Annotated in this window: 48 protein-coding genes and 1 pseudogene (2 of these 49 running past the window's edge); 22 read left to right on the top strand and 27 right to left on the bottom strand. The window is 72.6% G+C overall.

Annotation, left to right across the window (positions count from 1 at the left end; all coding sequences use genetic code 11):
* From dnaG to D1J63_RS25140, 4 genes are all read right to left on the bottom strand, one after another.
* A protein-coding gene (dnaG, locus tag D1J63_RS25155) for a DNA primase (protein ID WP_125631851.1) crosses the window boundary here: on the bottom strand, positions 1-1,676 show its 5' portion. It extends 250 nt beyond the left edge of the window; 1,676 of the gene's 1,926 nt are visible here — the first part of the coding sequence; it begins with the start codon at positions 1,674-1,676; its stop codon lies beyond the left edge, outside the window.
* Positions 1,677-1,706: 30 nt separating this feature from the next.
* A complete protein-coding gene (locus D1J63_RS25150) occupies positions 1,707-2,972 on the bottom strand; it encodes an FAD-dependent oxidoreductase (RefSeq protein WP_125631849.1) in 1,266 nt (421 codons plus the stop codon).
* A 179-nt stretch (positions 2,973-3,151) separates the two neighbouring features.
* On the bottom strand, positions 3,152-4,426 hold the full coding sequence (locus tag D1J63_RS25145) for a deoxyguanosinetriphosphate triphosphohydrolase (RefSeq protein ID WP_125631847.1): 1,275 nt from the start codon (positions 4,424-4,426) through the stop codon (positions 3,152-3,154).
* A gap of 111 nt (positions 4,427-4,537) precedes the next feature.
* On the bottom strand, positions 4,538-5,314 hold the full coding sequence (locus tag D1J63_RS25140) for a sirohydrochlorin chelatase (protein ID WP_125631845.1): 777 nt from the start codon (positions 5,312-5,314) through the stop codon (positions 4,538-4,540).
* A gap of 164 nt (positions 5,315-5,478) precedes the next feature.
* Here D1J63_RS25140 and D1J63_RS25135 point away from each other — a divergent pair, with 164 nt between their 5' ends.
* Both D1J63_RS25135 and D1J63_RS25130 read left to right on the top strand, forming a co-directional pair.
* A complete protein-coding gene (locus tag D1J63_RS25135; RefSeq protein ID WP_102931596.1) occupies positions 5,479-6,165 on the top strand; it encodes an ElyC/SanA/YdcF family protein in 687 nt (228 codons plus the stop codon).
* A gap of 113 nt (positions 6,166-6,278) precedes the next feature.
* A complete protein-coding gene (locus tag D1J63_RS25130; RefSeq protein ID WP_125631843.1) occupies positions 6,279-8,597 on the top strand; it encodes a molybdopterin oxidoreductase family protein in 2,319 nt (772 codons plus the stop codon).
* Between the two features lie 30 nt (positions 8,598-8,627).
* Here D1J63_RS25130 and D1J63_RS25125 read toward each other — a convergent pair whose 3' ends face one another.
* Positions 8,628-9,047 (bottom strand): gamma-glutamylcyclotransferase family protein, encoded by a 420-nt coding sequence (locus D1J63_RS25125; protein ID WP_125631841.1) that lies wholly within the window; start codon positions 9,045-9,047, stop codon positions 8,628-8,630.
* Positions 9,048-9,216: 169 nt separating this feature from the next.
* Here D1J63_RS25125 and D1J63_RS25120 point away from each other — a divergent pair, with 169 nt between their 5' ends.
* Complete coding sequence (locus D1J63_RS25120) at positions 9,217-10,860, top strand: M4 family metallopeptidase (RefSeq protein WP_125631838.1); 1,644 nt, start codon at positions 9,217-9,219, stop codon at positions 10,858-10,860.
* A gap of 69 nt (positions 10,861-10,929) precedes the next feature.
* A pseudogene (locus D1J63_RS25115) lies at positions 10,930-11,148 on the top strand (LysR family transcriptional regulator); the annotation flags it as partial.
* Between the two features lie 34 nt (positions 11,149-11,182).
* Here the strand turns inward: D1J63_RS25115 and D1J63_RS25110 are convergent.
* On the bottom strand, positions 11,183-12,418 hold the full coding sequence (locus D1J63_RS25110) for an RNA-guided endonuclease TnpB family protein (RefSeq protein ID WP_176155346.1): 1,236 nt from the start codon (positions 12,416-12,418) through the stop codon (positions 11,183-11,185).
* A 359-nt stretch (positions 12,419-12,777) separates the two neighbouring features.
* Between D1J63_RS25110 and D1J63_RS25105 the strand changes: the two genes are divergently transcribed.
* Together D1J63_RS25105 and D1J63_RS25100 are read left to right on the top strand one after the other, a co-directional pair.
* A complete protein-coding gene (locus D1J63_RS25105) occupies positions 12,778-13,311 on the top strand; it encodes a hypothetical protein (RefSeq protein ID WP_125631834.1) in 534 nt (177 codons plus the stop codon).
* Between the two features lie 118 nt (positions 13,312-13,429).
* Positions 13,430-14,065 (top strand): class F sortase, encoded by a 636-nt coding sequence (locus D1J63_RS25100; RefSeq protein WP_125631832.1) that lies wholly within the window; start codon positions 13,430-13,432, stop codon positions 14,063-14,065.
* Between the two features lie 10 nt (positions 14,066-14,075).
* Here D1J63_RS25100 and D1J63_RS25095 read toward each other — a convergent pair whose 3' ends face one another.
* Together D1J63_RS25095 and D1J63_RS25090 are read right to left on the bottom strand one after the other, a co-directional pair.
* Positions 14,076-14,699 (bottom strand): hypothetical protein, encoded by a 624-nt coding sequence (locus D1J63_RS25095; protein ID WP_125631830.1) that lies wholly within the window; start codon positions 14,697-14,699, stop codon positions 14,076-14,078.
* Between the two features lie 31 nt (positions 14,700-14,730).
* Positions 14,731-15,513 carry a TSUP family transporter gene (locus tag D1J63_RS25090; protein ID WP_102930150.1) on the bottom strand — a complete coding sequence of 261 codons (783 nt, stop codon included), beginning with the start codon at positions 15,511-15,513 and terminating at the stop codon, positions 14,731-14,733.
* Positions 15,514-15,690: 177 nt separating this feature from the next.
* Between D1J63_RS25090 and D1J63_RS25085 the strand changes: the two genes are divergently transcribed.
* Genes D1J63_RS25085 through nirD form a run of 3 tightly spaced genes read left to right on the top strand, consistent with a single transcriptional unit; the run spans position 15,691 to position 19,939 of the window.
* A complete protein-coding gene (locus tag D1J63_RS25085) occupies positions 15,691-16,917 on the top strand; it encodes an FAD-dependent oxidoreductase (protein ID WP_125631828.1) in 1,227 nt (408 codons plus the stop codon).
* Positions 16,917-19,529 carry a nitrite reductase large subunit NirB gene (nirB, locus tag D1J63_RS25080; protein WP_125631826.1) on the top strand — a complete coding sequence of 871 codons (2,613 nt, stop codon included), beginning with the start codon at positions 16,917-16,919 and terminating at the stop codon, positions 19,527-19,529. Before D1J63_RS25085 ends, nirB begins: the two co-directional genes overlap by 1 nt.
* Positions 19,526-19,939: a nitrite reductase small subunit NirD gene (gene nirD / locus D1J63_RS25075; protein WP_125631824.1), complete on the top strand. Its 414-nt coding sequence runs from the start codon at positions 19,526-19,528 to the stop codon at positions 19,937-19,939. Before nirB ends, nirD begins: the two co-directional genes overlap by 4 nt.
* A gap of 24 nt (positions 19,940-19,963) precedes the next feature.
* Here the strand turns inward: nirD and D1J63_RS25070 are convergent, their stop codons facing one another.
* Positions 19,964-20,896 (bottom strand): oxidoreductase, encoded by a 933-nt coding sequence (locus tag D1J63_RS25070; RefSeq protein ID WP_125631822.1) that lies wholly within the window; start codon positions 20,894-20,896, stop codon positions 19,964-19,966.
* A gap of 192 nt (positions 20,897-21,088) precedes the next feature.
* Between D1J63_RS25070 and D1J63_RS25065 the strand changes: the two genes are divergently transcribed.
* The gene (locus D1J63_RS25065) at positions 21,089-21,559 is read left to right on the top strand and encodes an excalibur calcium-binding domain-containing protein (RefSeq protein WP_125631820.1); all 471 of its coding nucleotides are present in this window, start codon (positions 21,089-21,091) and stop codon (positions 21,557-21,559) included.
* Between the two features lie 45 nt (positions 21,560-21,604).
* Here the strand turns inward: D1J63_RS25065 and D1J63_RS25060 are convergent, their stop codons facing one another.
* Both D1J63_RS25060 and ppdK read right to left on the bottom strand, forming a co-directional pair.
* Positions 21,605-22,858 (bottom strand): acyltransferase, encoded by a 1,254-nt coding sequence (locus D1J63_RS25060; protein WP_125631818.1) that lies wholly within the window; start codon positions 22,856-22,858, stop codon positions 21,605-21,607.
* Positions 22,859-23,106: 248 nt separating this feature from the next.
* Positions 23,107-25,836 (bottom strand): pyruvate, phosphate dikinase, encoded by a 2,730-nt coding sequence (gene ppdK, locus D1J63_RS25055; protein WP_102928007.1) that lies wholly within the window; start codon positions 25,834-25,836, stop codon positions 23,107-23,109.
* A gap of 483 nt (positions 25,837-26,319) precedes the next feature.
* Here ppdK and D1J63_RS25050 point away from each other — a divergent pair, with 483 nt between their 5' ends.
* Positions 26,320-28,107: a CDP-alcohol phosphatidyltransferase gene (locus D1J63_RS25050; RefSeq protein WP_125631816.1), complete on the top strand. Its 1,788-nt coding sequence runs from the start codon at positions 26,320-26,322 to the stop codon at positions 28,105-28,107.
* Here D1J63_RS25050 and dusB read toward each other — a convergent pair whose 3' ends face one another.
* Positions 28,108-29,274, bottom strand: coding sequence for a tRNA dihydrouridine synthase DusB (gene dusB, locus D1J63_RS25045; protein ID WP_125631814.1), 1,167 nt, complete (start codon positions 29,272-29,274; stop codon positions 28,108-28,110). It abuts the gene before it with no gap.
* Positions 29,275-29,382: 108 nt separating this feature from the next.
* Here dusB and D1J63_RS25040 point away from each other — a divergent pair, with 108 nt between their 5' ends.
* Positions 29,383-30,828, top strand: a complete 1,446-nt coding sequence (locus D1J63_RS25040) for an MFS transporter (RefSeq protein WP_125631812.1) — start codon at positions 29,383-29,385, stop codon at positions 30,826-30,828.
* A gap of 277 nt (positions 30,829-31,105) precedes the next feature.
* Here D1J63_RS25040 and D1J63_RS25035 read toward each other — a convergent pair whose 3' ends face one another.
* From D1J63_RS25035 to D1J63_RS25020, 3 genes are all read right to left on the bottom strand, one after another.
* Positions 31,106-35,602: a cation-translocating P-type ATPase gene (locus D1J63_RS25035; protein WP_125631810.1), complete on the bottom strand. Its 4,497-nt coding sequence runs from the start codon at positions 35,600-35,602 to the stop codon at positions 31,106-31,108.
* Between the two features lie 9 nt (positions 35,603-35,611).
* Positions 35,612-36,295 carry a hypothetical protein gene (locus D1J63_RS37340; RefSeq protein WP_232249861.1) on the bottom strand — a complete coding sequence of 228 codons (684 nt, stop codon included), beginning with the start codon at positions 36,293-36,295 and terminating at the stop codon, positions 35,612-35,614.
* A gap of 112 nt (positions 36,296-36,407) precedes the next feature.
* Positions 36,408-37,304, bottom strand: coding sequence for a helix-turn-helix domain-containing protein (locus D1J63_RS25020; protein WP_125635795.1), 897 nt, complete (start codon positions 37,302-37,304; stop codon positions 36,408-36,410).
* A gap of 111 nt (positions 37,305-37,415) precedes the next feature.
* Between D1J63_RS25020 and D1J63_RS25015 the strand changes: the two genes are divergently transcribed.
* On the top strand, positions 37,416-38,849 hold the full coding sequence (locus D1J63_RS25015; protein ID WP_125631808.1) for an MFS transporter: 1,434 nt from the start codon (positions 37,416-37,418) through the stop codon (positions 38,847-38,849).
* A 122-nt stretch (positions 38,850-38,971) separates the two neighbouring features.
* Positions 38,972-40,195: an RNA-guided endonuclease TnpB family protein gene (locus D1J63_RS25010; protein WP_125631806.1), complete on the top strand. Its 1,224-nt coding sequence runs from the start codon at positions 38,972-38,974 to the stop codon at positions 40,193-40,195.
* Positions 40,196-40,421: 226 nt separating this feature from the next.
* Here the strand turns inward: D1J63_RS25010 and D1J63_RS25005 are convergent, their stop codons facing one another.
* Positions 40,422-41,804, bottom strand: a complete 1,383-nt coding sequence (locus D1J63_RS25005) for a glycine--tRNA ligase (protein WP_102927431.1) — start codon at positions 41,802-41,804, stop codon at positions 40,422-40,424.
* Between the two features lie 160 nt (positions 41,805-41,964).
* Between D1J63_RS25005 and D1J63_RS25000 the strand changes: the two genes are divergently transcribed.
* From D1J63_RS25000 to D1J63_RS24985, 4 genes are all read left to right on the top strand, one after another.
* Positions 41,965-42,945 carry a zinc ABC transporter substrate-binding protein gene (locus D1J63_RS25000; protein ID WP_125631804.1) on the top strand — a complete coding sequence of 327 codons (981 nt, stop codon included), beginning with the start codon at positions 41,965-41,967 and terminating at the stop codon, positions 42,943-42,945.
* Between the two features lie 38 nt (positions 42,946-42,983).
* A complete protein-coding gene (locus D1J63_RS24995) occupies positions 42,984-43,754 on the top strand; it encodes a metal ABC transporter ATP-binding protein (RefSeq protein WP_102927433.1) in 771 nt (256 codons plus the stop codon).
* 13 nt (positions 43,755-43,767) lie between these two features.
* On the top strand, positions 43,768-44,670 hold the full coding sequence (locus D1J63_RS24990; RefSeq protein ID WP_125631802.1) for a metal ABC transporter permease: 903 nt from the start codon (positions 43,768-43,770) through the stop codon (positions 44,668-44,670).
* A gap of 62 nt (positions 44,671-44,732) precedes the next feature.
* Positions 44,733-45,152, top strand: coding sequence for a transcriptional repressor (locus tag D1J63_RS24985; RefSeq protein WP_125631800.1), 420 nt, complete (start codon positions 44,733-44,735; stop codon positions 45,150-45,152).
* A gap of 25 nt (positions 45,153-45,177) precedes the next feature.
* Here the strand turns inward: D1J63_RS24985 and D1J63_RS24980 are convergent, their stop codons facing one another.
* The 5 genes from D1J63_RS24980 to D1J63_RS37335 are packed head-to-tail and all read right to left on the bottom strand — an operon-like array spanning position 45,178 to position 47,964.
* A complete protein-coding gene (locus D1J63_RS24980) occupies positions 45,178-45,900 on the bottom strand; it encodes a YoaK family protein (protein WP_125631798.1) in 723 nt (240 codons plus the stop codon).
* 27 nt (positions 45,901-45,927) lie between these two features.
* Positions 45,928-46,758, bottom strand: a complete 831-nt coding sequence (locus D1J63_RS24975) for an isoprenyl transferase (protein ID WP_125631796.1) — start codon at positions 46,756-46,758, stop codon at positions 45,928-45,930.
* 12 nt (positions 46,759-46,770) lie between these two features.
* Positions 46,771-47,517: a DNA repair protein RecO gene (gene recO, locus D1J63_RS24970; protein ID WP_125631794.1), complete on the bottom strand. Its 747-nt coding sequence runs from the start codon at positions 47,515-47,517 to the stop codon at positions 46,771-46,773.
* Between the two features lie 22 nt (positions 47,518-47,539).
* Positions 47,540-47,761 carry a hypothetical protein gene (locus D1J63_RS24965; RefSeq protein ID WP_125631792.1) on the bottom strand — a complete coding sequence of 74 codons (222 nt, stop codon included), beginning with the start codon at positions 47,759-47,761 and terminating at the stop codon, positions 47,540-47,542.
* The gene (locus tag D1J63_RS37335; RefSeq protein WP_125631790.1) at positions 47,758-47,964 is read right to left on the bottom strand and encodes a hypothetical protein; all 207 of its coding nucleotides are present in this window, start codon (positions 47,962-47,964) and stop codon (positions 47,758-47,760) included. The genes D1J63_RS24965 and D1J63_RS37335 overlap by 4 nt, the downstream gene beginning before the upstream one ends.
* A gap of 114 nt (positions 47,965-48,078) precedes the next feature.
* Here D1J63_RS37335 and D1J63_RS24955 point away from each other — a divergent pair, with 114 nt between their 5' ends.
* The 4 genes from D1J63_RS24955 (at position 48,079) to D1J63_RS37325 (ending at position 50,059) form a co-directional block, all read left to right on the top strand.
* Positions 48,079-48,912, top strand: coding sequence for a helix-turn-helix transcriptional regulator (locus D1J63_RS24955; protein WP_125635793.1), 834 nt, complete (start codon positions 48,079-48,081; stop codon positions 48,910-48,912).
* The gene (locus tag D1J63_RS24950) at positions 48,894-49,088 is read left to right on the top strand and encodes a DUF397 domain-containing protein (RefSeq protein WP_125631787.1); all 195 of its coding nucleotides are present in this window, start codon (positions 48,894-48,896) and stop codon (positions 49,086-49,088) included. The genes D1J63_RS24955 and D1J63_RS24950 overlap by 19 nt, the downstream gene beginning before the upstream one ends.
* Positions 49,089-49,186: 98 nt before the next feature.
* Positions 49,187-49,330: a hypothetical protein gene (locus tag D1J63_RS37330; RefSeq protein ID WP_232249859.1), complete on the top strand. Its 144-nt coding sequence runs from the start codon at positions 49,187-49,189 to the stop codon at positions 49,328-49,330.
* Between the two features lie 408 nt (positions 49,331-49,738).
* The gene (locus D1J63_RS37325) at positions 49,739-50,059 is read left to right on the top strand and encodes a hypothetical protein (RefSeq protein WP_232249858.1); all 321 of its coding nucleotides are present in this window, start codon (positions 49,739-49,741) and stop codon (positions 50,057-50,059) included.
* Between the two features lie 177 nt (positions 50,060-50,236).
* On the opposite strand, the gene D1J63_RS24935 is transcribed toward D1J63_RS37325, so the two are convergent.
* The 6 genes from D1J63_RS24935 to D1J63_RS24910 all read right to left on the bottom strand — a co-directional run.
* Complete coding sequence (locus D1J63_RS24935) at positions 50,237-50,533, bottom strand: hypothetical protein (protein ID WP_125631785.1); 297 nt, start codon at positions 50,531-50,533, stop codon at positions 50,237-50,239.
* A 544-nt stretch (positions 50,534-51,077) separates the two neighbouring features.
* Positions 51,078-52,226, bottom strand: a complete 1,149-nt coding sequence (locus D1J63_RS24930) for an abortive phage infection protein (RefSeq protein WP_125631783.1) — start codon at positions 52,224-52,226, stop codon at positions 51,078-51,080.
* A gap of 89 nt (positions 52,227-52,315) precedes the next feature.
* A complete protein-coding gene (locus tag D1J63_RS24925) occupies positions 52,316-52,990 on the bottom strand; it encodes a response regulator transcription factor (protein WP_164712964.1) in 675 nt (224 codons plus the stop codon).
* Positions 52,987-54,267, bottom strand: coding sequence for a histidine kinase (locus D1J63_RS24920; protein WP_164712963.1), 1,281 nt, complete (start codon positions 54,265-54,267; stop codon positions 52,987-52,989). Before D1J63_RS24920 ends, D1J63_RS24925 begins: the two co-directional genes overlap by 4 nt.
* A gap of 67 nt (positions 54,268-54,334) precedes the next feature.
* The gene (locus tag D1J63_RS24915) at positions 54,335-56,416 is read right to left on the bottom strand and encodes an MMPL family transporter (protein WP_125631780.1); all 2,082 of its coding nucleotides are present in this window, start codon (positions 56,414-56,416) and stop codon (positions 54,335-54,337) included.
* Positions 56,417-56,537: 121 nt separating this feature from the next.
* Positions 56,538-57,067 carry the 3' portion of an SCO2521 family protein gene (locus tag D1J63_RS24910; RefSeq protein WP_125631778.1) on the bottom strand. Its footprint extends 478 nt past the window's final position, so the window shows 530 of its 1,008 coding nt (coding positions 479-1,008); its start codon lies beyond the right edge, outside the window; it ends in the stop codon at positions 56,538-56,540.

Below are 57,067 nucleotides of genomic sequence, written 5' to 3'. Positions count from 1 at the left end.
ACCATGGCGCGGACGGCGTCGTCGGGGGCGGCCTCGCGGACCCGGACCAGGTAGTCCTGCGGGTCCTGGACGCCGAACTCGGCGCCGCCCGCCTCCATGATCGCCTCGCGTACGGCGGCGTAGGGCGGGGCGGTGAACTCGTCGACGCCGTACGCGTCGAAGGCCGGGGAGACCAGCTCGGGGCGCTGGAGGGCGAGCTTGAGCAGCTCGCGTTCGGTGGCGAAGACCGGGTTGCGGAGGTTGAGGGCGGGGCCACGGGGGGTGGCCGTCACGGGTCCGGTCTGCTGGTGCGGGGCGCCGCCGCGATGGCGCTGGTCGGGGGCGGGGCCCTTGCCGCCTCGGTCGCGGGCCCAGCGGGCGAGCTGGGCGATCCGCTTGACCACGAACTGGGTGTCGAGGATGCCCAGCATGCCGGCGAGCTGCACGGCGACCTCGTGCTGGGCGCCGCTGTTCTTGATCCGGGCGACGACCGGGGCGGCCTCGTCCAGGGCGGAGGCGCGGCCCGCGGGGGTGTCCAGGTCGTAGCGGGAGACGATCTGGCGCAGCGCGAACTCGAAGAGCGGGGTGCGCGGCTCCACCAGGTCGGCGACCGCGTCGTCGCCCTTGGCCAGGCGCAGGTCGCAGGGGTCCATGCCGTCGGGGGCGATGGCGATGTAGGTCTCGGCGGCGAACTTCTGGTCGTCCTCGAAGGCGCGCAGGGCCGCCTTCTGGCCGGCCGCGTCGCCGTCGAAGGTGAAGATCACGCGGGCCGAGCCGTTGTCCATGAGGAGCCGGCGCAGGATCTTGATGTGGTCGCCGCCGAACGCGGTGCCGCAGGTGGCGATAGCGGTGGTGACGCCCGCGAGGTGGCAGGCCATGACGTCCGTGTAGCCCTCGACGACCACGGCGCGGGACGCCTTCGCGATGTCCTTCTTGGCGAGGTCGATGCCGTAGAGGACCTGGGACTTCTTGTAGATCGCGGTTTCGGGGGTGTTCAGGTACTTCGGGCCGTTGTCCGCCTCGTAGAGCTTGCGGGCGCCGAAGCCGACGACGTCGCCGCCGATGTCGCGGATGGGCCACATCAGCCGGCCGCGGAAGCGGTCGATGGGGCCGCGGCGGCCCTCCTGGGAGAGGCCGGAGAGCAGCAGCTCCTTGTCGCTGAACCCCTTGCCGCGCAGGAAGCGGGTGAGGTGGTCCCAGCCCTGGGGGCTGTAGCCGACGCCGAAGTGCTCGGCGGCGGCCTGGTCGAAGCCGCGCTCGGCGAGGAAGGCGCGGCCGGTGTCCGCCTCGGGGCCGGTGGCGAGCTGCTCCGCGTACCACTGGGCGGCGATCTTGTGGGCCTCGACCAGGCGGATGCGCTCCCCGCGCTGGTGGGAGGGGTTGTACCCGCCTTCCTCGTACCGCAGCGTGATGCCCGCCTGGCCGGCCAGGCGCTCGACCGCCTCCGAGAAGGTGAGGTGGTCGATCTTCATCACGAACGTGATGGTGTCGCCGCCCTCCTGGCAGCCGAAGCAGTGGAAGAACCCCTTGCTCGGACTGACCTGGAAGGACGGCGACTTCTCGTCGTGGAACGGGCACAGCCCCTTCAGGTTGCCGCCACCCGCGTTGCGCAGCTGGAGGTACTCCGAGACGACGGCGTCGATCGGGACCGCGTCCCGTACCGCCTTCACGTCCTCGTCGTTGATCCGTCCTGCCACGCCCTGAAGTCTACGGCGACGGTACGACAGCTATGCGACGAGGCTTTCGAGGGATACGTGCGGATTCGCCAGCGCCTCCGTGTCCACCTTGGACTTCGAGCGGATCAGCTGCTGGATCGGCTCCGTGACGTCCCACACGTTGACGTTCATCCCGGCCAGCACGCGGCCCTCCTTGACCCAGAAGGCGATGAACTCGCGCTTCGCCGCGTCCCCGCGGATCACCACCTGGTCGTAGGAGCCGGCGGGGGCCCAGCCGGAGTACTCCATGCCCAGGTCGTACTGATCGGTGAAGAAGTAGGGCACGCGGTCGTGGGCGAGGCCCTTGCCGAGCATCGCGCGGGCGGCGGCCGGGCCGCCGTTGAGGGCGTTGGCCCAGTGCTCCACGCGCAGCCGGGTGTCGAAGAGGGCGTGGTGGAAGGAGGCGACGTCACCGGCCGCGTAGATGTCGGGGTCGGAGGTGCGCAGGTTCGCGTCGACGACGATGCCGCCGCCGGCCGCACGGTCGGCGATCTCCAGCCCGGCCGCCTGGGCGAGCGCGGTGCGCGGGGCGGCGCCGATCGCGGCGAGCACGTCGTGGGCGGGGTGCTCCTCGCCGTCGTCGGTGCGGGCGGCCAGCACCATGCCGTCCTGGCCGACGATCTCGGTCAGCTTGACGCCGAAGCGGAAGCGGACGCCGTGCGCCTCGTGCAGCTCGGCGAAGACGGAGCCCAGCTCGGGGCCGAGGACGCCGTGCAGCGGGGTCGGGGCCGGCTCGATCACGGTGACCTCCGCCCCGTACTCGCGGGCCGCCGCCGCGACCTCCAGGCCGATCCACCCCGCGCCGGCGACCACGAGGTGGCCGTTGTCCCGGCCCAGCGAGGTGAGGACGCCCTTGAGCCGCTCGGCGTGGGCGAGGCGGCGCAGGTGGTGGACGCCCGCCAGGTCGGTGCCGGGGACGTCGAGGCGGCGGGGCTCGGCGCCGGTCGCCAGGAGCAGCCTGTCGTACCTGACGTGCGTGCCGTCGTCGCCGTAGTGGACGGTCTTCGCGGCGCGGTCGATCGCGACGACGGTCTGGCCGAGGTGCAGCTCGATGTCGTGCTGGGCGTACCAGGCGGGCTCGTGCACGAAGACGCTGTCGCGCTCCTCCTTGCCCAGGAGGTAGCCCTTGGACAGCGGCGGGCGCTCGTAGGGGTGGTCGCGCTCGTCGCAGATGAGGATCACCCGGCCGGTGAAGCCCTCTGTACGGAGCGTCTCGGCCGCCTTCGCGCCGGCCAGGCCGCCTCCGACGATGACGAATGTCTGATCCGCGTCGACCACTTGTTTGCCTCCTCGTCAGGGTGCCGCCACATGCGAGCGTCCCGCACGTGGCGTGGTGCGGGAAGGGGGAAGGACCCGTTCAGGCCACGGCCTGCCGCGTTCCGACCGCCCGAGCACCGCGTTGTACCGCGTTTCGGGCGCCCGGGCGCCGCCGGGTCGCACCCGTCCCGCCGCCAGTCTCATGGATGCCCCATCAGACGGGCGTGAAGCGAGCGGGCCGAGGCGTCGGTGAGGGAGGCGATCTGGTCGACGATCACCCGTTTGCGTGCCCGGTCGTCGCCGGCCCGGTCGAACAGGGCGCGGAACTGGGGGTCGAGCCCGTCCGGCGCGCGGGCGGTCAGCGCCTCGGCCAGTTCCGCGACGACGATCCGCTGGTCGGCGCGGAGCCGCTCCTGCTCGGTGCGCTGCATGACGTACCGGACGGCGACCGCCTTGAGGACGGCGCACTCCATACGGGTCTCGCGGGGGACGACGAGCTCGGCGGTGTACCGGGTGAGCCGGCCGCCCCCGTACGCGGCCCGGGTGGCGGCCTCGGCGGCCAGGCAGAAGCGGCCGATCAGCTGGCTGGTGGCGTCCTTCAGGCGGGCCTGGGCGACCGCGGAGCCGTCGTAGCCGTGCGGCCACCAGTCCTGGGCGAGGAGCCGGTCGAGGGCGGCGGCGAGTTCGGCGTGGTCGGTGCCGGCCGGGACGTACCGTCCGACGGCCGCGTCGAACACCGCCTCGCGCTCGGGGTCGGCGAGCAGGCAGTTCGGGTCGATGTGACCGGCGTGCAGGCCGTCCTCGACGTCGTGCACGGAGTACGCCACGTCGTCGGCCCAGTCCATGACCTGGGCCTCGAAGCAGGTGCGGGCGCCGGGGGCGTCCGCGCGGAGCCACTCGAAGACGGGCCGGTCGTCGTCGTACACGCCGAACTTGGGCGAGGCCGGGTCGGTGGGGTGGGCGCCGCGCGGCCAGGGGTACTTGGTGGCGGCGTCGAGCGTGGCGCGGGTGAGGTTGAGGCCGACGGAGCCGGTCTCGGTGAACCGCTTGGGCTCGATGCGGGTGAGCAGGCGCAGCGACTGCGCGTTGCCCTCGAAGCCGCCGCAGTCCTCGGCGAACGCGTTGAGCGCCTGCTCGCCGTTGTGCCCGAAGGGCGGGTGGCCCAGGTCGTGGGCGAGGCAGGCCGCCTCGACGAGGTCCGGGTCGCAGCCGAGGGCGGCGCCCAGCTCCCGGCCGACCTGGGCGCACTCCAGGGAGTGCGTGAGGCGGGTGCGGGGGCTGGCGTCCCAGACGGGGCTGCCCTCGCCGGGCGCGACGACCTGCGTCTTGCCGGCGAGGCGGCGCAGCGCGGCGGAGTGCAGGATGCGGGCGCGGTCGCGTTGGAAGGCGGTGCGGCCGGGGCGTTTGTCGGGCTCGGGGGCGTAGCGGGCGGCTGACGCCGGGTCGTAGAGGGGTGCGGTGCCTGTGCCTTCCATGTCATGAACAGTAAGGGGAAGGTGTGACAGTTGGGGACCCACTCGTCTGCCGGGCTCTGCAGTCGTGCGACCGCGGGCCGGTCGTGGCTTGTCGCGCAGTTCCCCGCGCCCCTAGGGGGTTGCCAGCGCCCTGCGTTTCATGGCGCCGTCCGTCATCAGCGTTTCGTCGTAGCGGTGCAGGAGCAGGCGGGCCATCGCCGGGTGGGTGCCCAGCGGCGCTGAGGCGATCCATGGGGCCGCTGCCGTGCACTGGGTCGCGAAGCGGCCCGGGGCCGTGAAGCAGGAGGCGAGGGCGATGCGGCGACGGCCCCGGGCCGTCAGCGCGCGTACGGCGTCCGGGACCGTCGGCGTCGCCGCCGAGGCGTACGCCGGGACGACCGGGACGCCCAGGCGGGCGGCGAGGAGTGCTGCCGTACGGGACGTGTCCGCGCGGGACTCCGGGTCCCGGGAGCCCGCGGAGGCGAGGACGACGGCGTGGTCCGGGGCCGGACGGGTGGGCCAGCCGGCCTCCGTGAGGCGGGCCTGCAGGGCGTCCACCAGGAGGGGGTGCGGGCCGAGCGGGGCGGCCACGCGGGTGCGGGCCGGGGAGGCGGCGGCCATGTCGGGGATGTCGCGTTTGACGTGGTAGCCCCGGCCGAGGAGGAGGGGGACGAGAACCGCCTCCCCGCCGCCGAGCGCGGCGAGCGTGTCGGGGAGCAGGGGCTCGTTCAGCTCGATGTGGCCGAGGCGGACCGGCAGGGCGGGGCGCAGGGTGCGGACCCGGTCGAGGAGGGCCCGTACGGTGCTCAGGGCGCGCGGGTCGCGGCTGCCGTGGGCGACGACGACCAGGGCGGGGGTGCCGCCCGGGGTCGCTGTGTCCCTGTTGCTCGTCGGTGTCGTCGCCGTCATGCGTCGAGGGTGGCGGGCGGACGTTGCCTCCTCGTTGCGTGGGTGTCACGAGGATTTTCCGTCGGTTCACACGGCGCCGGGCCGTCCCTGTGAGCGGCCGGCGAACCGGACGGCGCGCCCGGGCGTCCCTGGTGGCAGGAACCGACCGGGGAGGGAACCGTCCGATGCGCCGCCCGAGACTTCGCAGACCACGGCTGCCGCGCACCCGCACCGGGCAGCGGCGGCTGATCCAGGCGGTCGTGGCCGGATGCGTGCTGGTGCTGCTGCCCTCGGCGTGGCTGCGCCTGGTCACCGACGACCGGCTGCGCACCGTCGAGGACGTGCCGCGCACCGAGGTCGCGGTCGTCTTCGGCGCCGGGCTGTGGGACGGGGAGCCGTCGCCGTACCTCGCGCACCGGCTGGACGCGGCGGCGGAGCTGTATCGGGCGGGGCGGATCGAGGTGGTGCTGGTCACCGGGGACAACAGCCGCGAGGAGTACGACGAGCCGGACGCCATGCGCGCCTACCTGGTCCGGCACGGTGTTCCCGACGGGCGGATCGTCGGCGACTACGCGGGCTTCGACACGTGGGACTCCTGTGTCCGCGCGAAGAAGATCTTCGGCGTCGACCGGGCCGTGCTGATCAGCCAGGGCTTCCACATCCGGCGGGCGGTGGCGCTGTGCCAGGCGGCGGGGGTGGCGTCGTACGGCGTCGGGGTGGCCGACGAGCACGACGTGACCTGGTACTACGGCGGTGCCCGGGAGATCCTCGCGGCGGGCAAGGCGGCGCTGGACGCGGCCTTCGAGCCGGACCCGCACTTCCTCGGGCCACGGGAGCCGGGGGTGGCGCGGGCGCTCGCCGACGCGGGATGAGCCGGGATGAGCCGCCCCTCACGGTGCCCCGAGGGCGGCGGGGAGGTCGCCGTCCCCGCGGCGTAACAGAGCGCCGCCCGGTCGCGTAACACAAAAGCCGCAGGCTGACCGGTATGCAGAGCACCGGCACGCGGAACCCCGCCACCACCCCCACGCACTGCCCGTACTGCGCCCTGCAGTGCGGGATGAACCTGACGCCCGTCGAGGGCGGGACCGTCGAGGTGTCCGACCGTGCGGACTTCCCCGTGAACCGGGGCGCGCTGTGCGGCAAGGGGCGGACGGCGGCACAGGTGCTCGCGCCCGGGGCGCGGCTGACCTCGCCGCTGGTGCGGGCCGCCGACGGGACGCTGGCGCCGGCCGGCTGGGACGAGGCGCTGGACCGGATCGCCCGGAACCTGGGGCGCACGCGGGCGCAGTACGGCGCGGACTCGCTCGGGGTGTTCGGCGGGGGCGGGCTGACCAACGAGAAGGCGTACGCGCTGGGCAAGTTCGCCCGGGTGGTGCTGGGCACCTCGCAGATCGACTACAACGGGCGGTTCTGCATGTCGTCGGCGGCGGCGGCCGGGACCCGGGCGTTCGGGCTCGACCGGGGGCTGCCGTTCCCGCTGGAGGACATTCCGCGGACCGGGTGCGTGATCCTCGTCGGGTCGAACCCGGCGGAGACGATGCCGCCGTCCCTGCGCTACTTCACCGAACTGCGGGAGAACGGCGGCACGCTGATCGTCGTCGACCCGCGCCGGACGAAGACCGCCGAGCAGGCCGACCTGCATCTCGCCCCCCGGCCCGGGACCGACCTCGCTCTCGCGCTGGGCATGCTGCACCTCGTGGTCGCCGAGGGACGGGTCGACGAGGCGTACGTCGAGGAGCGCACGTCCGGCTGGGAGGAGGCGCGGGCGGCGGCGATGGCGCACTGGCCGGAGCACGTGGAGCGGATCACGGGGGTGTCCGTTCCCGAACTGCGGGAGGCGGTACGGCTGTTCTGCGCGCCCGAGGCGGCGATGGTGCTCACGGCGCGCGGGCCCGAGCAGCAGGCCAAGGGCACGGACACGGTGGGCGCGTGGATCAACCTGTGCCTGGCGACCGGGCGGGCCGGGCGGCCCCGGTCCGGGTACGGCTGTCTGACCGGGCAGGGCAACGGGCAGGGCGGGCGCGAACACGGGCAGAAGGCCGACCAGTTGCCGGGCTACCGCAAGCTGACCGACCCGGCGGCGCGGCGGCACGTGGCCGAGGTGTGGGGCGTGGACCCGGACTCGCTGCCGGGGCCGGGGCGCAGCGCGTACGAGTTGCTGGACGCGCTGGGCACGGACATCAGGTCGCTGCTGGTGATGGGGTCCAACCCGGTCGTCTCCGCGCCCCGCGCCGCGCACGTCGAGGGGCGGCTGCGGTCGCTGGACTTCCTGGCCGTGTGCGACGTGGTGCTCTCCGAGACGGCCGAACTGGCGGACGTGGTCCTGCCGGTGACGCAGTGGGCGGAGGAGACGGGGACCACGACGAACCTGGAGGGCCGGGTGCTGCTGCGGCGGCGCGCGATCTCCCCGCCGGAGGGGGTCCGCGGTGACCTGGAGGTGCTGCACGGGCTGGCCGGCCGGCTCGGGGTGGAGAAGGGCTTCCCGGTCGATCCCGAGGAGGTCTTCGAGGAGCTGCGGCGGGCGAGCGCGGGCGGCCCGGCGGACTACTCCGGCATCGACTACCGGCGGCTGGCGCGGGAGAACGGCGTGTTCTGGCCGTGCCCGGCACAACCCGCGGCCGACGACACGCACACCGCGGCTCCCGGCACCGGCAGCAGCGGCAGTAGCACCGGCAGGGGCACCCGCACCGCCACGGGCAGCGGCGGCAGCATGAGCACCGGCAGCGGCGGCAGCATGAGCACCGGCAGCGGCAGCAGCAGCAGCACCGGCACCGGCAGCAGCACCGACGCCGGTGTCGGCCTCCGCGCCGCGCCCCACCCCGGCACCCCGCGCCTCTTCCTCGACCGCTTCGCCACCGACGACGGCCGGGCCCGCTTCGCGCCCGTCGCGCACCGTCCGAGCGCCGAGGAGCCGGACGACGCGTACCCGGTGCTGCTGACCACGGGGCGGGTGGTGGCGCAGTACCAGTCGGGGGCGCAGACCCGGCGGGTGGCCGAGCTGAACGCCGCCGCACCGGGCCCCTTCGTGGAGTTGCACCCGCGGCTGGCGGCGCGGCTCGGGGCGGCCGAGGGCGACCCGCTGGCGGTCGTGTCCCGGCGGGGGCGGGCGGTGGCACCGGCCCGCATCACCACCGCGATCCGTCCCGACACCGTGTTCATGCCCTTCCACTGGCCGGGCGAGGGGCGTGCCAACACGCTGACCAACCCGGCGCTCGACCCGGCCTCGCGGATGCCGGAGTTCAAGGTGTGCGCGGTGCGGGTGGAGGTGGCGCGCCGGCCGTCACCCGACGAGGTGGCGCGCTAGCCGTCACCCCACGAGGTGGCGCGCCGGCCGTCACCCCACGGGCCAGTTCCCGCTCTCCACGCGGCGGCCGCGCGCCCTGAGCCGGGCGGCGACCGCCGGTGCGGCGACGTACACCCAGACCCGCACGGACGCCCCGTCGGCGTCCCGTACGGCCGTCCCGGCCACCCGGTCGTAGAGGTTGCGCGGGTCCCCCGGCACGTACTCCTCCAGCCGGTCCAGGGCGGCCAGCAGCGCGGCGTACGCCTCGGGTTCGGGGACGACGATCTCCCCGTGCACGGTCCCCCCGGCCGCCTCGACGGCGTACGGGTACCCCGGGCCCTCGTAGAGCACGGCGCCGTGCAGCCGGGCGGGTTCCTCGGCGCCGACGCGTCCGCGCAGGAGGGCGTCGTGGTTCGGTCCCCCGGGGCGCAGGGTGCCGTAGACGAAGAACGGAAGTCGCGCGGTGTCCACGGAGGGTCATTCTCTCCCCCCATGCCTTTCGCGATCTTCACGGAGGCCCTATGGACACGACATGTCATGGACCTTTAAACCTGAGTCAGCATCAGCGCCTCCCCCCACCACCTCTCCCCACCACCTCTCCCCCACGCGCCCTGAAGCGCTCCTCCCCCCAAGGAGTCCGATGAGCCGAATACGGCACGGCAGAGGCCCCCGTCTCGCCACGGCCGGCCTCGCCGCCACCACCGCGACCCTCCTGGTCGCCGCCCTGGCCCCCGGCGCCACGGCCGCCGACCGCCCGACCCGCGCCGCCGCCCTGGAGCACGCGGCGACGGCCCTGCTGGACCACGCCGCGGCCCTGAAACTGACGGACGCCCAGGACACCGAGGCCCGCGACGTCGTCGTCGACCGGGACGGCACCCAGCACGTCCGCTACGACCGCACCTACCGCGGACTCCCCGTCCTGGGCGGCGACTTCGTCATCCACCTCGCACCCGACGGCGACTTCCGCGGCGCCGACCGCGCGACGGACGCCGCCCTCTCCCTGCCCACCGTCACGCCCAAGCTGTCGGCACCCAAGGCCGCCGACCTGGCCGCGAACGCGCTGCGCGCCGCCAACCCGGGCGAGCTGCTGAAGAGGCTCACCGCCAAGCCCGAGCTGATCGTCGACGCCCTGCACGGCGCCCCGAAGCTGGCCTGGCGGACCAACGCGGTGGCGCTGGACTCGCTCGGCAACCCCGTCGCGCGCACCGTGCTGACCGACGCGGGCACGGGCGCCCGCATCGACGCCTGGGACGCCATCGAGTCGGTCTCCGGTGACGGCCAGTCGCTGTACGGGGGCACGGTGCCGCTGGAGACGACGCAGTCCGGGTCGTCGTACCAGCTCAAGGACCCGACGCGCGGCGGCACGTACACGGGAGACGCGGAGAACCAGACCGACCTGTGCTTCCTGGGCATCTGCCTGGTGCGGGCGCCCGCGACGCTGTTCACCGACGCCGACAACCACTGGGGCTCGGGGAACGCGGACGACCGCGCCTCGGCCGCCGTGGACGCGCAGTACGGCACCGACGCCACCTGGGACTACTACCAGGACGTCCACGGGCGCGACGGCATCGCGGGCGACGGCAAGGGCTCGTACAACCGCGTGCACTACGGCACCCGGTACAACAACGCCTTCTGGGACGACACCTGCTTCTGCATGACGTACGGCGACGGTGACGGGACGACCTTCGGGCCGCTGGTCTCGCTGGACGTCGCCGGGCACGAGATGTCGCACGGGGTGACGTCGAAGACGGCCGCGCTGACGTACTCGGGCGAGTCCGGCGGCCTGAACGAGGCGACGTCCGACGTCTTCGGCACGCTGGTGGAGTGGCACGCGGACAACCCGGCCGACCCCGGGGACTACCTGATCGGCGAGAAGGTGGTCCGGGACGGCTTCGGCCGCGAGGCGCTGCGCTACATGGACAAGCCCAGCAGGGACGGCGCCTCGGCCGACTGCTGGAGCACCTCGGTGGGCGACATGGACGTCCACTACTCCTCCGGCGTCGCCAACCACTTCGCCTACCTGCTGGCCGAGGGCAGCGGTGCGCGAACCGTGGGCGGCGTGGCCTACGACTCCCCCACCTGCGACGGCTCCACGGTCTCCGGGATCGGCCGGGACAAGCTCGGCGACATCTGGTACCGGGCGCTGACGGTGTACATGACCTCGTCCACCGACTACGCGGGCGCCCGCGCGGCCACCCTCAGTGCGGCCGGTGACCTGTACGGCACCGACAGCGCCGAGTACGCCGCCGTCGGCGCGGCGTGGAGCGCGGTGAACGTGGGCTGACGGCACGTCCCCCGCCCCTCGCGCTCACTTACGCTTGCCGGGAGAGCACGAGCGAGGGGCAGGGAGCCGATGAGCCTGAGGCAGTTCGAGTACGCCCTGGCCGTCGCCGAGCAGGGCTCGGTGACGGCCGCGGCCGAGGTGCTGCGCGTCGCCCAGCCCTCGGTGTCCCAGCAGATCCGCGGCCTGGAACGGGACCTCGGCGTGGAGCTGTTCTCCCGCACGCCGACCGGTCTCGTGCCCACCGTGGCCGGCCGCTCTTTCCTGCGCGAGGCGGAGATCGCGTTGAATCCTCCCCTCCCTGATGGTGGAGGGGATTCCTGGCTCAGGCTGCCTGCTGGAGCGGCGCTCCAAGAGGTCTTGTGCCGTCGGCGCCAGCCGGGTTGAGACCAGCCCGGACGAGCATGACGCGTGCGGAGTTCTTGTCCCGTGGGGAGACGGTTCCGCAGGCGGTGCAGGTGTGGGTGCGTTCACCCAGCGGCAGGGCGTGCTTGGCTCTCGCTCCGCACTGCGCGCAGTCCATCGTGGTGTACGCGGGGTGGACCAGGCGGATGTGCCGCCCGTGTTTGCGTCCCATCTCGATCAGAGCCGTCTTGGTGGCGCCGATGGCGGCGTCCGCGGCCTTGCGGGCCATGTTTGTCCTGGCCAGGAACTTGGGCCGGAAGTCCTCCACCGCGACGGCGTCATGGTCGCGGACGACCTTCTTGGCCCACTTACGGCCGGTGTCCGCACGCTGTCGTGCGACCTTCTTGTGCGCCTTCGCCCGCAGCCTCTTCGCCGTCCGGTAACCCCTCGATCCGGCCGTCCCCTTCTTCGGCCGGCGACGGGCCATCATCCGGTCGTACCGGGTGAGCTTCTCCTTCGCCTTCCCGCCGTACTCGGGGTGCGGCAGGTCGTGCGCGTCGGACGTGGTCGTCGCCGTCTCCCGCACACCCCAGTCGACACCGAGGACACGGCCGGTCTGAGGCAGAGGCTGGACCTGGGCGGGGACGACGAAAGAGACGTACCAGTGTCCGAGGCTGTCCTGGTACACGCGTACCGAGGACGGCTCAGCCGGCAGCTCCCGCGACCACACCACGTTCAGCACGATGCCGCCCGCCAGGTACAGTCGGCCGTCCTTCAGCCGGAAACCACGCCGCGTGTAGTTGAGGGTCGCCAGCGCCTCACGCCTGGTCTTCCACGTCGGCATCCCGGCCCGGCGCGCCACAGGCAGACGCTCGGCGATGTCCTTGTGCGCCTTGGCGCGGGAGCGACCGAAATCACGAATGACCTGTTGCTGGGGAACGCAGGAGCCCTCCCGCAGCCACGGCGTACAGGAACGGGCCTCAGTCAGCATCCTGTCCAGCTGCGCCGGGCCACACGTGGCCTTCTCGCCGGTCGCCCTGTTGTGCAGATGCACCGCCCTCGACTTCGCGACGCACTCGTTCCACACCCAGCGACACCGGCCCCACTCCGCCGCCAGAGACGCGCGAGTCGCGGGCGACACCCGCAACCGGTACGTGTACCGGGCATGCCCGCCCTTCTCACCCATCCCTACCTGCGCCACCTCGCACCCCCTCATGGCCTGTGGTCAGGACACACCGTGCCGTCCCGAACCCCGCGAAGGACCATACGTACGACAGCCGCACACACACCCGCCGATCCTGCAACCACCACCCTCACCAGCGGCCACACGCACACGCGTTCGCTTCGCCTTGGATCACGCCGGTAGTCATACGGGCTTCGGCGACGTTCCGCGTCGCCGGGTCTGTCAAACGAGCGTGTAACCAGGGTGGTTCCTTCGGTTCTCCTCCGGTTCCGCGCCGTCGTCCGCCGTTCGGAGGCCCCGGTCACCCGTTCACACCGCTCGGGGAGCGGGCCCGACCCGGTGCCACTTTCCTCGGTAGGGCAGGGGCCACCGAACAGATCGAGGGAGCACCGATGCGACGTACCGCCCGCCTGCTGACCGGCACCGCGCTCGCCGCCGCGGCCGTCGGTCTGACCACCGCGGCCCCGGTGTACGCCGGGGATGCCGTCGCCACCGGCGGTCTGACGGTGTATCCGTCCTCGGTCGTGCCGGGCGAGCGGGCCGTGGTGTCGACGGCGGCGTGCGGGGAGGGCGGCTCGGCGGCGGGCGACGCCAGCGCGGTCGGCGCGGGCGCGTTCCCGCTGGCGCCGGACACGGGCGACGGGGAGACGACCGGTCACTTCGAGGTGCCGCCGAGCGCGCAGCCGGGGACGTACGAGATCGTCGCGACCTGCGGGGACGACGACCGCCGGGTGACGGGCGACCTGGTGGTCACGCTGACCCCGGCCACCGAGCGGGTGTACCCGAAAGGAAGCGTGAAGACGGGGGTCGGCGGCGCTCTTGGCCCCGACCCCGTGCAGACCGCGGCCGGTGTGGCGGCTCTCGCCGTCGCCGCCGCGGGCGGTACCTGGCTCCTGCATCGCCGGGCGAGAGGCGACGGGATCTGACGGGCACCCTCCGCTGCCCGTCCGCCGGTACCGCACTTCCCCACCCCCTCCGGGTCCGACGCCCCTCGCGGCCCGGAGGGGGCCGGGGACCCCAGGGATCCGAGGGAGAGGGGACGTCATGCGCAGGGTCAAGGACACCGCGATAGCGGCCGTCACCGCGGTCGCCCTGTGCTCGGGGGCGTGGCTGCTGCTCGACGGTGACCGCACCGATGCCCCGCCCCAGCCGTCGGCCGCGCAGGCCGGGACGGCCACCGGCCCGGACGGCCGGACCGGCCGGGGCGCCGCCGCACCGGCGCTGCCGCCCTCCCCGCCCGACCGCATCCGCATCCCGGCGATCGGTGTGGACGCCCCGCTGACCGGCCTGGGCCTGACCGGCACCGGCAGCCTGGACGTGCCGCCCGCCGAGAAGAAGAACCTGGCCGGCTGGTACGAGGCCGGCACCACCCCCGGCGAGACGGGCACCGCGATCGTCGCCGGACACGTCGACAACGCCGAGGGCCCCGCCGTCTTCTACCGCCTCGGGGCCCTGAAGAAGGGCTCGACGGTCGAGGTGGACCGGCGCGACGGCGGCGTCGCGGTCTTCACCGTGGACGCGGTGGAGGTCTACGCCGCCGACGCCTTCCCCGACGAGAAGGTCTACGGCGCCGCGGACCGCCCCGAACTCCGCGTCATCACCTGCGGCGGCGCCTACTCGCGCAGTACCGGATACCAGGGGAACGTGGTCGTCTTCGCCCACCTGACCGGCAGCCGCTGAGGCGTCCCCGCTATGCCCCGCCGTGCCGGGTGAAGACCTCTCGCAGGCCGAGCAGGTCCGCCTCCCTCTCCCGCTCGTCCTGGTACTGCCCGTCCTCCTCCCGCATCGCCACGACGGTCTCCGGGGTGAAGTCGCGGCCGAAGTGGTACTCGGAGAGGCAGTAGTCGAAGCCGGACTCGCCGAAGGGGTCCTCGTCCTCGCGGCGGCAGTACTCCGCAAGGCCGTCGGACACCTGCCAGCGCGTGCCGTCGTACCAGAAGACACCGCCCGCGTAGTGGATCGTCCGGCCGGTCGCGGGATCGGTGAGGTTCAGCGACTCGTAGTTCTCGGGACGGTCGCGGACGAGGGCGACCAGCTCTTCGGGGACGCCGTCGTAGAGGGACTCCTGAAGGGCGTGGTCGTCCTCGGCGTACAGGTTCAGGTCCGACTCGTGGTCGAAGGTCAGCAGCAGCGCGCGACCGTCCTCGGCGAAGTACCAGACCGCGGACTGGCCGCCGCCGTCGTTCCAGGCCAGACGGTGGGCGCCGGGCACCGTCACCGGCTCGACACCGACGAGTTCGTCCAGGACGGCCGCGCGGCGGCGCACCTCCGAAAGGGGTGTCACCGACAGGGCGTCCCATATCGCGTTACTCATCCCGGCAGGCTATCCGCCGCCTACGACACGGCTACGCCACCCACTGTTCCCACGCCAGGTTCGCCACCAGTGCGAACACCACCGTCAGCAGCACGACGCGGACGAAGCCGCTGCCCTTCTTGAGGGCCGTGTGGGCGCCGAACATGCCGCCGGCCAGGTTGAAGACGGCCATCAGGGCGGCCAGCTGCCACAGCACCGCGCCCTGCCAGGCGAACGTGGCGAGGGCGCCCGCGTTGGTGCAGCAGTTGACGATCTTCGCGGTGGCCGACGCGGTCACCAGGTCCAGGTGGAGCAGGGCGGTGAGGGCCAGGACCAGGAAGGTGCCCGTGCCGGGGCCTATGAGGCCGTCGTAGAAGCCGATGCCCACGCCCGCGAGGCCGATCGCCGTGAGGATCTGGCGGCGGGTGGCCGGGCCGGTGGCGGGTGCGGTGCCGAAGGCGGGGCGCAGGATCACGAAGGCGGCGACCGCGAGCAGCACCACCATGATCACCGGCTTGAGCACCTCGGTGCTCATCCCGGCCGCGAAGAAGGCGCCGCCCGAGGACCCGGCGAGCGCCGCGAGGCCGATGCGTACGGCGGTGCGCACGTCCACCGGTGCCTTGCGGGCGTAGGTCACCGCCGCGCCCGTGGTGCCGACGATGGCGACCGCCTTGTTGGTGCCCAGCGCGTGCGCGGCCGGGGTGCCGGCGGGCAGGCCGAGCAGCAGTGCCGGGAGCAGGAGCAGGCCGCCCCCGCCGACCACGGCGTCGATCCAGCCGGCCGCCAGCGCGGCGAGGCAGAGCAGGACGACCGTGGTCAGGGATATGTCGGGCATGATCGCGACCCTATGGACGGATGGATGTGCCGTCCATCGAGATGAGGGACTTCTGAGGTTCCCAGCCTCCTTCCCGCCGCTCCTCACATGCGCCGGCCGCCCCCGCTGAGGGCAGCGTTCCCCGGGGGAAACAGAAGGGATGCGGACGGGTAACACCGGCACCGCACGCTCGATGCCATGACCTCGAAAAAGCGTGTGGTGGTGATCGGCGCCGGACTCGCGGGCGTGACGCTCGCCCGGCGGCTCGGTGAGCTGGGCACGCCCGCGCTGCTGGTCGGCGACGAGGAGCACCGCCCGTACAACCGGGTGCTGCTCGCCGAGGTGCTGGCCGGACGGTACGGCCCCGAGGTGATCGCCCTGCCGGCGCCCGCCGGGCTGCTGCGCGGCCGGGTCGCCGGCATCGACCGGGCCGGGCGGACCGTGCGCTGCGCCGACGGTTCCGTGATCGCGTACGACACGCTGGTGCTGGCCACCGGCTCCAACGCGGTGCTGCCGCCGCTGCGCGGTCTGTTCACCCCGGACCACGAACTGCCCGAGGGCGTGCACGCGTTCCGGACGATGGACGACTGCCTGGGGCTGTCCAAGGCGGTGCGGCCGGGGGTGCGTGCGGTCGTCGTCGGCGGCGGGCTCCTCGGGGTCTCCGCCGCCCGTGCGCTGGCCGTGCGCGGCGCCCAGGTCGTCCTCGCCCAGCAGTCCGAGCGGCTGATGGAGCGGCAGCTCGACCCGGCGGCCTCCGCGCTCGTGCGACGGCACCTGGAGGGCCTCGGCGTCGAGGTGCACACCGAGTGCCGGGTACGGGACGTGCGCGGCGTCGGCGGGGCGGTGCGCTCCGTGGAGCTGGCCGACGGGTACGCCCTCGGCGCCGACCTGGTCGTGCTCGCCTGCGGGGTGCGGCCGCGGACCGGGCTCGCGCGGGAGGCGGGGCTCGACGTCGGCAGGGGTGTCCTCGTCGACGACGAGCTGCGCACCTCCGACCCGCACATCCGCGCCGTCGGCGACTGCGCCGAGCACGCGGGACGCGTGTACGGGCTGGCCGCGCCCGCCCTCGAACAGGCGGAGGCGCTGGCCGGGCTGCTCGCCGGCGACGGCACCGCCCGCTACACCGGCACCCGCGCCCTGACCCGGCTCACCCTCACCGGGGCGGACGGCCCCTTCGACCCCTTCGACCTCGCGGCGTTCGGCGAGACCGACCCCCGCCCCGGCGACGACGTCGTGCAGCTCGCCGACGCCACCCGGGGCACCTACCGCAAGGTCGTCGTCCGTGACGACCGGCTGGTCGGCGGGGTCCTGGTCGGCGAACTCGGCACCGTCGGCGCGCTGGCGCGCGCCTGGGAGGGAGCAGAGCCGCTCCCCTCCGACGGCGGCCCCCTGCTCCACCTGCTCACCCAAGACGGAGGCTCCTGATGACCGCCACCCCGGGGAACCCCCCGACGATCGTGCTGGTCGGCCACGGCATGGTCGGCCAGCGCTTCCTGGAGGCCCTCGCCGAGCGCGGCCTGACCGGCACCCACCGCGTGGTCGTCCTGTGCGAGGAGCCGCGCCCCGCCTACGACCGCGTCCAGCTCACCTCGTACTTCTCGGGCAGGACCCCCGAGGACCTGTCGATGACGGACATGGCCTTCATCGCGGAGCACGGCATCGAGCTGCGCGTCGGCGACCCGGCCGAGACGATCGACCGGGAGGCCCGCAAGGTGACCGCCCGGTCGGGGCTGGTCGTCGAGTACGACGTCCTCGTCCTGGCCACCGGCTCCTACCCCTTCGTCCCGCCGGTCCCCGGCAAGGACGCCGAGGGCTGCTTCGTCTACCGCACGATCGAGGACCTCCTCGCCATCGAGGAGTACGCGAAGAACGCGACGACCGGTGCCGTGGTCGGCGGCGGGCTGCTCGGCCTGGAGGCGGCCGGTGCGCTCAAGGGGCTCGGGCTCACCTCGCACATCGTGGAGTTCGCGCCGCGCCTGATGCCGGTGCAGGTCGACGAGGGCGGCGGCGCGGCGCTGCTGCGCACCATCGAGGAGATGGGCCTGTCCGTCCACACGGGCGTCGGCACCCAGGAGATCGTGACCGGCGCGGACGGTGCCGTCACCGGCATGAAGCTGTCCGACGGGTCCGAACTCGCCACCGACCTCGTGGTGTTCAGCGCCGGTGTGCGCCCCCGCGACCAGCTGGCCCGGGACTGCGGACTGGCGGTCGGCGAGCGCGGTGGCGTCACGGTCGACGAGCGGTGCCGGACGGTCACCGACCCGCACGTGTTCGCGATCGGCGAGTGCGCGCTGGCCGCCGACGGCCGCGTGTACGGGCTGGTCGCCCCCGGGTACGAGCAGGCCGAGACGGCCGCCGCGACCATCGCCGCCGAGGACGCCTCCTTCACCGGCGCCGACCTGTCCACCAAGCTGAAGCTGCTCGGCGTGGACGTGGCGTCCTTCGGCGACGCGCACGGCACCGCCGAGGACTGCCTGGACGTCGTCTACTCCGACTCCCGGGCGGGCCTGTACAAGAAGCTGGTCGTCGCCCGCGACGGCACGCTGCTCGGCGGCATCCTGGTCGGCGACGCGGAGGCGTACGGCACCCTGCGCGCCTTCACCGGTTCGGTCCCGCCGGTCTCCCCCGAGTCCCTGGTGCTGCCCGCCGGTGCCGGGGCCCCGGCCCAGCTCGGCCCGGCCGCGCTGCCCGACGACGCGGTGATCTGCTCCTGCCACAACGTCACCAAGGGCACCATCCGGGGCGCGGTGACGGAGCACTCCTGCACGACCGTGCCCGAGGTGAAGAAGTGCACCCGGGCCGGTACCGGCTGCGGCTCCTGCGTGAAGGTGCTCGGCCAACTCGTCACCGCCGAGCTGGAGGCGAGCGGCGTCGAGGTCGACAAGGGGCTGTGCGGCTGCTTCGCGCAGACCCGCGAGGAGCTGTACGAGATCGTCGGCGCCCTGCGGATCACCTCCTACCGCGAGCTGCTCGACCGGCACGGCCGGGACGGCGCGCGGGGCGGTGAGGGCTGCGAGGTGTGCAAGCCGGCGGTCGGCTCGATCATCGCCTCGCTGGCCCCGGCGATCGGCGCGAGCGGCTACGTCCTGGACGGCGAGCAGGCGGCGCTCCAGGACACCAACGACCACTTCCTCGCCAACCTCCAGCGCAACGGCTCGTACTCCGTCGTCCCGCGCATCCCGGGCGGCGAGATCGCGCCGGAGAAGCTGATCGTCATCGGCGAGATCGCCCGGGACTTCGGGCTCTACACCAAGATCACCGGCGGCCAGCGCATCGACATGTTCGGCGCCCGCGTCGAGCAGCTTCCGCTGATCTGGACGCGGCTGGTGGACGCCGGCTTCGAGTCCGGGCACGCGTACGGCAAGTCGCTGCGCACGGTGAAGTCCTGCGTGGGGCAGACCTGGTGCCGCTACGGCGTCCAGGACTCCGTGCGCATGGCGATCGACCTGGAGCTGCGCTACCGGGGCCTGCGCTCCCCGCACAAGCTGAAGTCGGCGGTCTCCGGCTGCGCCCGCGAGTGCGCCGAGGCCCAGTCCAAGGACTTCGGGGTGATCGCCACGTCCAACGGCTGGAACCTGTACGTCGGCGGCAACGGCGGCGCCACCCCGCGCCACGCGGACCTCCTCGCGCAGGACCTCTCCGACGCCGAACTGGTCCGCCTGATCGACCGGTTCCTGATGTTCTACATCCGCACCGCCGACAAGCTGGAGCGCACCTCCACCTGGCTGGAGCGCATCCCCGGCGGCCTGGGCCACGTACGGGACGTGGTGGTGCACGACTCGCTCGGCATCTGCGACGAGCTGGAGTCCCTGATGTCCGCCCACGTCGCGCACTACCGCGACGAGTGGGCCGAGACGATCAACGACCCGGAGAAGCTGGCCCGGTTCGTGTCCTTCGTGAACGCTCCCGGCACCCCCGACCCGGTCGTGGGCTTCGTGCCCGAGCGCGACCAGATGAAGCCCGATCTGCCGCTGCTGGACATCGGCCTGCGGCGCCCCTCGGAAGACGACCTCCTGGAAGGAAGCACCCGGCGATGACCCTGGCACCCGAGACCCTGGCACCCGAGACCTCGGCACCCGAGAGCCCGGCCCCCGGGACGACCGGCCTGAAGGTCCGGCTCCGGCTGACCGACGACTGGTTCACGGCCTGCGACCTCGGCGCCCTGCTCCCCGGCCGTGGTGTGGCGGCCCTGCTGCCGGACGGCGGCCAGGTGGCCCTGTTCCGGGACCGGGACGGCGGGCTGTACGCCATCGACAACCGGGACCCGTTCACCGGCGCGGCGGTCCTCTCCCGCGGTCTCACCGGCACCCACCGGGGCCGCCCGTTCGTCGCCTCCCCGCTGCTCAAGCAGCGCTTCGACCTCACGACCGGGGAGTGCCTGGACGACGAGGAGATGCGGGTGGAGACGTACCAGGTGCAGGCCGTCAGGGCCGTGCGGGCCCTCTGAGCCGGCCCCCTCGCGCGGGCGGGCTCAGGGCAGCAGCGGCTCGTAGACGACCCCGGTCAGCCGCTCGGAGGCGGCCCACAGCCGCTCCCCCAGCGTGTCGTCGATGGTCCAGGACGCCCGCCGGGACGGTGCGGGCGACCCGCGCCGCATCGGGAAGGACGGGCCGGTGAAGGAGTCGGAGGGGACGCCGGGCGCGGTCGCCGCGTACAGGACGGGCAGCGCGCCGGCCTCCGGGGACTGGGCGACGACCCGGTTCCCGAGCCGCGCCAGCAGCTCGGCGAGCCGGCGCCCCTCGGCGCGCGGCCCGGCGGTCTGCAGTCCCGTGTCGGCGTACCCGGGGTGGGCGGCGACCGCGCGTACGTCCGAGGCGCCCTCGCGGGCCGCGAGCCGGCGCGCCAGCTCGTGGGTGAAGAGCAGGTTGGCGGACTTGGAGCGGGCGTAGGCGGTCCAGCGCCCGTACCGCCGCACGCTGTTGAGGTCGCGCGGATCGACGTTGGCCAGCAGGTGCAGGAGGCTGGAGACGGTCACGATCCGGGCGCCGGGCGCGGCGAGCAGGGAGGGCAGCAGCAGCCCGGTGAGGGCGAAGTGCCCCAGGTGGTTGACGCCGAACTGGGTCTCGAAGCCGTCCGCCGTCGTGCCGTGGGGCAGCGCCATCACCCCGGCGTTGTTGACGAGCAGGTCGACCCGCTCGTACGGCAGCGCGTAGGCGAACTCCCGGACCGAGCCCAGGTCGCCGAGGTCCAGCCGCGCCGCTTCCACGGCGGCGGAGGGCACCTCGCCGCGCAGGCGTGCCACGGCCGCGCTCCCGCGCGCCTCGCTGCGGCAGGCGAGCACGACGGTCGCGCCCTTGCGCGCCAGCTCCCGGGCGATGACGTGGCCGAGACCGCCGTTGGCACCGGTCACGACGGCGACGCGCCCGTCCTGGTCGGGGATGTCATCCGTGCTCCAGCCGGTCATCCGCGGCTCCTTCGCTGGTCGGACCGGTCTCACCGTACGCGCCCGGCGCCTCGGAACGGAGAGCTACCGTCCGGTCACGTCACGTTCTCGTCACGAGTCCTTCATATCTCCACCACATCTCGCGCGCCTCAATAGCTTCGTCACTTCCTATCCCGTTCATCCGCACCACCGACACCACTTCCGGGACTCTCGATGAAGCTGCTCCGCAAGCCCGCCGCCGTGACCGTCGCCGCGCTGGCCCTGGCCGCCCTGCCCGCTGCCGCCGCCCAGGCGCACGACGGCACCCACCCGTTCAAGAACTGCACCGAGGCGTACGACGCCGGGTACTCCGACATCCAGAAGGGTGACGAGCACTACGGCGAGCACCTGGACCGCGACAAGGACGGCGTCGGCTGCGACCAGCCGCCGGCCGGCTTCGTGCCGGCGAGCGACAAGGGCTCCCAGGACACCGGGGACGCCAAGGACAGCGACGACGCGGCGGGTTCCGGCAGCGGGGAGAGCGGCGGGGACGAGGCCGCCGGGCAGGAGGGCACCGACCTGGCCGAGACCGGCGGCGACGACAGCACGCCGTACATCGCGGCGGGCGGCGCGGTCGTCGTGCTCGCCGGCGGCGGACTGCTGCTGGCCGTGCGCCGGCGCCGCGGGGACGGCGGCGCGGCCTGACGACCGGCCCGGCCCCGCGTCACGGGCCCCCGGAGCCCCGTCCGTTCAGCGCCGGGGCTCCCGCGTCCCGAGCCCGGGCTCCCGCGTCGCCTTCGACCGGGGCTCCGGTGTCTTCAGGCTGAAGGCGGCGCTGCTCAGCCAGCGCCGTGCGGCCCGGGCCACCGGGCGCTCGACGAACCGCTGCACGACGTACGACAGCGCGACCAGCGCGGCGACGGTGACGCAGACCAGGGTCCACGGGTCGACCCGGTCGCCGAAGCGGTGCAGGACGTTGACGCCGATGGCGTCGTGCAGCAGGTACAGCGGGAAGGTCAGCGTGCCCGCGACGGTCAGTCCGCGCCAGCGGATGCGGCTGGTCCAGCCGAGGGCGACGGCGGCGATCAGCAGGAAGAACACCGTGACGACCAGCACCAGCCAGGCGCGGCCGGGCTGCCAGAGGTCCCAGTTGAGGCGGCCTCCGTCGGGCGTCAGCAGGTAGTGCAGCGCCACCAGCCACGACATGGCGACGATCCCCCACAGCAGCGGGGTGGGCCGGTAGCGGTACATGAGGTAGAAGGCCATGCCGGCGATGAAGTACGGGGCGGACGGCGGGTTCACCAGCAGCGTCAGCAGGTGGATGTCGGCGCTGGGCGCGAGGACGGCGGCGACGGTCCACAGCCCGCAGTAGATCACCACGCGCTGGTAGGTCAGGCCCTTCCACACCACGACCGCGAAGGTCAGGTAGAAGCACAGCTCGGGCCAGAGCGTCCAGTAGACGGAGTCCAGGTGCTCCACGCCGAGCGGGGTCTGGAGCATCGTCAGGTTGGCGAACAGCACGCGCGGGTGCGGGTGGCCGAACGGGTTGTCGGCGAAGTAGATCACGCAGGCCGTGATCGCGATGGCCGCCCAGTACATCGGGTAGAGCCGGGTGACGCGGGAGATGAAGAAGTCGCGCGGGGTGCGGCCCCACGCGCTCATGCAGATGACGAAGCCGCTGATCAGGAAGAAGAGTTCGACGCCGAGCCGGCCGTAGGCGAAGTAGCCGTGGGCCTCGGGGAAGACGGTGTCGACGGGGCGGCCCCAGATGGTCTCCATCGTGGACGGCACCTGGCCGACGAAGTGGAAGAAGACCACCGACAGGGCCGCCAGGAACCGCAGACCGTCCAGCGCGGCGAGCCGGTTCCGGCGGACGGGCGGCCCGGCCTGGGGGACCTGCTCCCGCCCTCCGGTGCGGGGACTGGGCACCCCGTCGGAGGGTCTGTCCCCCTCCCCGTCCCGGTGGGTCGTGCCGGCCGCTTCCCAGTGCTCCGTCTGCGTCATCCAACCACCGTTCCGGGTGTCGGCCGCTGTCCCCTGCCAGGGCCCTCCAATTCTGCTGACAGCTTGCTGCTGCTCAGCCCACAGGGATTCACACCGTTGAACGTGTCACAAAAGGCGGCCGCACGGCACGCGAAAGGCGGCACCCCCGCACGGGTGCCGCCTCTTCTCGTGGTCCGGAGCCGCCGCCGATCGGTGAGGGTGGTCGGGTGACAGACGGCGGCTCCGGGGCCTTCGACCCCTTTCGGGGGTTACCGGTGGTCGCTGCCCTTCGACCGCGACGCCGCCCGGCCGGCCTCCAGGCGGGCCACCGGGATCCGGAACGGGGAGCAGGAGACGTAGTCCAGACCCACCTCGTGGAAGAAGTGCACCGACTCCGGGTCGCCGCCGTGCTCGCCGCAGACGCCGAGCTTCAGGTCGGGGCGGGTCTCGCGGCCGGCCTTCGCGGCGGCGGCGACCAGCGAGCCGACGCCGTCCTTGTCGATGGTCTCGAACGGGGAGACGCCGAAGATGCCCTTCTCCAGGTAGGCGGTGAAGAAGCTGGCCTCGACGTCGTCGCGGCTGAAGCCCCACACGGTCTGGGTCAGGTCGTTGGTGCCGAAGGAGAAGAACTCCGCGGCCTCGGCGATCTGCCCGGCGGTCAGCGCGGCGCGCGGCAGCTCGATCATCGTGCCGATCGACAGCTTGAGCTTGGCGCCGGTGGCGGCCTCGACCTCGGCGATGACCTGGTCGGCCTCCTCGCGGACGATCTCCAGCTCCTGGACGGTGCCGACCAGCGGGATCATGATCTCGGCGCGCGGGTCGCCCTTGGCCGCCTTGCGCTCGGCGGCGGCCTCGGCGATGGCGCGGACCTGCATGGTGAACAGGCCGGGGATGGCCAGGCCGAGCCGGACGCCGCGCAGGCCCAGCATCGGGTTCTGCTCGTGCAGCCGGTGCACGGCCTGGAGCAGGCGCAGTTCGTTCTCGTGCGGCTCCTGCCGGGACTCGGCGAGCGCGACGCGCACCGACAGCTCGGTGATGTCGGGCAGGAACTCGTGCAGCGGCGGGTCGAGGAGGCGGACGGTGACGGGCAGGCCGTCCATCGACTCGAAGAGCTGGACGAAGTCCTGCTTCTGGAGCGGCAGCAGCGCCTTGAGGGACTCCTCGCGCTCGTCCTCCGTGTCGGCCAGGATCAGCCGCTCCACCAGCTCGCGGCGGTCGCCGAGGAACATGTGCTCGGTGCGGCACAGGCCGATGCCCTGGGCACCGAACCGGCGGGCGCGCAGCGCGTCCTCGGCGTTGTCGGCGTTGGCGCGCACCCGCAGCCGGCGCTTGCGGTCGGCGAAGGCCATGATCCGGTGCACGGCCTCGACCAGCTCGTCGGCGTCCTCGGCGCCCGCGTGCATCCGGCCCTCGAAGTATTCGACGACCGGGGAGGGCACGACCGGCACCTCGCCGAGGTAGACCTTGCCGGAGGAGCCGTCGATGGAGATCACGTCGCCCTCCTCGACGACGTGCCCGCCGGGCACGGTCATCCGGCGGCGCTTGGTGTCGACCTCCAGCTCCTCGGCCCCGCAGACACAGGTCTTGCCCATGCCGCGCGCGACCACGGCCGCGTGGGAGGTCTTGCCGCCGCGCGAGGTCAGGATGCCCTCGGCGGCGATCATGCCGTCCAGGTCGTCGGGGTTGGTCTCGCGGCGGACCAGGATGACCTTCTCGCCGGAGCGGGACCACTTGACGGCGGTGTACGAGTCGAAGACGGCCTTGCCTACCGCCGCGCCGGGCGAGGCGGCGATGCCCCGGCCGACCTTCTCGACCTTCGCCTCCTCGTCGAAGCGGGGGAACATCAGCTGGGCGAGCTGGGCGCCGTTGACCCGCTGGAGGGCCTCGGCCTCGTCGATCAGGCCCTGGTCGACGAGCTGGGTGGCGATGCGGAAGGCGGCGCCCGCGGTGCGCTTGCCGACGCGGGTCTGGAGCATCCACAGCTGGCCGCGCTCGATGGTGAACTCGATGTCGCACAGGTCCAGGTAGTGGTTCTCCAGCGTCTCCATGATCTGCATCAGCTGGTCGTACGACTTCTTGTCGATCTGCTCCAGCTCCGCCAGCGCGACGGTGTTGCGGATGCCGGCGACGACGTCCTCGCCCTGGGCGTTCTGGAGGTAGTCGCCGTAGACGCCCTGGTGGCCGCTCGCGGGGTCCCTCGTGAACGCGACACCCGTGCCGGAGTCGGGGCCGAGGTTGCCGAAGACCATGGAACACACGTTGACGGCGGTGCCGAGGTCGTGCGGGATGCGCTCCTGGCGGCGGTAGAGCTTGGCGCGCTCGCCGTTCCAGGAGTCGAAGACCGCCTTGATGGCGAGGTCCATCTGCTCGCGCGGGTCCTGCGGGAAGTCCCGGCCGGCCTCGGTCTTGACGATCTTCTTGAACTTGGTGACGAGCTTCTTGAGGTCGGCGGCCTCCAGCTCGGTGTCGACCGCGACCTTCTTGGCCGCCTTCGCCGCCTCCAGCGCCTCCTCGAAGAGGTCGCCGTCGACGCCGAGGACGGTCTTGCCGAACATCTGGATCAGGCGGCGGTAGGAGTCCCACGCGAAGCGGTCGTCGCCGGCCTGCTTGGCCAGTCCCTGCACCGACTTGTCGGAGAGGCCGATGTTGAGGACGGTGTCCATCATGCCGGGCATGGAGAACTTGGCCCCGGACCGCACCGACACGAGGAGCGGGTCGTCGGCCTGGCCGAGCTTCTTGCCCATCTTCGCCTCGAGGGCGTCGAGGTGCGCACTCACCTCGTCACGCAGTGCCGCCGGCTCCTCGCCGCTGTCGAGGTAGGTCTTGCAGGCCTCGGTGGTGATGGTGAAGCCGGGAGGGACCGGGAGACCCAGGTTGGTCATCTCGGCGAGGTTGGCGCCCTTGCCGCCGAGGAGGTCCTTGAGGTCCTTGTTGCCCTCGGTGAAGTCGTAAACGAACTTCGGCGCGTTCGCTACCTGGGGATCTTTGTTTTCCGACACGGGTCTCGACTCCTCGAGGACGCGGTGGCTGCCCTGACGGCGAGGAATGTACCCAGATCAAAGGCGTCTCGGTACGTCCACTTGCGCGTCGTGCGCCTGTAACCACTCGTCCGCCACCGGATCGAAAGTCAAGGCTTGGCAAGCGACCCGCCGCTTGTGTTTTCACTTCTTGAACGCATGCGCGCACGAACACCCGGTTGTGCGCTCACTTGAGCGCCATTCCCCACGTCTGAGTTCGATCGATGAACGATCAAGGTATGGCACTCAGTGCCACACCTTGGAGAAGTGGAGTCGCCCAAGATCCGCTCATCTGAGCGCTACCCCTATCAGAGGTGGCGAGAATCACGCTGCCACAGACCGCCGGATTTCACCATGCGGACCGGTGAACGGACCGCTCGCGCCGGACGTACGAGAGGGCGGCGGGCCCCCGGCCCCCTCGCCGGGGCCCGCCGTCCACCGGGTTTCGTACGGAAGGACCTTCGGGTGCCCGTCATCACGCCTTTTCGCCGGTCGCAGCGGCCCCCCGACGACGCTCCCGACGACCCCGGCACCCCCGGCGCACCCGGTCCCGCCCCGCTGGCGGCCCTCGGGGCCCGGCTCGCCCACTGGCGTACCTGGCGCACCCGGCACCGGCGCACCGCCGTCGTCGTCCGCCGGGTCACGACAGCCCTTTCGGCCATTCTCGTTCTCGGGGCACTCCTGCTGCCCAACACCTTCGTCGCCCTGGAGCCCAACCGCTTCGCGCGGATCCCGGCGGAGGCGGTCGTCGCGGCGGTGCTGCTGCTCTGCCTGCCCCGGGTGCCGCGGCTGGTGGCGGCGGCGCTGTTCGGGACCGCCCTCGGCGCGCTGACCGTGCTGAACCTGCTCGACATGGGGTTCACGGAGTACCTGGGCCGGAGTTTCAACCTCGTCCTGGACTGGGGCCTGCTCGACGACGCCCAGTCCTACGTCGCCGACTCGATGGGCGGGGCGGCGGCGGCCTGGGCGGCCGTGGGCGCGCTCGCGCTGACCGCGGCGCTGGTGGTGCTCATGGCGCTGGCGGCGGTCCGGCTCGGCGAGCTGCTCGCCGCGCACCGGGAGCGGGCCGCGCGGGGCGCGCTGATGGCGGCCACCGTGTGGATGACCTGCGTGGCGCTGGGCGTGCAGACCTTCGGCGTGCCGCTCGCCACCACGAGCGCCTCCCGGGCCGCCGAGGCGCAGGCACACCGGGTGGTGGACACGCTGCGGGACGAGGCCGCCTTCGCGAAGGAGGCGAAGGCGGACCGCTTCGGCGCCACGCCCGGCGCGCAGCTGGTGCCGGACCTGCGCGGCAAGGACATGGTCTTCGCGTTCATCGAGAGCTACGGCCGCAGCGCCGTCGAGGACCCGGTGATGGCACCGGGTGTCGACCGGACGCTGGAGGCGCGCACCGAGGCGCTGGCGAAGGCGGGCTTCCACGCCCGCAGCGGCTGGCTGACCTCGGCGACGTACGGCGGCAGCAGCTGGCTGGGCCACTCCACCTTCCTGTCCGGCCTGTGGGTGGACAACCAGCAGCGCTACCGCACCGTGACCGCGGGCGACCACCTCACCCTCACCAAGGCGTTCGAGAAGACCGGCGACTGGGACACGGTCGGGATCATGCCCGGGGTGCAGAAGGCCTGGCCGGAGGCCGACTGGTACGGCCTGGACAAGGTGTACGACGCCTTCGACATGGGCTACCGGGGGCCGAAGTTCAGCTGGTCGACGATGCCGGACCAGTACGCGCTGGAGGCGTTCCAGCGTCTGGAACACGGCCGCGAGCGCGACAGGCCGCTGATGGCGGAGGTCATCCTCACCTCCAGCCACCAGCCCTGGGCGCCGATCCCGAGGATGGTCGGCTGGGACGAGGTCGGAGACGGGTCGGTGTACGACGGCATCGAGGCGGCGGGCGTCAAGGCGTCCGACGTCATCACCGACTCCGCCCGCTCGAAGGAGGAGTACGGCAAGTCGATCCAGTACTCGGTCACCAGCCTCACCCAGTGGCTGGAGCGCTACGGCACGGACGACACCGTCCTGGTCTTCCTCGGCGACCACCAGCCGATCGCCCGCGTCAGCGGGAACCACGCGAGCCGGGACGTCCCGGTGTCGATCGTCGCCAAGGACCCGAAGGTGCTCGACGCGATCGACGACTGGCACTGGACCGAGGGGCTGAAGCCGGCGAAGGACGCCCCGGTGTGGCGGATGAGTTCCTTCCGCGACCGCTTCCTGACGGCGTACGGCTCGACCCCGCACCCCACCGGCGCGGGGGACTGATCAGCCGCCGGACGTGTCCAGCTCGGCGTCCTCGCCGACGCCCGCGCAGTCGTACGGGTCCTTGAGCCAGCCGTCGGGCAGGACCACGCGGTTGTTGCCGGAGGTACGGCCGCGGGGGCCGTCGGCGCCGGTGGGCCAGGGCTGGTCGAGGTCGAGTTCGTCGAGCCCGGCGCGCAGCGCCTCCAGGGAGGAGGTGATCGCCAGCCGCTTGCGCATCTCGGAGCCGACGGCGAAGCCCTTGAGGTACCAGGCGACGTGCTTGCGGAAGTCGATGACGCCGCGCGCCTCGTCGCCGATCCACTCGCCGAGCAGGGTCGCGTGCCGGACCATCACGTCGGCGACCTCGCGCAGGGTGGGCCGCACGAAGGAGTCGGTGCGGCCCTCGAAGGCGGCGACCAGGTCGGCGAAGAGCCACGGCCGCCCCAGGCACCCGCGTCCGACCACGACGCCGTCGCAGCCGGTCTCGCGGACCATGCGCAGCGCGTCCTCGGCGGACCAGATGTCGCCGTTGCCCAGCACCGGGATCTCCGGGACGTGCTCCTTGAGGCGGGCGATGGCGTCCCAGTCGGCGGTGCCGCCGTAGTGCTGGGCGGTGGTGCGGCCGTGCAGGGCGATGGCGGTGACGCCCTCCTCGACGGCGATGCGGCCGGCGTCGAGGTAGGTGAGGTGGTCGTCGTCGAGGCCCTTGCGCATCTTCATGGTGACGGGCAGGTCGCCGGCGCCGGTGACGGCCTCGCGGACGATGGCCCGCAGCAGGTTCCGCTTGTAGGGCAGCGCCGAGCCGCCGCCCTTGCGGGTCACCTTCGGCACCGGGCAGCCGAAGTTCAGGTCGATGTGGTCGGCCAGGTCCTCCTCCGCGATCATGCGGACGGCCTTGCCGACGGTCACCGGGTCGACGCCGTACAGCTGGATCGAGCGCGGGGTCTCGGTCGCGTCGAAGTGGATCAGCTGCATGGTCTTCTCATTGCGCTCGACCAGCGCCCGCGTGGTGATCATCTCGCTCACGAACAGGCCCTTGCCCCCGCTGAACTCACGGCACAGCGTGCGGAACGGCGCGTTGGTGATCCCGGCCATCGGGGCCAGCACCACGGGCGGGGCGACGGTGTGCGGGCCGATGCGCAGCGGCGCGGCGGTGGTGTCGGGGGCGGGCGTGGCGAGCGTGGACATTCCCCCATTGTCACGCACGCGGGGCGGTGCCCGCCGCGCCCTGTGGACAAAGACCGTGCATCAGTCATTAGTTAGACGCACTATCGAAGTAGGCGTAGGCTGGAGTTCATGCCCGAGCTCACCCATCGCCGTCGCATGCTCGTGCTCGCCATCTGCTGCATGAGCCTGCTGATCGTGAGTATCGACAACACGATCCTCAACGTCGCCCTCCCCTCCATGCAGCGCGACCTGCACGCGAGCACGTCGGGCCTTCAGTGGGCCATCGACGCGTACACACTGGTGCTGGCCGCGCTGCTGATGCTGTCCGGCTCCACCGCCGACCGGATCGGCCGCAAACGGGTCTTCATGACCGGCCTGGTGATCTTCACCCTCGGCTCGCTGCTGTGCTCGCTGGCGCCCGGCCTGTCCTCGCTGGTCGTCTTCCGGATGATGCAGGCGGTGGGCGGTTCGATGCTCAACCCGGTCGCCATGTCGATCATCACCAACACCTTCACCGACCCTCGCGAACGGGCCCGGGCGATCGGCGTCTGGGGTGCGGTGGTCGGCATATCCATGGCCGCGGGGCCGCTGGTGGGCGGGCTGCTCGTGGAGTCGGTCGGCTGGCGCTCGATCTTCTGGGTCAACCTCCCGGTGGGCCTGGCCGCCCTCCTCCTCACCCTCCGCTTCGTCCCCGAGTCCCGCGCGCCCAAGGCCCGCCGCCCCGACCCGCTGGGCCAGCTGATGGTGATCGTGCTGTTCGGCTCCCTGACGTACGCGATCATCGAGGCGCCGAACGCCGGGCTCACCAGCGTGCTGCCCTTCGCCGTCCTGGCGCTCGCCGCGCTGATCGGCCTGCTGGTGCACGAGCCGCGCCGCACCGACCCCCTCATCGAGCTGCGCTTCTTCCGGTCGGCGCCGTTCAGCGGGGCCACCGTCATCGCGATCAGCGCCTTCGCCGCGCTGGGCGGCTTCCTGTTCCTGTCCACGCTGTACCTGCAGAACGTGCGCGGGCTGAGCGCCCTGGAGGCCGGTCTGTGGATGCTGCCGATGGCCGTGCCGACCTTCCTGTGCGCCCCGCTGTCCGGGCGGCTGGTCGGCAGCCGGGGGCCGCGCCTGCCGCTGCTGATCGCGGGCGGGGCGCTGACCGTGAGCGGGACCCTCTTCGCCGCTTTCGAGGCCGAGACGTCCGACCTCACCCTCTTCCTCGGCTACGTCCTGTTCGGCATCGGCTTCGGCTTCGTCAACGCGCCCATCACCAACACCGCGGTCTCCGGCATGCCGCGCGCCCAGGCCGGGGTCGCGGCGGCCGTCGCCTCCACCAGCCGCCAGCTGGGCCAGACCCTCGGCGTGGCAGTGGTCGGCGCGGTGCTGGCGACGGGCGTGAGCGCGTCGTCGTACCGCGACACCTTCGTCTCCGCCGCCCGCCCCGGCTGGTGGATCCTGGCCGCCTGCGGCCTCGCGGTCCTCGTCCTCGGCGCCGTCACGAGCGGTCGCTGGGCCCACCGCACGGCGGAGCGGACGGCCGAGCGCCTGGAGTCGCCGGAGGTACGGGAGGCGGCCCGGACGGGGGCGTGAGGGCACCCGGGCCTCCGGTGGCGGGCTGCCTGCCCGGCCGGGGCGACCCACGCGGGGAACGCTGAACGCCCCGCACCCGGCATGCAGCACCGGAGGCCCGGCCCCGGGCCGGCAACCGGCAATCGGTACCCGGCACGCCGTTCCCGGCATTCAGCACCCGCCGCCCGACACCCGGCAACCCGCCGACACCCGCCGCCCGACAGGCGGCAACCGGCCACGGGCCGACGACCGCACGCCCGGCACCCGGCACCCGGCACCCGGCACCCGGCACCCGGCCTCAGCGCATCACCGTCGGCAGCCGTTCCGCCAGCTTCGGCCAGTACCTCATCACCGCGTCCTCCACCCCCGGCAGTGCCCGCTGTCCCGCCAGCGCCAGCGTGATCGCGGCGGCCACGCACGTCCACGCGACCGGGCCGAGCGGGGTGCAGCCGAAGAGGCGGCTGGCGCCCGGGGTCTGGACGAGGGCGACCAGCGCGGCGGCGGAGCCGAGGGAGGTGACCTGGACCAGGCGGCTGTCGCGGCGGTCGGCGAGGGTCTGGGCGAGCTGGGTGCCGACGACCGCGCACAGCGCCATCGTCGTCGAACGCCGCTCCGTACCCGGTGTGAAGCGGCCCAGGAGCCAGGCCGCGGTCGCCCCCAGCGCCGTGGTCAGGGCCCGGTGCCGGATCTGCCGGATGAGGGGCTCACCCAGCACCGCCGTACCGAGCGGCGCGCCCGCGTCGGCGGCCTCCTGCTCGGGGTCGCCCGTCTTGGTCACCGCGACGGCCATCGCCGGGAACAGGTCGGTGAAGAGGTTGACCAGCAGCATCTGGCGGGTGGACAGCGGGGCGGCGCCGCCCAGCACCGTGCCGAGGATGCCGAAGCCGACCTCGCCCGCGTTGCCGCCGATCAGGATGGCGATGGCGTCGGCGACGCTGTGCCACAGCGCCCGGCCCTCCCGGACCGCCTCCACGAGGACCAGCAGGTCGTCGCCCGTCACCACCAGGTCGGCGGCGTTGCGGGCGGCGGCCGAGCCGCGGGCGCTGATGCCGACGCCGATGTCGGCGGCCCGGATCGCGGCGGCGTCGTTGGCGCCGTCGCCGACCATGCCGACGACCCGCCCGGCGTCCCGCAGCGACTCGACGACCTGGAGCTTCTGCTCGGGCGCCACCCGGGCCACGACGTCCGCGTCGCGCAGCATCCGGGACCGCGCGGTGCGGTCGGCGGCGGCGAGTTCGTCGCCGGTGACCACGACCGCGTCCTCGGGCCAGCCCAGGTCGACGGCGATGGCGTGGGCGGTCTGCGGATGGTCGCCGGTCAGCACCACGGGCCGCACCCCCGCCTCGCGCAGCCCGCGCACCAGCGCCGGGGAGGTCTCGCGGGGCACGTCGGCGAGCGCCAGCAGCCCCGTGACCTCCAGCCGTGCGGGCGGCTGTTCGAGGACGTCGGCCGCCTTCTCGCCCTTGGCCAGGGTCCGCCGCGCCACCGCGATGATGCGCAGCCCGTCGCGGGCGAGGCGCTGCGCCACCTCGGTGGTGTCCGAGGGCAGGCCGGCGCAGGCGGGCAGCACCGTCTCCGGGGCGCCCTTGACCACCAGGACCGCGGGGCCGGCGCCGCCCTCGCGTCCGACGGCGGCCGCGTAGCCGCGGGACGTCTCGAAGGGCAGGCCCTCCTCCTGCGTCCAGCCCGGGTCGGCCCCGGCCGCGTCCAGGATCGCCTCGTCGGTGGCGTGGGTGGGCCGGGCGCCGTCGCCGTTCAGGCGGGGGCAGGCGCGCGCGGCGGTCCGTACGGCGTCGGCGGTCTCCGGGTCGCCCGCGCGGCGGACCGTGCCGTCGGGGCCCGCGACGCGTGACAGCCGCAGCTTGTTCTCGGTGAGGGTGCCCGTCTTGTCGAAGCAGACGGTGTCCATCCGGCCGAGCGCCTCCAGCGTGCGCGGGGTGCGCACCAGGACCCCCCGGCGGCTCAGCCGGCGGGCCGCCGCGAGCTGGGCCACGGTCGCCACCAGCGGCAGCCCCTCGGGCACGGCGGCCACCGCCACCGACACGCCACCGGCGACGGCCTGCCGGATCGGCGCCCCGCGCAGCAGCGAGAGCCCGGTCACCGCGGCGCCGCCCGCCAGGGTGAGCGGCAGCGCCTTGCGGGTCAGTTCCTGGAGCCGCGCCTGCACTCCGGCCGCCGACGGCGTACGGGCCGCCAGCGCGACCGCGCGCGCCGCCTCCGTGTGGTCCCCGGTGTCGACGACGACGGCCCGGGCCCGCCCGGCCACCACGGTCGTGCCCTCGAAGACCATGCAGTACCGCTCCGCCACCGGGGCGCGCGGCGCCGGGTCCACGCACTTGTCCACCGGCAGCGACTCGCCGGTCAGCGCGGACTCGTCCACCTCCAGGCCGTCCTCCCACAGCAGCCGCGCGTCGGCGGGCACGACGTCGTCGGCCTTCAGCTCGATCACGTGGCCGGGGTGCAGCTTGGCCGCGTCCACGATCCACGGCTCGCCCTCGGAGGCGAACTCCGCGCCCGCCCCTGCGGGTTGCCCCTCCGACGCCGTCTCCCTCGGGCCGGCGCCGGACCGTCCGGTGGCGCCGTGCTCCCCCGCCGTGTCCCGGCCGGCGTGCCCGTTCCCCGGCCCGGGGCCCTCCGCCAGGCGGGCCTTCTGCTTCTGCTCCGCCAGCAGACCGGACAACGCCCGCTCGGCGCGCAGCCGTTGGAAACCGCCGACCAGGGCGTTCAGGTCGAGGGCGCCGACCACGAGCAGCGCGTCGACGACCGACCCGAGGATCGCGGAGGCGGCCGAGCCGACCGCCAGTACCGGGGTGAGCGGATCGTCCAGCTCCCCGCGTACGGCCCGGGCCAGCTGCCACGACCAGCGGACGGGGGCCAGCACGGGCACCCGGCCCGCCCGGTCGGCGGCCGCCCGCAGCCGGGCGGTGGCCTGTTCCACGACGGTCGGCTCGGGTTCGCGTTCCCGCTCCAGCCGCTCCCGTACGTCGTCGGGGTCCAGCGCGTGCCACGCCACCCGGGGCCGGGGATGCGGGGCGCGGGCCATCGCCACCCCGAGCGCGGCCCGCGTCCCGGACAGCAGGGCCAGCGCCGCGCTCGCGTCCACCGGCGCGTGCCGCATCCCGAGCAGCGACGACACGCCGCCCCGGCTCCTGCCGCGCGCCTCGCCGACCGCCACCAGCAGCCCGGACAGCGCGGCCCCGGACCGGGCCAGCGTCTGCGACCGGCGCCCGACCGCACGCGCCACCGGCACCGCCCGCAGCACCCGCCACACGTCGGCCAGGCCCTGCGGCGCGAGCACGTCCGCGCCCCAGGCCACCGGGCAGCCGGCGTCGGCCAGCGCGACCGCCACGTCCCCGGCGAGCAGTCCGTCCGTCACGCCCGCGTCGGCGCCGGGCAGCGGCCGTACGACGGTGATGACGCCGCCCTCCTCCCGCAGTCCGGCCACGACGTCCGCGAGCGGGCGTCCGGCGGCGACGACCTGGTCGGCGAGGCCGGTGAAGTCGGCCAGCGCGGGGTCCTCGACCATGACCACGCGCAGTCCCGCGCGCCGCGCCGCGTCCAGCACGTCCTCGGTCCACGGGTCGGCGCCCGCGTCCGGCACCCGCAGCGCGCTGGGGTGCAGTACGACCGTGCGGGCCATCTCCAGCTGCCGCAGCCGCCCGGGGTCGCGCACGAGCACACCGGTGCGGGACAGCGCGGCGCTCAGTACGGCGTGGAAGGCGGCGGGCCCGTAGCGCGCGGCCTTGGGCGAGCCGGCCAGCACCGCCTCCGCCGCCTCCGCCACGTCGTGCTTGACCAGCAGGGTCGCGGCGGCGCCCGCCACGCTGCCCGCCGAGGCGTGGGCGGCGTAGTCCTGGGCCGGGGAGGTGCGCGGCGGCGGGCGCAGGGCGGGCCCGGCGGGCAGACTGCCCCGGCCCGGGACGCACAGCTGGTCGTGCACGACCTCGAAGGCGGCCCCCCGCGCCACCGCCTCCGCCAACTGGCAGGCGCGCAGCGCCCCGTCGAGCACCAGCGAGGTCGGGCTCTGCCCGGCGCCGTGGACGGCCGCGTTGGCGGCGGCCAGGGCCAGGTCCATGCCGTGGTCGCCGAGCCGCTCGCGCAGCCAGGCGCGGAAGGCCGGGTTCTCGCGCAGCAGCGTCGCCACGGCGGTCACCAGGCGGGGTGAGGCCGGCAGCCGCAGCCGCGCGCCGGTCACAGCGGCGGCGATGCCCAGCATGTCGGCCCCGAGCGCGGCGGCCGCGACCCGCACGGGGGTCGGGTCGCCGGGATGGTCCGTCTCGTCCACCAGGTCGTCCGCGTCGCCCGGACCGTCCGGACCGGTGGCGGCGGACTGGTCCGCCCGGGTGAGTCCGTGGCGTTCGGCCAGTGCGGTGGCGTGGTCCACGACGCGGTCGGTGAGCGTGTCCTCGGTCGCGGTCACCACCAGTCTGGCGAGACCGGTGTCCCAGTAGGCGAGCAGGACGTCCGGGTGCTCGGCCAGGGCCGCCGCCACCCGCCGGCCCACCCGTTCCGTACCGCCGGCCCGGCGCACCTCGTCCGTCGCGGCCGGCCGGAGCGCGAGGTGCACGCGGGGCCCGGCCCGCCAGTCCCGCGATCCGCCGGGCAGCGCCGCGCGGGCCACCCGTGCCGCCCGCGCCGCGAAGTCGGCGCCGCGCACACCGGCCCGTGCGGTGCCCGCCGCCGCCCCGGCCGCGGCGCCCACGGCGGGCGCGGTGCCGCGCGCGAGCAGCCGGGGGCCGGCCAGCACGAATCCCGTGACAGCGCCCTGGGAACGCGTCAGCAGTCCACCGGCCATCGCTCTCCCTCAGCCGGACTTGCGGGTGCGCGACGCGGTGGCCGTCTTGCGGCCGCGGCTCCCGCCCGTGGTGGAGGGCCGACTGGAGGACGCCTTGGTCCCCGACTGGCTCTTGCTCCGAGTGGGGGACGCGGTCTTCCTCGCGGGGGTCTTCTTCGCGGCGGACTTCTTCGCGGCGGACTTCTTCGCGGCGGCGGACTTGCCGGTCGTGGCCTTGGCCGCCGTCGACCCGGCTCCGGCGGACTTGGCGGCGGTCTTCCTGGCGCCGGCGGCCCGCTTCTCCGCGGCCGTCTTCGTCGCGGCCGTCTTCGTCGCCGTCGTCTTCGTCGCCGTCGTCCCGGCCGCCCTGGCGGTGGTCTTCCTGGCCGGCGCCGTCCGGGCGGTCCTCGTGCCGTCGGCGCCCTGCGACGCGCTCCCGTCGCCGTTCTTCCCGTCCCGCCCGCGCGGCTGCGTCAGCCAGGCCACCGCCGCCCCGGTGACGGCCACCGGCCACTCAACGAGCCCGGCGACACCCGCCACCCCGGCGCCCGTGTAGACGAGCACGCGCCGCCCGCGCGGCGACACCGCCCCGATTCTGTCCAGCGCCCCCTCGGCGGCCCTGCCCACCGTGCCGGCACCCGGCACCTTCCGCACCGCCGAAGCGGCCGCGTGCAACGGCCGCGGGAGGGTCCGCGCCGACTTCTGCTCAGCCATGACTGTTCGTCCTCGCCCTGTCCGTGCTGTGGGTACCCAGGGCCGTCGAGCCCCTGGGAAACCCCGGGAACATCACCTTCCGCATTTCCCCGGGTTCCCGCACTTCGGGCGCTCATCCCGACGGAGTCGGCTCCCGCTCCAGGGCGATCGCGTGCAACCGCTCCAGCCGCTCCCGGGAGACCTCGTCGGCCGGTGCGTACGTCACCATCCGGGGGCCGGGCTCCGGACCGAGCCACAGGTCGGTGTGGTCGACGCGGATGCGGCCGACGTGCCGGTTGACGAACTCCTTGCGCTTGCCGCGGTGCGCGACGACCTCGTAGCGCTCCCAGGCCTCGCGGAACTCGGGGGACTGGGTGCGCAGCCGCTTGAGCAGCATCTTCCAGGCGGGCTCGGCGAGATGACCGGCCATGGTGGCGCGGAACCGGGCCGCCATCAGGCGCTGGGTCTCCTCCAGATGGACGATGGCGGACCGCCAGTCCTCGTTGGTGAAGCAGAGGACCATGCAGTTGCGGTCCTCGGGCGGCACCGTGTCCAGGTCGCACAGCAGCAGCCCGTACGTCCGGTTGTGGGCGAGGATGTCGTACCGGCTGTTCTGCACACAGGCCGGGTAGGGCTCGAACTGCTCCAGCAGGGCGCGCACCGCCGGTGTGATGGCCGGGCAGACCGTCGCGGGCGTCGGGTCGACGGACCCGGCGAGCTGGAAGAGGTGGGCACGCTCGGTCGGGTCGAGCAGCAGGGCGCGGGCGAGGGCGTCGAGGACCTGCACGGAGACCTGGATGTCCCGGGCCTGCTCCAGCCAGGTGTACCAGGTGACGCCGACGGCCGAGAGCTGGGCGACCTCCTCGCGCCGCAGCCCCGGTGTCCGGCGGCGGCGTCCGCGGGGCAGCCCGACCTGCTCGGGGGCGATGCGTTCGCGGCGGCTGCGCAGGAAGGCGGCGAGTTCGTGCCGCCGGATCTCCGAGCCGGTGTCCCGGGGCGGGGACTGGACCGCCGTCTCCTGACCCGTCATCGTCGTCATGCCTCCCAGGGTGCCGCGTCCGGGACCCTGTTGCCAGGTACTCCCACTACCAGCATAAGGAGACTCTGGTACCACCCTGGAGGGAGTCGCAGGCTCGACCACGTGACCGAAACCATCACTTCACGTCCCGTCCGTACGGCCGCCCCCGGAGCGCCGGCCGCGCTCGGCGGCCTCGGACTCTTCACGGTGCTGCTGGCCGCGGCACTCCCGCTCGTCGACTTCTTCATCGTCAACGTCGCCCTGCCCACCATCGGCACCGACCTCTCCGCGAGCGAGGCGGTCCTGGAACTGGTCGTCGCCGGCTACGGGGTGGCGTACGCCGTCCTGCTGGTCCTCGGCGGCCGGCTCGGCGACCTCTTCGGCCGGCGCCGCCTGTTCCTGGGCGGCATGGCGGCCTTCGGACTGACCTCGCTGGCCTGCGGCCTGGCGCCGGACGCCTGGTCGCTGGTGGCGGCCAGGGTGGCGCAGGGCGCCTCGGCGGCCGCGATGCTGCCCCAGGTGCTGGCGACCATCCAGGCGACCACGACCGGGCCCCGGCGCGCGAAGGCCATGGGCCTGTACGGGGCGACCGCCGGGCTGTCGATGGTGGCCGGCCAGATCCTGGGCGGCGTCCTGGTGGCCGCCGACATCGCGGGCACCGGCTGGCGTTCCGTCTTCCTGGTGAACGTCCCGGTCGTCCTCGCGGGCCTCTTCCTCGCCGTCCGCGCGGTCCCGGAGACCCGCTCCGCACGCCCCGAGCCGGTGGACGTCCCGGGCACCTTCCTGCTGGCCGCCTCGATCCTGACCCTGCTGGTCCCGCTGACCGAGGGCCGGGCGGCGGGCTGGCCGCTGTGGACGTGGCTGTCGCTGGCGGCGTTCCCCTTCGTCGCGGCGGCGTTCTACGCGGTGGAGCGCCGGGCGGACCGTGCGGGCCGCACGCCGCTGGTCCCGCCGAGCCTGTTCGCGATCGTGTCCCTGCGCCGCGGCCTCCTGCTCATCGTGCCGTTCTCGATCGGCTTCAGCGGCTTCATGTTCGTCATCGCGGTGGCCTTGCAGCAGGGCGCGGGCCTGGGCCCGGTGGCGGCGGGCCTGGCCCTGGCACCACTGGCGGTGGTGTTCTTCCTCTTCTCCCTCGCCGGTCCCCGGCTGGTCGCCCGCTACGGGACCCGCGTCGTCCCCACCGGCGCCGCCCTCCAAGGGGTGGGCCTGGCCCTGATGACGCTGGCCGCGTGGCGTTCCTGGCCCGATCTGGGACTGGTCGAACTCCTGCCGGGCGCGGCGGTCGCGGGCGCGGGCCAGGCGCTCCAGCTCCCGGTCGTCCTCCGGTTGGTCCTCTCGGAGGTGCCCGCCGAACGCGCCGGCGTGGGCAGCGGCGTCATGGTCACGACCCAGCAGTCGTCGCTGGCCCTGGGCGTGGCCACCCTGGGCACGCTGTTCCTGTCGCTGATCCCGGGCATGGGCATGCGCGACGCCCTGGTGACGACACTGCTGGTCCAGTTGGCGGCGGTGGCGCTCACCGGCCTGCTGAGCCTGCGCCTGCCCCGGACGATCGTCTGACAAGCGACTGAGCCAGCACCCCGTTCGTTCCGGCGGAGTAGGGCAGTGCTGACGCTGACGGGCGAGGTAGGGAACGAGTGTTCCCCATGACGACTGGCGCGGCTTGTTCGTACGATCCTCGCATGCAGCTTCGGTACGCGTTTCGCGTGTACCCGGATGCCGGTCAGCGGGTCACGATGGCGAGGGCGTTCGGGTGTGCCCGGGTCGTCTTCAACGACGCGGTCCGTGCCCGCGAGGACGCCCGCAGATCCGGTCTGCCGTTCCCGACGGCGGCCGTGCTGTCCCGGAAGCTGATCACCGAGGCGAAGCGGACAGCCGAGCGATCCTGGCTGGGGGACGTATCCGCGGTGGTACTCCAGCAGTCCCTGCGGGACGCCGAGGCCGCGTACCGCACCTTCTTCGCCTCCCTCCAGAGCGCCCGCAAGGGACCGAAGGCGGGAGCGCCACGGTTCAAGTCGCGCAAGGATGCGCGGCAGTCGGTTCGGTTCACCGCCAATGCTCGCTGGAGCATCACCGACGGCGGCCGTCTGTGCCTGCCGAAGATCGGTGCGGTGAAGGTGAAGTGGTCCCGCACCCTGCCCGCTACCCCAACCTCCGTCACCGTGATCAAGGATGCGGCCGGTCGGTATTTCGCCTCCTTCGTCGTCGACACCGACCAGGCCGCCGACCAGGCTCGGATGCCCGAGACCGACCGCACCGTCGGCATCGACCTCGGCCTCGCGCACTTCGCGGTCCTCTCTGACGGCACGAAAATCGACTCACCGCGCTTCCTGCGACGCGCGGAGAAGAAGCTGAAGAAGGCCCAACGGGAACTGTCCCGCAAGCAGAAGGGATCGAAGAACCGGGCCAAGGCCCGCCTGAAGGTTGCCCGCGCCCACGCGAAGGTCGCCGACGCGCGCCGCGAGTTCCACCACCAGCTCTCCACGAAGCTGATCTCCGAGAACCAAGGGATCGCTGTGGAGGATCTGTCGGTCAAGGGACTGGCCCGCACTCGGCTGGCCAAGTCGGTGCACGACGCGGGGTGGTCCTCGTTCGTCGGCATGCTTGCGTACAAAGCGCAACGGTACGGTCGCACCCTGGTCAAGGTCGACCGGTTCGAACCGACCTCCCAGACCTGCTCCACCTGCGGCACCGTGGACGGGCCCAAACCCCTGCACGTGCGGGAATGGACCTGCGCCGCCTGTGGCACGGTCCACGACCGGGACCACAACGCCGCGATCAACGTGAAACAGGCCGCCGGACTGGCGGCATCGGCCTGCGGAGCGCCGGTAAGACCAGGAGCGATCCCGGCACAGCGCGGAGAAACAGGAAGCCACGGGCTCCCGACGGATGCCTGTGCTGCGTAGCGGCACAGGCATCGGCAGGGAGGGCCAGAATCCTCGGGCTTCAGCCCGAGGAGCAAGTCAAAACGTCCTCAACGCGGCTGAAGTACGCGGCGGCGGGCTGGCCCGGAATCCAGACCCCCGAAAACCCGAAACGCCCACCCCCCTCCCGACCGAGTCGGGTGGTGGGTGGGCACAGGCCGGGGGTCCAGGGGGCGGAGCCCCCTGGTACCTCAACGCAAACGGACGTTCAGCAGCCGACGAGCCGAGAAGCGAGGTACCCCTCGATCTGGTCCAGCGACACGCGTTCCTGCTTCATCGTGTCCCGCTCCCGCACGGTCACCGCGTTGTCGTCCAGCGTGTCGAAGTCGACGGTCACGCAGAACGGCGTCCCGATCTCGTCCTGACGCCGGTACCGGCGCCCGATCGCACCCGCGTCGTCGAACTCGATGTTCCAGTGCTGCCGCAGCGCCTGCGCCAGCCCCTTCGCCTTCGGCGACAGCTCCGGGTTGCGGGACAGCGGAAGCACGGCGACCTTCACCGGCGACAGCCGCGGGTCGAGCCGCAGCACCGTGCGCTTCTCCAGCTTGCCCTTGGCGTTCGGCGCCTCGTCCTCGATGTAGGCGTCGAGCAGGAAGGCGAGCATCGCGCGCCCGACACCGGCCGCCGGCTCGATGACGTACGGCGTCCAGCGCTCCTGGGCCTCCTGGTCGTAGTAGGAGAGGTCCTGGCCGGAGGCCTTGGCGTGCGAGGAGAGGTCGTAGTCGGTGCGGTTGGCGACGCCCTCCAGCTCGCCCCACTCACTGCCGCCGAACCGGAAGCGGTACTCGATGTCGGCGGTGCGCTTGGAGTAGTGGGAGAGCTTCTCGGCGGGGTGCTCGTACCACCGCATGTTCTCCTCGCGCAGGCCGAGACCGGTGTACCAGTTCCAGCGCTGCTCCATCCAGTACTCCTGCCACTTCTCGTCCTCGCCCGGCTTGACGAAGAACTCCATCTCCATCTGCTCGAACTCGCGGGTGCGGAAGATGAAGTTGCCGGGCGTGATCTCGTTGCGGAAGGACTTGCCCATCTGGGCGATGCCGAACGGCGGCTTGCGGCGCGAAGTGGTCTGCACCTGGGCGAAGTTGGTGAAGATGCCCTGGGCGGTCTCGGGCCGCAGGTAGGCGACCGAGCCGCTGTCCTGGGTCGGGCCGAGGTGGGTCGAGAGCAGACCGGAGAACTGCTTGGGCTCGGTGAAGGTGCCCTTGTTGCCGCAGTTGGGGCAGTTGAGGTCGGCCAGGCCGTTCTCCGGCGCGCGGCCCTTCTTCTCCTCGTACTCCTCCTCCAGGTGGTCCGCGCGGAACCGCTTGTGGCAGGAGGTGCACTCGGTCAGCGGGTCCGTGAAGGTGGCGACGTGACCGGAGGCCACCCACACCTCGGGAGCCAGGATCACGGAGGAGTCGAGACCGACGACGTCCTCGCGCGAGGTGACCATGTAGCGCCACCACTGGCGCTTGAGGTTCTCCTTGAGCTCGACACCCAGCGGACCGTAGTCCCAGGCGGCGCGCTGACCGCCGTAGATCTCACTGCAGGGGAATACGAAGCCACGGCGCTTGCTCAGGCTGACGATGGTGTCGATCTTGTCGGCGGCCACGGTGCTCTCTTCATTACGACGACGGGCGACGAAGCGAGATGCTTCCAGAGAATGCTTCAGGTTACCGGCGCGGGTCGCCCCTCGGCCAAATCGGGGCCTCCCATCTGCGGAATCGCACGCTTGTTGACAACGGTTTCCATATTTGTTGAAAATGAGTGTCATGAACGTACGACGACGCCGCATATCCGGCATAGCAGTCACCGCGGCCACCGCGCTCGGCCTCGGCACCCTCTCCGCCTGCTCCAGCGACAGCTCGGCGGCGGGCAATACGGACAAGTTCGACGTCGTCGCGTCCTTCTACCCCATGGAGTACCTGGCCGAGCAGATCGGCGGGGACCACGTGAACGTCACCACGCTCACCGAACCCGGCCAGGAGCCGCACGACCTGGAGCTGAGCGCCAAGCAGACCGCCCGGATGGGCGAGGCGGACGCGGTGCTCTACCTCAAGTCCCTCCAGCCCGCCGTGGACGAGGCGATCGCCCAGTCCGACGTGAAGACCAAGATCGACGCGGCCACGCTGACCAAGCTCGAGGACCACGGCGACGTGGAGCACGACCACGGCGGCGAGGAGCACGCGGACGAGCACGCCGAGGAGGAGCACTCCGAGGGCGGGGAGCACGCGCTCGACCCGCACGTCTGGCTGGACCCGGTGAAGTACGCGGAGATCGCCCAGGGCGTCGCGAAGGCCTTCGAGAAGGCCGACCCCGACCACGCCGCCGACTACCGCAAGAACGCCGAGGCGCTGGCGAAGAAGCTCGGCGACCTGGACACGGCCTACAAGGACGGCCTGAAGAACACTTCGACCAAGGTCTTCTTCACCAACCACGCCGCCTTCGGCTACCTCGCCGAGCGCTACGGCCTCACCCAGGAGGCCATCAACGGCCTCGACCCGGAGAGCGAGCCCAGCCCCGCCCGGATCAAGGAGCTCCAGCAGGAGGCCAAGGCCGACGGCGTGACCACCGTCTTCTACGAGACACTGGTGTCCGACAAGACCGCGAAGACCCTGGCCAAGGACGCGGGCCTGAAGACGGACGTCCTCGATCCGCTGGAGGGCATCACCGACAAGTCCAAGGGCGAGGACTACGTCGGGGTCATGCAGTCCAACCTCAAGGCGCTGGAATCCGCCCTCGGCGCCAAGTAAGCAGTACCACCCGCAGTTCGATCGTTACGGAGGACATCGTGAGCGACGAGTCCGTCATATCCCTGCGCGGCGTCCGCGCCGAGCTGGGCTCACGCCCCGTCCTGCGCGGCATCGACCTCACCGTGCGGCGCGGCCAGGTGGTCGCGCTGCTCGGCGCCAATGGCTCCGGCAAGTCCACGGCCGTGCGCACGATCATCGGCCAGGTGCCGGTGACGGACGGGGAGATCGAGCTGTTCGGCACCCCCAGGCGCCGCTTCCGCGACTGGGGGCGCCTGGGTTACGTCCCGCAGCGCACCACGGCCGCGGGCGGCGTCCCCGCCACGGTGACCGAGGTGGTCTCCTCGGGCCGGCTCTCCCGGGCCCGCTTCGGCGTCCTGCGCAAGGCCGACCACGAGGCCGTACGCCGCGCCCTGGACCTGGTCGGCATGGCCGACCGCGCCAAGGACTCGGTGAACGCCCTCTCCGGCGGCCAGCACCAGCGCGTACTGATCGCCCGCGCGCTCGCCGCCGAGCCCGAACTGCTGATCATGGACGAGCCGATGGCCGGCGTCGACCTGGCCAGCCAGGAGGTCCTGGCCGAGACCCTGCGGGCGCAGGTCGCGGCCGGGGCGACCGTCCTCCTCGTCCTGCACGAGCTGGGCCCGCTGGAGCCGCTGATCGACCGGGCCGTGGTGCTCCGCGACGGCTGCGTCCTGCACGACGGCCCGCCGCCCGAGGCGGTCGGCCAGCACGCGCTGCCCGGCCACGACCACGTCCACCCGCACGCACCGGCGGGCGCCGAACCGATCCGCACCGGCCTGCTGAGCTGAGAAGGCGACGACCATGGAAATCCTGAACTACGCCTTCATGCAGCGGGCGCTGCTCGCCGCCGTGCTGGTCGGCATCACCGCCCCGGCCATCGGCATCTACCTGGTCCAGCGCCGCCAGGCCCTCATGGGCGACGGCATCGGCCACGTGGCGATGACCGGCGTCGGCCTCGGCTTCCTGCTCTCCTGGTCCCCGGTGTGGATGGCGACCCTGGTCTCCGTCCTCGGCGCGGTCCTCATGGAGCTGATCCGCTGGTACGGCAAGACCCGCGGCGACATCGCCCTCGCCATGCTCTTCTACGGCGGCATGGCGGGCGGCGTGATGTTCATCAACCTCGCGCCGGGCGGCTCCAACGCCAACCTCACCTCGTACCTCTTCGGCTCGCTGTCGACGGTCTCCGAGTCCGACGTGACCGCGATCTGCCTGCTGGCCGCCTTCGTGGTCCTCGTCACCGTCGGTCTGCGCCGCCAGCTGTTCGCCGTCAGCCAGGACGAGGAGTTCGCCCGGGTCACCGGGCTGCCGGTGCGCGCGCTGAACCTGCTGACGGCCGTCACGGCGGCGGTCACGGTCACCGTCGCGATGCGCGTCGTCGGCCTGCTCCTGGTCTCGGCGCTGATGGTGGTCCCGGTGGCCGCCGCGCAGCAGCTCACCCGCAGCTTCGCCGCCACGTTCGCCATCGCCGTCGCCCTCGGGGTGAGCGTGACGATCGGCGGCACCGTCACGTCGTACTACCAGGACGTGCCGCCCGGCGCGACGATCGTGCTGCTCACCATCGGCGCGTTCATCCTGCTGAGCGTGCTGGCCGCCCCGCTGGCCAGGCGACGCGCGCGGGCACTCGCCGCCGCGCGGCCCGCCGCGGATCCGGCGGAGTGCAAGATTCCGGCCACCAGGGGGGCCGCCGACGAGGTCGGCGTCTGACCGCGGCACTGCCGGGCTGGCACAATGGCCCGGCAAGCCGCGAAGACGTGAGGAGGAATCCAGTGACCACCGCTGGACCGCCCGTGAAGGGCCGCGCCACCCGGCAGCGGGCTGCCGTGTCGGCCGCCCTTCAGGAGGTCGAGGAGTTCCGCAGCGCGCAGGAGCTCCACGACATGCTCAAGCACAAGGGCGACGCGGTCGGGCTCACCACGGTCTACCGCACCCTTCAGTCCCTCGCCGACGCCGGCGAGGTCGACGTCCTGCGCACCGCCGAGGGCGAGTCGGTCTACCGCCGCTGCTCCACCGGCGACCATCACCACCACCTGGTCTGCCGCGCCTGCGGCAAGGCGGTCGAGGTGGAGGGCCCCGCCGTCGAGAAGTGGGCCGAGGCCATCGCCGCGGAGCACGGCTATGTCAACGTGGCGCACACCGTGGAGATCTTCGGCTCCTGCGCGGACTGCGCGACGACGGGCGCCCAGTAGCACGCGGGGCGTCGCGTACGGAGTACTAGGGGGCGTCCCGTACGGCCAGGTGCGTCGCCGCCAGCAGCAGCACCACGGCGCCGACGACGAACAGCGCCCGCCCGGTGCCCAGCGGCACCAGCAGCAGGGTGCCCAGCACACCGCCCGCGAAGATCCCCAGCACGGTGGCCGTCCACCGGGTCCTGGCGAGCCGCTGCCGGTCCGACATCCCCCGCAGCACGGCGCGCGGCTCCTTCAGCACGTCGGCGACCAGCTGGGCGATGGCGGTCTGGCTCAGCAGTGTCGGCATCCCCGGCACCCGCAGGCGCAGCGCGGTGGCGGCGCGCAGTCCCATCGCCAGCGCGACCGCGCCGACGACCACCAGGTCGGACCCGGCCACCGCCGCGGGCGCGTCCCCGTGCCGCACGACGGCCACCGCCCCGCCCAGCGTCAGCAGCAGCCCCTCGCCCGCCAGCCCGAGCGCGAACCAGGGCCGCCCGCGCGCCGCGAGCCACGGCAGTGCCACGGCCCCGAGGGCGGCTCCCGCCAGGAACGCCCCGATGGCCGTGGCGGGCCGCGCCACCGGCACGTCGCCCTCCCCCGCGAGCGCGAACGACAGGAACAGCACGTTGCCGGTGGCGAGCGCGCAGAAGACCTTGCCCATGGTCAGGAAGCTGACGGCGTCGACGGCGCCCGCGAGCACCGTGAGCACCGTCATGACCGCCGTACGCCTCGGGCCGGGAGCCGCGGCGGAGGAGGACTCGGACATGCGGTCAGCATGCCCCAGCGGAGGCGGCTACGCCTGCTTGCCCTCCATGGCGAGCAGCTGCTCGTTCGGGATGGCCCCCCCGAACCGCCGGTCCCGGGAGGCGAACTCCAGACAGGCCCGCCACAGGTCGCGCCGGTCGAAGTCCGGCCACAGCACGTCCTGGAAGACCATCTCCGCGTAGGCGCTCTGCCAGATCAGGTAGTTCGACGTCCGCTGCTCCCCGCTCGGCCGCAGGAACACGTCCACGTCCGGCATGTCCGGGTAGTACAGGTACTTTGCGAGCGTCTTCTCGTTCACCTTCGACGGGTCGAGCTTCCCGGCCCGCACGTCCTCGGCGAGGGCCTGCGCCGCGTCGGCGATCTCGGCCCGCCCGCCGTAGTTCATGCAGAAGTACAGCGTGAGCCGGTCGTTGTCCTTGGTCTGCTCCTGAGCGACCTGGAGCTCCTTGGCCACCGACTTCCACAGCCGGGGCATCCGCCCCGCCCAGCGCACCCGCACCCCCAGCTCGTCGAGGGTGTCGCGGGACTTGCGGATGAAGTCGCGGTTGAAGTTCATCAGGAAGCGCACCTCCTCCGGCGAGCGCTTCCAGTTCTCGGTGGAGAAGGCGTACAGGGAGATGTTCCCGACGCCGATCTCGATCGCGCCCTGGAGCACGTCCATGACCTGCTCGGCGCCGACCTTGTGCCCCTCGGTGCGCGGCAGCCCGCGCTCCTTGGCCCAGCGGCCGTTGCCGTCCATGACGATCGCCACGTGCTCCGGCACCAGCTCACCGAGCTTCGGCGGACGCGCGCCGGACGGGTGCGGCTCCGGCGTCCTGTACTCCCGGCGCTGCCGCCCCAGAATCCCGCGTACGGCCATATCGGTTCTCTCCTACTTCTCGACGTACCGCAGGGAGCGCAGTCCCCGCTCAAGGTGCCAGTGCAGGTAGGCGGAGACCAGTCCGCTCCCCTCCCGCACGTACCGGGGCTCGGCCGCGTCCGCCGTGCCCCAGTCCCCCGCGAGCAGCGCCCCGAGCAGTTCCAGGGCCTGCGGCGAGGGTACGACGCTGCCGGGCACCCGGCAGTCGACGCAGACGGAGCCGCCCGAGCCGACCGAGAAGAACCGGTTCGGACCGGGCAGGCCGCACTTCGCGCAGTCCCCGAAGGTCGGGGCGTACCCGTTCACGGCCAGCGAGCGCAGCAGGAACGCGTCCAGCACCAGGTTCGGTGCGTGCTCGCCCCGGGCGAGGGTCCTGAGCCCGCCGACCAGCAGCAGATACTGCTGCACCGCCGGCTCGCCCTCGTGGTCGGTGAACCGCTCGGCCGTCTCCAGCATGGCGGTCCCCGCGGTGTAGCGGGCGTAGTCGGTGACGATCCCGCCGCCGTAGGGCGCGATCGTCTCGCTCTGCGTGCACAGCGGCAGCCCGCGCCCGACCAGCTCGCTGCCCTTCGAGAAGAACTGCACGTCCACGTGCGAGAACGGCTCCAGCCGCGCGCCGAACTTCGACTTCGTGCGCCGCACCCCGCGCGCCACGGCGCGTACGCGGCCGTGACCGCGCGTGAGCATGGTGATGATCCGGTCCGCCTCACCCAGCTTCTGGGTGCGCAGCACGATGCCGTCGTCGCGGAACAGACTCATGCCGCCCATTCTCGCGCATCCCTCAAGGCACCTCGCCACGGCTTCGGGCGTTGGTGTACGCGGTCGCCGCGCTGAGCCGCTCCGACGCGGTGGCGTGACGTACGTCACCCGGCTCGGCGTCCCACTCCCGTCCCCCGCCGTACGGCCGCAGCTGCACGTACGGCCCCTCGTGCCCCATGACGATCCCGACCCTGCCCCTGCGGGTGTCCACGGCGTAGACCCCCACGGGCGGCGTCGTCGTCATCGCAGTGCCGCCGCGAGGCGCTGCGCGGTCTCCACGGAACACCGGCCCAATTCGACGAGCGGGCAGGGTGCCTCCCGCGCGAGACTCACCGGGTCGAGCCCGAGTGAGGGAAGAACAATTCCTGCCTCCGCGAGCGCCGCGCGCAATTCTTTCACCGTCTCCTCCGCTCCTTCGACGCAGAGCGCCGAGTGCCGTGCTTCCACCGTGTTCCCTTCCCTTTACGTTTTCACTCTTCGTACCCCCAGAATGCCGCGACGTGCCTACACTCGGCAGGAGTATGCGCACTACAAGTGCGGGTCAGCGCATGGGGGTTGGTTATGGCCAATGGTTCACGGCAAGCCGCGTGGGAGTTCTTCGGAACGGAACTGAAACGCCGGCGGGAGGACGCCGGAATCACCCAAGTGGAGTTGGGGGCACGGGTTTTCGTCTCCGGGGGCTACATCGGCCAGTTCGAACAGGCAATTCGGAAACCACAGTTGGATGTGGCCCAGCGGATCGACGAGGCGCTACAAACCGACGGTATTTTCGAGCGACTGTGGAAGAAGCTCATCAAGGATCAGCCGTATACGGAGTACTTTGCGCACGCTGCGGAACTGGAACGTCTGGCTACGAGCATCTGCGAGTGGGCGCCCACAGTGGTTCCAGGACTCTTGCAGACATCGGGGTATGCCCGTGCTCTCTACCTGGCCAGCAACCCGCTGTCGCCGGACGAGTGGATCGAGGAGATGGTCGGTCTCCGTATGGACCGGACCCGTCTCCTCAAGGACGCTACACGGCCCGTGTATTGGGCTCTGCTGCACGAGGCCGTACTACGCCTCCCGGTCGGCTCCGCCGACGTGATGGCCCAGCAACTGGAGCACGTCACGGAGCTGGTGCGCAGTCGCAAGATCCTGGCCCAGGTCCTGCCGTTCTCGGCCGGGGCACATCCGCAGATGGGCAAGGCGATGAAGCTCATGGAGTTCGAGGACGCTCCGCCGACCGTCTATACAGAGGGCGTGCTGTCGGGCAGTCTGCTGGACGATCCGGCAGTAGTGAAGCGGGTGCACGCGGATTACGATCTTCTCAGGGTCACGGCTCTGCCACTGGAGGCGTCCCTGGACATGATCGAGGCGGCGGCGGAGGGCTACAGACAATGCGCGGGTACGACCTGACCAACGCTTGCTGGCGCAAGAGCAGCTACAGCGGAGGAAGCGGCGGCGAGGACTGCCTCGAAGTCACCGACGGAGTCCCCGGCGTCATACCCGTCCGGGACAGCAAGGTGACCGACGGCCCAGTGATCGTCATCGGATCGGCGGCCTGGACGGAGTTCGTACGTACCGTGGCCTAGGACTGGCGTCCCCTTCTCCACCGGTCCTCCGGACGATGGCCGAGGCGCCTCCGAGCAGCGAGAGTTGCCTCGTCAGGACCCGACGGAGGAGGCACACCATGTCGTACCCGGAGCCGCGCTACCTCGGCGAGAAGGGCGAGATCAACGCCGTGTTCAGGCCGGCCGACACCGGGAGGGCTGCACGCCTCCCCGCGTCGGCGTGCACCCGTACCGACCACGCCAACGCCGCCGCGCCGAGGTAGGCGAGCCCGGTGACGACCGCCAGCTCACGGCCGAACGGCACGGCCGTTACGTGCGTTACACGCTCACTCCGACCGATGTGACGGCGCTGGGGACCGACCTGCTGGCGGCCCTGCTGCGCTGAGCCGCGGTGTTGTTCAGTCCCGCGGGCCGGGTGTCTGAACAACTCGTCCGGCGCTTGAGTGACCCCATGCTCAAGCGCCAATTCGCCCTTGCCCTGTCCACAGCCGCCACGACACTCCTGACGCTGTCCGTCCTGCGGCGACAACGAGCAGGCGGCCGACGACCGGAAACCGACCCGGGCCGCTTCCTCCGCCCCGGCGGACTCGGCACAGCCCTCGGCGGCGGCCTCCTCGGACAAGCCCGCGACCCCCGCGGAGCTGCTGCCGCTCTACCGCATCGCCTACGGCATGAGCACCTCCCCGATGTGCAGCCACGTCCCCTGGGACGACCCCGGATGCGGAGAGGACCTCACCGCCGCCGCGGAACTCGCCGGCGCGATGGCCGAAAGCATCGGGCGCGACTTCCCCGACGGTGAGTACACCGAGGTCGAGAAGTCCGCGGACCACGTGGTGAAGTCGGTGAACACCGTCCGCAAGCTCGGTTGCTACGCCATGGGTTCCACCCCGCCCAAGACCGACCCGGCCAAGCTGCGGGAGCTGTGCCCCTCAATGGGCACCATCGCCTCCCTCGCCTGGCTCAACTTCGAGAGCAACGTGACCCTCCCCTAGCCCGCACGGCGCTCTCCCCGACGCCTGTCACAGACGCTCATCCGTGACCTACCGGTTCGCGAAACTGCAGGGTCCGACGACGAACCCGTGCGGTATGGCGATCTGTCACGGGCCAACACTCATGTCCGGGTGCCCTTCCGCAACAAGCCACTTGGATCCACCGAAGCGGAACCCGTCTCATGGAGCCTCGTGCCGCGCTTCTTCCAGTCTGCGCTTCAGCCAGTCCGGGGTGTTCTCCTCGGTGCGTGGGAAGTGCCGCATGTCGTCAAGGTAGCTGCCGGCGTTGATCTGCGGCACAAAGTCCGGCTCGGAGTCGTATTCGAAGGTCGTTTGATACCGCAGAGATGCGTCTGCGGTGATCACCGCAGTGAACCACGTTCCCTTCCCTGGTTCATGCATGGCATGGCGGAGGTCGTCCATGGCGTCGAAAACCGCCACGGGCGCCGTCCCGACCTCCTTGCTGCCGTCGCGCATGGTGAATTCAAGGTCTGAGCTGCTGAACCCGACCGTGGATCTATAGGCGTACCTGAGCTCGGACCATCCCTCTGGTGCCCTGCTGATGAGTCCTTGAATGACCCCTTGAACACACTGGGACTGTTCGTCCGGGGTCATCTCGAATGTGGCCACTAGTGCACTCGTTTCTGGATGTGGGGTGAGCGGTGACGTGCAGTTCCCGGATGTACCAGTCGAATGGTGAGTCGTCCTCTCGTGTGCACCTGCCTGGCGGACGGCCAATGCTGCCGGACGTTCTGCGCGGCGAGCCGGGGGTTGACGGCGGCGTAGGAGTCAATCATCAGGTCGCATTCGACCAGGCGCCTGGCCAATGCCTCGTCGATCCGAGGGCGGGTGCGGGCAGTTCCCCCTCTGCCACCAAGAGCAACTCCCACGGACGGTTGCAGTCATCGCAGTGCTTCACGGCTGCGTCTGTCGACCGATTCCGCGATGCACGGCGACCGCGTTGACGCGTCGAGGTGAGCGCCACCCCGGTGGACGACGTGCTCGGGGAAGTGATGACGCGCTAGCGGGTGCGGGCATAGCGGCGGGCCAGGGCGTGGAAGGCCTCCTTGGGCTCCCAGTGCCAGGGGGACACGGGGTCGTCGGGGCGGTCCCTGACCGGCTTGGTGATGGCGTAGCTCGCCATGTCCAAGTCGTGCAGCGGGTCGCCGGGGCGGTGCGGGGCGTCGGCGGTGAGGAACTCGAAGGCCATCGCGGCGTACAGGCCCATCGACTCGAAGACCGACAGCAGGTCCGTCAGGTAGGCGGCCTGGGTGTGCTCGCTGCGGACCAGGTTCCCCTTGATCTCCGGTGGATCCTTGTCGTAGTCCACCACGGACCAGCCCATGCCGCCCGCCTGCGGCGCCCCCGCGTACGTGCAGGTGCCGAACTCGGTGATCGCCAGGGGCTTGCCCCAGCCCATGTACCGGCGCAGCTCGCGGACGTGGTCGGCGGGGTCCGCGTGGTACGCGTAGTAGTCGATGCCGACCACGTCGAAAAGGGTCCAGTCGACCTCGTCGTCCTGGGCGGCGGCGTAGCTCAGCCGGCCGTCGAAGACGGAGCGGCCGACCGCCGCCGCCCTCGCGGTGAAGGCGGTCAGCCTGCGCTGCACCTGTTCCGGGTCCGCAGTGCCGTTCTGGAGGTTCTCGATGCGTTCCTGGGCCGTCTCCCCCGGGACGATGCCGGGGACGAAGAGCCAGAACTCGCAGCCGACGCTGAGTTCCACGCCCGCCCCCTGCCTGCGCAGCCGCTCGGCGAACCGGCCGCACTCGGCGAGGTGCTCCAGGATGTCGCGCTGCGGGACGTCGCCGAGGGTGGGCTGGAGCCAGACGTGCAGGCCCCGTTCGGCGGCCTCGGCGGCGGTGGCGGTGAGGCGTTCGATGCCGTCTCCGGTGACGTCCACGGTGTTGGCGTGCAGGTCGCGGCGGATGGCCCGGATGTCGGCGCGCATCCGCGCCGGGTCCCAGGCCGTGCCGGGTGTCTCTCCCGCCCCGACGGTGTAGACGACGCCCCGGCGGGTCAGGCCCCGCCCCGGCCGCCCGGTCCGCGCGTCCCCCGCTTGCGCGCCGGCCGCCGGGAGCACCGCCCCCGCGAGCCCCAGTGCCGCCGCCCCCGCGAGGAACCGTGCCCGGCTCATGCCCTTGTCTTCCGTGCCTGTGCTGGTCTTCTCCATGCGGCCAACTGTGCCGATTCCGGGCGTCTTCGACACTCCTCCCTCGGTCTACGGCACCGTGACTTCGGTAGGCCGCGCGGCGTCGAAGGTCAGCCGGTGCCGATGCCCGGCGTCACCAGGCCCGACTCGTAGGCCACGATGACGAGTTGGGCCCGGTCCCGCACCTCCAGCTTGCCCATGATGCGGCTGACGTGGGTCTTCGCGGTGAGCGGGCTCAGGCCCAGGGCTTCGGCGATCTCCGTGTTGTTGAGGCCCCGGGCCACCAGGGTGAGGACCTGGCGTTCCCGGTCGGAAAGGCAGTCGGGGCCCGATCCGGACGGGTGGAGCGCCGACGGGCTGCGCAGGAAGCGCTCGATCAGGCGGGCCGTCGGGCCGGGCGACAGGAGCGCGTCGCCCGCCGTCACCGTGCGGATGGCGTCCAGGAGTTCGGCGGGCCTCGTGTCCTTGACCAGGAATCCGGAGGCGCCCGCGTGCAGTGCGTCGACGACGTTCTCGTCGGTGTCGTAGGTGGTGAGGACCAGCACCTTCACACCTGCCAGGTCCTCGTCGGCGGCGATCAGCCGGGTCGCCTCGATGCCGTCCAGGTCGGGCATGCGTACGTCCATGACGACCAGGTCGGCGCGCTGGGTGCGGGCCAGCTCCACGGCTTCGCGCCCGGTGCCCGCCTCGCCGACCACCTCCATGTCGGGGGCCGAGGCCACGAGCAGGGCGAACGCCGCCCGGACGAGGTTCTGGTCGTCCGCCAGCAGCACGCGAATCGTCATGCGGTTCTCTCCGAGGTGATCGTCGTGGTCGTCGTCGTGGTCGTCGTCAGGGGCGTGGCGGGGGTCGGCAGTACGGCCGTCACCTCGAAGCCGTCGGTGCCCCGGCGCGGCCCGGCGTCGAGTGTGCCCCCGACGCTGCGGGCCCGCTCCCGCATGCCGACGAGGCCGAAGCCGGGGGTGCCGGACGGGTCGGGGCCGGTGCCGTCGTCGGTGACGGAAAGGCGCAGGGCGCCCGGCCCGGCGTGCACCTCGACCCGGACGGACGGCTTCGGCCCGGCGTGCCGTACGACGTTGGTCAGCGCCTCCTGCGTGATGCGGTAGACGGCGGCGCCGACCGCCGGCGGGACGTCGTCGGCGTCCACCGACAGGTCCACGTGTGCTCCGGCCGTCCGGGCGCTCCGCGCCAGGTCGGACAGGCCGCTCAGGCCGGGCAGCGGGCCGCGGGCGTCGGGTACGGCGGCGGCGTCCTGCGCCCTGAGTACTTCGAGGGTGGTGCGCAGTTCGCCGCGTGCCGAGCGGCAGGTCTCGGCGATGTCGTCGAGGGCCTTGGCGACGGCCGCGCGGTCCAGGCGTTCGGGGTCGGCGGTCAGGACGTGGGCGGCGACGGAGGTCTGCACGCCGATGAGGGTGATGCTGTGTGCGAGGAGGTCGTGCAGGTCCCGGGCGACGCGCAGGCGTTCCTCGGCGACGCGGCGCCGGGCCTCCTCCTCGCGGGTGCGTTCGGCACGTTCGGCGCGGTCCACGATGGCGGCGACGTACTGGCGGTAGTAGCGGATGTCGATGCCGCAGAAGAGAATGGCGATCACCCAGCCGGAGATGCGGAGCAGTTCGAGGGCCTGGTGGGTGTTGACGGTGAGCATGATGCTGACCGACACGGTGAGGACCGCGACGCCGGTCACGACGGTGCGCAGGGGGCGGCCGGTGACGGCCAGGGTGTACAGGGCCACGTAGGAGGCGGGGCCGATCGCGGTGTGGTTGTTGTCCATCGCGTGGTAGGGCACGACCAGGACCATCAACACCGCGAGCACCAGCAGCGGACGGCGCCGCCGCCACACGATCGGGACGTGGGCGGCGACCAGCAGCGTCCAGCCGAGGGCGTCCGGGCGCTGGGCCTCGTGGGTGAGGAGCGCCAGACAGACGGCGCCGGTGAGGAGGACCGCGGCGAGCACGGCGTCGTTGCGGGTGCCGTGCGGGGCGGTGCGCGGGTCGCGGTTGATGGCGGCGATGATCCGCTCGCCGACGCGGGGGCGGGACGCGGCCTCGGTGGTGGGGTGCACGCGTCCATACTCCGTGACCCGCGCGCCCCACCGGGAGGGGAGGGGCGCGCTCCGGTCGTCCGGCACCTCAGACACCGACGGTTTCCCGCACGCCGCCGTCCGGCGAGGACGGTCCGGGCTCCCGGGACAGCCGCCCCGGCCACCACACCCGGCGCCGCAGGGCGACGCTGGCGCTGGTGACCAGGTAGGTGCGGACCAGGAAGGTGTCGAGCAGGACGCCGACCGCGATGACGAAGCCCAGCTCGACGAGCTGCACCATCGGCATGCTGGTGAGCACGGCGAAGGTGGCCGCGAGGACCAGCCCGGCCGAGGCGATGACGCCGCCGGTGGTGCGCAGCGCGGACAGGGCCGCCTCGGTGGGTTCGGCCCCGTGCAGGGCCTCCTCGCGCATCCGGTGCATCAGGAAGATGCCGTAGTCGACGCCGAGGGCGACCAGGAAGACGAAGGAGAGCAGGCCGAGCCCGGGGTCGGTGCCCTCGAAGCCGAAGAGGGGGTCGAAGACGAGGCCGCCGATGCCGAGGGCGGCGCCCCACACGGCGACGACGGCGGCGACCAGGATCAGCGGCGCGACCAGGGAGCGCAGCAGCACGGTGAGGATCAGCAGCACCGACAGCAGCACGATCGGTACGACGATGACGGTGTCCCGCGCGTTGGTGTCCTCAAGGTCGATCTGCTGGGCGCTGGGACCGCCGACGTAGGAGCCGTCGAGCTTGTCGCGCAGTTCCTCGATGGTGGCGGTCTCGGCGGCCGACTGGGGCGGCGTGGAGGCCAGGACGGTCAGCTCGGTCCACCCGTCGCCGCTGCGGCCGGCCTCGGCGCTCTCGACTCCCTCGGTGGAGCGGATCTCGGCGAGCGCGGCGCCGGCGCGGTCGGTGGGGCTGATGACGGTGATCGGCTGGGTGCCGGACTCCGGGAAGGCGTCGGCGAGGGTCTCCATGGCGGCGATCGCGTCGGGGCGGGTGGTGAAGGAGTCCTCCTGCTTGATGCTGCCGGGCAGGGCGAACGTGCCCAGCGCGAGGGCGCCGAGCAGGACGGCGCCGCCCACCAGGACGGTGCGGGGCCGGCGTTCGGCGGAGCTGCCCATCGCGGCGAACAGCGAGCGGCGGGCCTTGGGCGTGCTGCCGTAGCGGGGCACCAGCGGCCAGAAGACACGGCGGCCGAGCAGCACCAGCAGCGCGGGCAGCAGCGTCAGCATGGCGGCCAGCGCGCACAGCACCCCGACGGTGCCGAGGGGGCCCATGCCCCGGCTGGAGTTGAGGTCGGCGGCGAGCAGGCACAGCAGGCCGGCGGCGACGGTGCCGGAGGAGGCGAGCACGGCGGGCCCGCAGCCGCGCAGGGCGGCGAGCATGGCGTCGTACGGCCGCTCGACGCGGCGCAGTTCCTCGCGGTAGCGGGAGACCAGCAGCAGCGCGTAGTCGGTGCCGACGCCGAAGACGAGGATGGTCATGATGCCGCTGCTCTGGCCGGAGACGGCGGTGCCGAAGACCTGGTTCAGGCCGTAGGCGACGCCCATGGAGAGGTAGTCGGCCATTCCGGCGACGGCGAGCGGGACGAGCCACAGGAAGGGGCTGCGGTAGATGAGGATCAGGAGGACGGCGACCACGGCGGCGGTGGTGTAGAGCAGCGGGCCGTCCAGGGAGTTGTAGACCTCGGAGGCGTCGGTGGCGAGCGCGCCCGCCCCGCCCACCTCGACGCTGAGCCCGTCGCCGCCCTTCGCGACGTCCCGTACGTCGTTGACGAGTGCGTCGCGGGCCTTCTCGTCCGTGCCGGGTTCGGTGGAGGCCACCGGGTACATGAGGGTGGTGCCGTCCTTGGACGGGATGCCCGCGGGACGCCCGGTGAGTTCGTGCGCGCCCGCGATCTCGGCGACCTGCCCGGCGGCGGTCTTCTTGTCGGCGGCGGTCAGTCCGCCGTCCCGGTGGTAGACGAGGACCATCTCGGTGGCCTCGCCGCCCGGCAGCCGCTCCTGGATCTTGGCGACCTGCGTCGAGTCGGCGCTCGCGGGCAGGTAGTCGACGGCCCGGTCGCGCTGCACGTCGCCGAGTTTCGCCGCGAACGGCGAGGCGATCGCCAGCACGGCGATCCACAGTCCGAGCACCAGCCAGGGCACGGCCCGCCGCCGCCCCGCGCCTGTCGTCGTGGCCCCCATCTGACGGGCCTCCCTCCGGTGGGTGTCTGGGTAGACCTCCACACTTCCGCCCCCCACACCCCGCCGCGTCGGACGTGAGACCGACCCTGCGACTACTGCCCGGGGTGACGCGGGGGGTTCGTTACTCCCGGGGGAGTACGGCGGGCGGCCCGGGGGCAGGGCCCACCTCCCGGTTGACCGCGGGAACGGCGTGCAGGATGAGCTGGTCGCGGATGCGCTGCACCAGGGCCTGCCACTGCCGGGTGAAGCCGGGGCGCTCCTCCAGCGGGTCCCACAGCGCGGCCAGTTCGCGGCCGACCCGGGCGCCGGGCATCCACAGGTGGAGCAGGTGGTCGACGGCCGGGCGCAGCGTCCGTACGACGGTGGCGGCGTCCTGGGCGGCTCCGGCGCCGAGACGGAGGCCGTCGAGCATGCGGACGACGGTGGTGAGCAGCCAGTCGTGCAGGGCGAGGTCGTCGCAGAGCGCGGCCAGTTCGGTGCCGGAGGTGCCCTCGGGCACGCGCAGGCGCACGGTGCGCAGTTCGTCCTCGGCGAGGGTGAACCGTTCCAGCGAGGGGCCCTCGCCGGGTGGGGCGGGCAGCGCCGCCCAGCGCAGCCGGGTGGGGCGGGAGCGGAAGGGCGGGCGCTGGTCGAGCAGGGGGTGGCGCAGCA

Source organism: Streptomyces sp. KPB2, from assembly GCF_003950055.1.
Taxonomy (GTDB): Bacteria; Actinomycetota; Actinomycetes; order Streptomycetales; family Streptomycetaceae; genus Streptomyces; species Streptomyces salinarius.
This window is presented reverse-complemented; position numbering and strand designations above follow the sequence as displayed.

Bases quoted from the DNA above. Each gene is read 5' to 3' on its own strand.
- D1J63_RS25145 (WP_125631847.1), bottom strand. From the start codon at position 4,426: ATGGAAGGCACAGGCACCGCACCCCTCTACGACCCGGCGTCAGCCGCC.
- D1J63_RS25140 (WP_125631845.1), bottom strand. From the start codon at position 5,314: ATGACGGCGACGACACCGACGAGCAACAGGGACACAGCGACCCCGGGC.
- D1J63_RS25135 (WP_102931596.1), top strand. From the start codon at position 5,479: ATGCGCCGCCCGAGACTTCGCAGACCACGGCTGCCGCGCACCCGCACC.
- D1J63_RS25130 (WP_125631843.1), top strand. From the start codon at position 6,279: ATGCAGAGCACCGGCACGCGGAACCCCGCCACCACCCCCACGCACTGC.
- D1J63_RS25120 (WP_125631838.1), top strand. From the start codon at position 9,217: ATGAGCCGAATACGGCACGGCAGAGGCCCCCGTCTCGCCACGGCCGGC.
- D1J63_RS25110 (WP_176155346.1), bottom strand. From the start codon at position 12,418: ATGAGGGGGTGCGAGGTGGCGCAGGTAGGGATGGGTGAGAAGGGCGGG.
- D1J63_RS25105 (WP_125631834.1), top strand. From the start codon at position 12,778: ATGCGACGTACCGCCCGCCTGCTGACCGGCACCGCGCTCGCCGCCGCG.
- D1J63_RS25100 (WP_125631832.1), top strand. From the start codon at position 13,430: ATGCGCAGGGTCAAGGACACCGCGATAGCGGCCGTCACCGCGGTCGCC.
- D1J63_RS25095 (WP_125631830.1), bottom strand. From the start codon at position 14,699: ATGAGTAACGCGATATGGGACGCCCTGTCGGTGACACCCCTTTCGGAG.
- D1J63_RS25090 (WP_102930150.1), bottom strand. From the start codon at position 15,513: ATGCCCGACATATCCCTGACCACGGTCGTCCTGCTCTGCCTCGCCGCG.
- D1J63_RS25085 (WP_125631828.1), top strand. From the start codon at position 15,691: ATGACCTCGAAAAAGCGTGTGGTGGTGATCGGCGCCGGACTCGCGGGC.
- nirB (WP_125631826.1), top strand. From the start codon at position 16,917: ATGACCGCCACCCCGGGGAACCCCCCGACGATCGTGCTGGTCGGCCAC.
- nirD (WP_125631824.1), top strand. From the start codon at position 19,526: ATGACCCTGGCACCCGAGACCCTGGCACCCGAGACCTCGGCACCCGAG.
- D1J63_RS25070 (WP_125631822.1), bottom strand. From the start codon at position 20,896: ATGACCGGCTGGAGCACGGATGACATCCCCGACCAGGACGGGCGCGTC.
- D1J63_RS25065 (WP_125631820.1), top strand. From the start codon at position 21,089: ATGAAGCTGCTCCGCAAGCCCGCCGCCGTGACCGTCGCCGCGCTGGCC.
- D1J63_RS25060 (WP_125631818.1), bottom strand. From the start codon at position 22,858: ATGACGCAGACGGAGCACTGGGAAGCGGCCGGCACGACCCACCGGGAC.
- dusB (WP_125631814.1), bottom strand. From the start codon at position 29,274: ATGTCCACGCTCGCCACGCCCGCCCCCGACACCACCGCCGCGCCGCTG.
- D1J63_RS25040 (WP_125631812.1), top strand. From the start codon at position 29,383: ATGCCCGAGCTCACCCATCGCCGTCGCATGCTCGTGCTCGCCATCTGC.
- D1J63_RS25035 (WP_125631810.1), bottom strand. From the start codon at position 35,602: ATGGCCGGTGGACTGCTGACGCGTTCCCAGGGCGCTGTCACGGGATTC.
- D1J63_RS37340 (WP_232249861.1), bottom strand. From the start codon at position 36,295: ATGGCTGAGCAGAAGTCGGCGCGGACCCTCCCGCGGCCGTTGCACGCG.
- D1J63_RS25020 (WP_125635795.1), bottom strand. From the start codon at position 37,304: ATGACGGGTCAGGAGACGGCGGTCCAGTCCCCGCCCCGGGACACCGGC.
- D1J63_RS25010 (WP_125631806.1), top strand. From the start codon at position 38,972: ATGCAGCTTCGGTACGCGTTTCGCGTGTACCCGGATGCCGGTCAGCGG.
- D1J63_RS25000 (WP_125631804.1), top strand. From the start codon at position 41,965: ATGAACGTACGACGACGCCGCATATCCGGCATAGCAGTCACCGCGGCC.
- D1J63_RS24990 (WP_125631802.1), top strand. From the start codon at position 43,768: ATGGAAATCCTGAACTACGCCTTCATGCAGCGGGCGCTGCTCGCCGCC.
- D1J63_RS24980 (WP_125631798.1), bottom strand. From the start codon at position 45,900: ATGTCCGAGTCCTCCTCCGCCGCGGCTCCCGGCCCGAGGCGTACGGCG.
- D1J63_RS24975 (WP_125631796.1), bottom strand. From the start codon at position 46,758: ATGGCCGTACGCGGGATTCTGGGGCGGCAGCGCCGGGAGTACAGGACG.
- recO (WP_125631794.1), bottom strand. From the start codon at position 47,517: ATGAGTCTGTTCCGCGACGACGGCATCGTGCTGCGCACCCAGAAGCTG.
- D1J63_RS24965 (WP_125631792.1), bottom strand. From the start codon at position 47,761: ATGACGACGACGCCGCCCGTGGGGGTCTACGCCGTGGACACCCGCAGG.
- D1J63_RS24955 (WP_125635793.1), top strand. From the start codon at position 48,079: ATGGCCAATGGTTCACGGCAAGCCGCGTGGGAGTTCTTCGGAACGGAA.
- D1J63_RS24950 (WP_125631787.1), top strand. From the start codon at position 48,894: ATGCGCGGGTACGACCTGACCAACGCTTGCTGGCGCAAGAGCAGCTAC.
- D1J63_RS37330 (WP_232249859.1), top strand. From the start codon at position 49,187: ATGTCGTACCCGGAGCCGCGCTACCTCGGCGAGAAGGGCGAGATCAAC.
- D1J63_RS37325 (WP_232249858.1), top strand. From the start codon at position 49,739: ATGAGCACCTCCCCGATGTGCAGCCACGTCCCCTGGGACGACCCCGGA.
- D1J63_RS24935 (WP_125631785.1), bottom strand. From the start codon at position 50,533: ATGCGCGACGGCAGCAAGGAGGTCGGGACGGCGCCCGTGGCGGTTTTC.
- D1J63_RS24930 (WP_125631783.1), bottom strand. From the start codon at position 52,226: ATGGAGAAGACCAGCACAGGCACGGAAGACAAGGGCATGAGCCGGGCA.
- D1J63_RS24925 (WP_164712964.1), bottom strand. From the start codon at position 52,990: ATGACGATTCGCGTGCTGCTGGCGGACGACCAGAACCTCGTCCGGGCG.
- D1J63_RS24915 (WP_125631780.1), bottom strand. From the start codon at position 56,416: ATGGGGGCCACGACGACAGGCGCGGGGCGGCGGCGGGCCGTGCCCTGG.